General features: G+C 70.5%; 51 protein-coding genes, 1 tRNA gene, 1 rRNA gene and 2 pseudogenes (1 of these 55 only partly in view). 17 read left to right on the top strand and 38 right to left on the bottom strand.

Annotated elements, in window-relative coordinates; genetic code table 11:
* Nucleotides 1–274, bottom strand: partial view of a hypothetical protein gene (locus AB0C27_RS14700; protein WP_357843242.1) — the 5' portion only. Its footprint begins 89 nt before the window's first position; 274 of the gene's 363 nt are visible here — the first part of the coding sequence; it begins with the start codon at nucleotides 272–274; the stop codon falls past the left edge of the window.
* A gap of 184 nt (nucleotides 275–458) precedes the next feature.
* Complete coding sequence (locus AB0C27_RS14695; protein ID WP_357843239.1) at nucleotides 459–1,145, bottom strand: TetR/AcrR family transcriptional regulator; 687 nt, start codon at nucleotides 1,143–1,145, stop codon at nucleotides 459–461.
* A gap of 44 nt (nucleotides 1,146–1,189) precedes the next feature.
* Here AB0C27_RS14695 and AB0C27_RS14690 point away from each other — a divergent pair, with 44 nt between their 5' ends.
* Nucleotides 1,190–2,548 carry a DHA2 family efflux MFS transporter permease subunit gene (locus AB0C27_RS14690; protein ID WP_357843236.1) on the top strand — a complete coding sequence of 453 codons (1,359 nt, stop codon included), beginning with the start codon at nucleotides 1,190–1,192 and terminating at the stop codon, nucleotides 2,546–2,548.
* Entirely contained in the window at nucleotides 2,518–3,012 is a 495-nt protein-coding gene (locus AB0C27_RS14685) for a DUF523 domain-containing protein (RefSeq protein WP_357843233.1), read from the top strand. Before AB0C27_RS14690 ends, AB0C27_RS14685 begins: the two co-directional genes overlap by 31 nt.
* Here AB0C27_RS14685 and AB0C27_RS14680 read toward each other — a convergent pair.
* Genes AB0C27_RS14680 through AB0C27_RS14670 form a run of 3 tightly spaced genes read right to left on the bottom strand, consistent with a single transcriptional unit; the run spans nucleotide 2,988 to nucleotide 4,574 of the window.
* Nucleotides 2,988–3,368, bottom strand: a complete 381-nt coding sequence (locus tag AB0C27_RS14680) for a hypothetical protein (protein ID WP_357843230.1) — start codon at nucleotides 3,366–3,368, stop codon at nucleotides 2,988–2,990. The two genes, AB0C27_RS14685 and AB0C27_RS14680, sit on opposite strands and share 25 nt — an antisense overlap.
* 40 nt (nucleotides 3,369–3,408) lie before the next feature.
* A complete protein-coding gene (locus AB0C27_RS14675) occupies nucleotides 3,409–4,005 on the bottom strand; it encodes a helix-turn-helix domain-containing protein (RefSeq protein WP_357843227.1) in 597 nt (198 codons plus the stop codon).
* Nucleotides 4,005–4,574, bottom strand: coding sequence for a hypothetical protein (locus tag AB0C27_RS14670; RefSeq protein ID WP_357843224.1), 570 nt, complete (start codon nucleotides 4,572–4,574; stop codon nucleotides 4,005–4,007). Before AB0C27_RS14670 ends, AB0C27_RS14675 begins: the two co-directional genes overlap by 1 nt.
* Before the next feature lie 38 nt (nucleotides 4,575–4,612).
* Between AB0C27_RS14670 and AB0C27_RS14665 the strand changes: the two genes are divergently transcribed.
* From AB0C27_RS14665 to AB0C27_RS14625, 9 genes are all read left to right on the top strand, one after another.
* Nucleotides 4,613–5,290: a response regulator transcription factor gene (locus AB0C27_RS14665; protein WP_326637378.1), complete on the top strand. Its 678-nt coding sequence runs from the start codon at nucleotides 4,613–4,615 to the stop codon at nucleotides 5,288–5,290.
* A gap of 19 nt (nucleotides 5,291–5,309) precedes the next feature.
* The gene (locus AB0C27_RS14660; protein ID WP_357843220.1) at nucleotides 5,310–6,620 is read left to right on the top strand and encodes a HAMP domain-containing sensor histidine kinase; all 1,311 of its coding nucleotides are present in this window, start codon (nucleotides 5,310–5,312) and stop codon (nucleotides 6,618–6,620) included.
* A 41-nt stretch (nucleotides 6,621–6,661) separates the two neighbouring features.
* Nucleotides 6,662–7,693 (top strand): lytic polysaccharide monooxygenase, encoded by a 1,032-nt coding sequence (locus AB0C27_RS14655; RefSeq protein WP_357843217.1) that lies wholly within the window; start codon nucleotides 6,662–6,664, stop codon nucleotides 7,691–7,693.
* Nucleotides 7,694–7,843: 150 nt separating this feature from the next.
* Nucleotides 7,844–9,214, top strand: a complete 1,371-nt coding sequence (locus tag AB0C27_RS14650) for a hypothetical protein (protein WP_357843214.1) — start codon at nucleotides 7,844–7,846, stop codon at nucleotides 9,212–9,214.
* A 90-nt stretch (nucleotides 9,215–9,304) separates the two neighbouring features.
* Entirely contained in the window at nucleotides 9,305–9,988 is a 684-nt protein-coding gene (locus AB0C27_RS14645) for a GAP family protein (RefSeq protein ID WP_357843211.1), read from the top strand.
* A gap of 393 nt (nucleotides 9,989–10,381) precedes the next feature.
* Nucleotides 10,382–11,281 carry a hypothetical protein gene (locus AB0C27_RS14640; RefSeq protein WP_357843208.1) on the top strand — a complete coding sequence of 300 codons (900 nt, stop codon included), beginning with the start codon at nucleotides 10,382–10,384 and terminating at the stop codon, nucleotides 11,279–11,281.
* Nucleotides 11,282–11,308: 27 nt separating this feature from the next.
* Nucleotides 11,309–13,105 carry a Na+/H+ antiporter NhaA gene (gene nhaA / locus AB0C27_RS14635; protein ID WP_357843205.1) on the top strand — a complete coding sequence of 599 codons (1,797 nt, stop codon included), beginning with the start codon at nucleotides 11,309–11,311 and terminating at the stop codon, nucleotides 13,103–13,105.
* A 40-nt stretch (nucleotides 13,106–13,145) separates the two neighbouring features.
* Entirely contained in the window at nucleotides 13,146–13,658 is a 513-nt protein-coding gene (locus AB0C27_RS14630) for a hypothetical protein (protein ID WP_357843202.1), read from the top strand.
* A gap of 89 nt (nucleotides 13,659–13,747) precedes the next feature.
* Nucleotides 13,748–14,062: a hypothetical protein gene (locus AB0C27_RS14625; RefSeq protein WP_357843199.1), complete on the top strand. Its 315-nt coding sequence runs from the start codon at nucleotides 13,748–13,750 to the stop codon at nucleotides 14,060–14,062.
* Here the strand turns inward: AB0C27_RS14625 and AB0C27_RS14620 are convergent.
* Entirely contained in the window at nucleotides 14,049–14,504 is a 456-nt protein-coding gene (locus AB0C27_RS14620) for a hypothetical protein (protein ID WP_357843196.1), read from the bottom strand. The genes AB0C27_RS14625 and AB0C27_RS14620 overlap by 14 nt on opposite strands.
* A gap of 45 nt (nucleotides 14,505–14,549) precedes the next feature.
* Here AB0C27_RS14620 and AB0C27_RS14615 point away from each other — a divergent pair, with 45 nt between their 5' ends.
* Entirely contained in the window at nucleotides 14,550–15,527 is a 978-nt protein-coding gene (locus AB0C27_RS14615) for a YafY family protein (RefSeq protein ID WP_357843193.1), read from the top strand.
* A 34-nt stretch (nucleotides 15,528–15,561) separates the two neighbouring features.
* Here the strand turns inward: AB0C27_RS14615 and AB0C27_RS14610 are convergent, their stop codons facing one another.
* The 7 genes from AB0C27_RS14610 to AB0C27_RS14580 are packed head-to-tail and all read right to left on the bottom strand — an operon-like array spanning nucleotide 15,562 to nucleotide 22,590.
* On the bottom strand, nucleotides 15,562–16,551 hold the full coding sequence (locus AB0C27_RS14610; protein WP_357843190.1) for an ABC transporter ATP-binding protein: 990 nt from the start codon (nucleotides 16,549–16,551) through the stop codon (nucleotides 15,562–15,564).
* Nucleotides 16,548–17,531: an ABC transporter ATP-binding protein gene (locus AB0C27_RS14605; RefSeq protein ID WP_357843187.1), complete on the bottom strand. Its 984-nt coding sequence runs from the start codon at nucleotides 17,529–17,531 to the stop codon at nucleotides 16,548–16,550. Before AB0C27_RS14605 ends, AB0C27_RS14610 begins: the two co-directional genes overlap by 4 nt.
* On the bottom strand, nucleotides 17,528–18,358 hold the full coding sequence (locus AB0C27_RS14600; protein ID WP_357843184.1) for an ABC transporter permease: 831 nt from the start codon (nucleotides 18,356–18,358) through the stop codon (nucleotides 17,528–17,530). The genes AB0C27_RS14605 and AB0C27_RS14600 overlap by 4 nt, the downstream gene beginning before the upstream one ends.
* Nucleotides 18,355–19,335, bottom strand: coding sequence for an ABC transporter permease (locus AB0C27_RS14595; protein ID WP_357843181.1), 981 nt, complete (start codon nucleotides 19,333–19,335; stop codon nucleotides 18,355–18,357). Before AB0C27_RS14595 ends, AB0C27_RS14600 begins: the two co-directional genes overlap by 4 nt.
* The gene (locus AB0C27_RS14590) at nucleotides 19,332–20,951 is read right to left on the bottom strand and encodes an ABC transporter substrate-binding protein (protein ID WP_357843178.1); all 1,620 of its coding nucleotides are present in this window, start codon (nucleotides 20,949–20,951) and stop codon (nucleotides 19,332–19,334) included. The genes AB0C27_RS14595 and AB0C27_RS14590 overlap by 4 nt, the downstream gene beginning before the upstream one ends.
* Nucleotides 20,948–21,658: a PIG-L family deacetylase gene (locus tag AB0C27_RS14585; protein WP_357843175.1), complete on the bottom strand. Its 711-nt coding sequence runs from the start codon at nucleotides 21,656–21,658 to the stop codon at nucleotides 20,948–20,950. Before AB0C27_RS14585 ends, AB0C27_RS14590 begins: the two co-directional genes overlap by 4 nt.
* The gene (locus AB0C27_RS14580) at nucleotides 21,655–22,590 is read right to left on the bottom strand and encodes a GNAT family N-acetyltransferase (RefSeq protein ID WP_357843172.1); all 936 of its coding nucleotides are present in this window, start codon (nucleotides 22,588–22,590) and stop codon (nucleotides 21,655–21,657) included. Before AB0C27_RS14580 ends, AB0C27_RS14585 begins: the two co-directional genes overlap by 4 nt.
* Before the next feature lie 370 nt (nucleotides 22,591–22,960).
* Here AB0C27_RS14580 and AB0C27_RS14575 point away from each other — a divergent pair, with 370 nt between their 5' ends.
* From AB0C27_RS14575 to AB0C27_RS14565, 3 genes are all read left to right on the top strand, one after another.
* Entirely contained in the window at nucleotides 22,961–23,314 is a 354-nt protein-coding gene (locus AB0C27_RS14575) for an SPW repeat protein (protein WP_357843169.1), read from the top strand.
* 787 nt (nucleotides 23,315–24,101) lie between these two features.
* Entirely contained in the window at nucleotides 24,102–25,184 is a 1,083-nt protein-coding gene (locus AB0C27_RS14570; protein WP_357843166.1) for a glycosyltransferase family 2 protein, read from the top strand.
* A 90-nt stretch (nucleotides 25,185–25,274) separates the two neighbouring features.
* Nucleotides 25,275–25,607, top strand: coding sequence for a hypothetical protein (locus AB0C27_RS14565; protein ID WP_357843163.1), 333 nt, complete (start codon nucleotides 25,275–25,277; stop codon nucleotides 25,605–25,607).
* A gap of 1,518 nt (nucleotides 25,608–27,125) precedes the next feature.
* Here the strand turns inward: AB0C27_RS14565 and AB0C27_RS14560 are convergent.
* The 4 genes from AB0C27_RS14560 to nadD all read right to left on the bottom strand — a co-directional run bounded on the left by AB0C27_RS14560 (nucleotide 27,126) and on the right by nadD (nucleotide 29,152).
* Nucleotides 27,126–27,198 (bottom strand) — tRNA-Ala (locus tag AB0C27_RS14560).
* A gap of 149 nt (nucleotides 27,199–27,347) precedes the next feature.
* On the bottom strand, nucleotides 27,348–27,977 hold the full coding sequence (locus AB0C27_RS14555; protein ID WP_357843160.1) for a histidine phosphatase family protein: 630 nt from the start codon (nucleotides 27,975–27,977) through the stop codon (nucleotides 27,348–27,350).
* Between the two features lie 70 nt (nucleotides 27,978–28,047).
* A complete protein-coding gene (gene rsfS, locus AB0C27_RS14550) occupies nucleotides 28,048–28,443 on the bottom strand; it encodes a ribosome silencing factor (protein ID WP_106250478.1) in 396 nt (131 codons plus the stop codon).
* 94 nt (nucleotides 28,444–28,537) lie between these two features.
* On the bottom strand, nucleotides 28,538–29,152 hold the full coding sequence (nadD, locus tag AB0C27_RS14545; protein WP_346102639.1) for a nicotinate-nucleotide adenylyltransferase: 615 nt from the start codon (nucleotides 29,150–29,152) through the stop codon (nucleotides 28,538–28,540).
* 96 nt (nucleotides 29,153–29,248) lie between these two features.
* Between nadD and AB0C27_RS14540 the strand changes: the two genes are divergently transcribed.
* Nucleotides 29,249–30,271 (top strand): M48 family metallopeptidase, encoded by a 1,023-nt coding sequence (locus AB0C27_RS14540; protein ID WP_346102637.1) that lies wholly within the window; start codon nucleotides 29,249–29,251, stop codon nucleotides 30,269–30,271.
* Between the two features lie 210 nt (nucleotides 30,272–30,481).
* Here AB0C27_RS14540 and AB0C27_RS14535 read toward each other — a convergent pair whose 3' ends face one another.
* From AB0C27_RS14535 to rpmA, 7 genes and pseudogenes are all read right to left on the bottom strand, one after another.
* Nucleotides 30,482–32,365, bottom strand: coding sequence for a serine/threonine-protein kinase (locus AB0C27_RS14535; protein ID WP_357843155.1), 1,884 nt, complete (start codon nucleotides 32,363–32,365; stop codon nucleotides 30,482–30,484).
* Nucleotides 32,366–32,447: 82 nt separating this feature from the next.
* Nucleotides 32,448–32,624 carry a hypothetical protein gene (locus AB0C27_RS14530; RefSeq protein ID WP_346115274.1) on the bottom strand — a complete coding sequence of 59 codons (177 nt, stop codon included), beginning with the start codon at nucleotides 32,622–32,624 and terminating at the stop codon, nucleotides 32,448–32,450.
* A gap of 50 nt (nucleotides 32,625–32,674) precedes the next feature.
* Nucleotides 32,675–33,949 carry a glutamate-5-semialdehyde dehydrogenase gene (locus tag AB0C27_RS14525; RefSeq protein ID WP_357843151.1) on the bottom strand — a complete coding sequence of 425 codons (1,275 nt, stop codon included), beginning with the start codon at nucleotides 33,947–33,949 and terminating at the stop codon, nucleotides 32,675–32,677.
* Between the two features lie 91 nt (nucleotides 33,950–34,040).
* Entirely contained in the window at nucleotides 34,041–35,168 is a 1,128-nt protein-coding gene (proB, locus tag AB0C27_RS14520; RefSeq protein WP_357845243.1) for a glutamate 5-kinase, read from the bottom strand.
* A gap of 107 nt (nucleotides 35,169–35,275) precedes the next feature.
* Nucleotides 35,276–35,908, bottom strand: a complete 633-nt coding sequence (locus AB0C27_RS14515; protein ID WP_357843148.1) for a flavin reductase family protein — start codon at nucleotides 35,906–35,908, stop codon at nucleotides 35,276–35,278.
* Nucleotides 35,909–36,073: 165 nt separating this feature from the next.
* Nucleotides 36,074–37,426 carry a GTPase ObgE gene (obgE, locus tag AB0C27_RS14510; RefSeq protein WP_357843145.1) on the bottom strand — a complete coding sequence of 451 codons (1,353 nt, stop codon included), beginning with the start codon at nucleotides 37,424–37,426 and terminating at the stop codon, nucleotides 36,074–36,076.
* A gap of 148 nt (nucleotides 37,427–37,574) precedes the next feature.
* Nucleotides 37,575–37,823, bottom strand: a pseudogene (rpmA, locus tag AB0C27_RS14505) (50S ribosomal protein L27); the annotation flags it as partial.
* Between rpmA and AB0C27_RS14500 the strand changes: the two are divergent.
* Nucleotides 37,807–37,854 (top strand): annotated as a pseudogene (locus tag AB0C27_RS14500) (hypothetical protein); the annotation flags it as partial. The pseudogenes rpmA and AB0C27_RS14500 overlap by 17 nt on opposite strands.
* Here AB0C27_RS14500 and rplU read toward each other — a convergent pair.
* The 14 genes from rplU to rrf form a co-directional block, all read right to left on the bottom strand.
* Entirely contained in the window at nucleotides 37,851–38,153 is a 303-nt protein-coding gene (gene rplU / locus AB0C27_RS14495) for a 50S ribosomal protein L21 (RefSeq protein ID WP_080046162.1), read from the bottom strand. The pseudogene AB0C27_RS14500 and the gene rplU sit on opposite strands and share 4 nt — an antisense overlap.
* Nucleotides 38,154–38,366: 213 nt before the next feature.
* Nucleotides 38,367–41,243, bottom strand: coding sequence for an Rne/Rng family ribonuclease (locus AB0C27_RS14490; protein ID WP_357843142.1), 2,877 nt, complete (start codon nucleotides 41,241–41,243; stop codon nucleotides 38,367–38,369).
* A 552-nt stretch (nucleotides 41,244–41,795) separates the two neighbouring features.
* Nucleotides 41,796–42,548, bottom strand: a complete 753-nt coding sequence (locus AB0C27_RS14485; protein ID WP_357843140.1) for a TIGR03936 family radical SAM-associated protein — start codon at nucleotides 42,546–42,548, stop codon at nucleotides 41,796–41,798.
* Nucleotides 42,549–42,701: 153 nt separating this feature from the next.
* Entirely contained in the window at nucleotides 42,702–44,612 is a 1,911-nt protein-coding gene (locus tag AB0C27_RS14480; RefSeq protein WP_357843137.1) for a TIGR03960 family B12-binding radical SAM protein, read from the bottom strand.
* Nucleotides 44,613–45,372: 760 nt separating this feature from the next.
* A complete protein-coding gene (gene rodA, locus AB0C27_RS14475; protein WP_357843134.1) occupies nucleotides 45,373–46,539 on the bottom strand; it encodes a rod shape-determining protein RodA in 1,167 nt (388 codons plus the stop codon).
* Nucleotides 46,540–46,846: 307 nt separating this feature from the next.
* On the bottom strand, nucleotides 46,847–48,892 hold the full coding sequence (mrdA, locus tag AB0C27_RS14470; RefSeq protein WP_357843131.1) for a penicillin-binding protein 2: 2,046 nt from the start codon (nucleotides 48,890–48,892) through the stop codon (nucleotides 46,847–46,849).
* On the bottom strand, nucleotides 48,889–49,353 hold the full coding sequence (gene mreD, locus AB0C27_RS14465; protein ID WP_357843128.1) for a rod shape-determining protein MreD: 465 nt from the start codon (nucleotides 49,351–49,353) through the stop codon (nucleotides 48,889–48,891). Before mreD ends, mrdA begins: the two co-directional genes overlap by 4 nt.
* A 334-nt stretch (nucleotides 49,354–49,687) precedes the next feature.
* Nucleotides 49,688–50,566 carry a rod shape-determining protein MreC gene (gene mreC, locus AB0C27_RS14460; RefSeq protein WP_357843125.1) on the bottom strand — a complete coding sequence of 293 codons (879 nt, stop codon included), beginning with the start codon at nucleotides 50,564–50,566 and terminating at the stop codon, nucleotides 49,688–49,690.
* Nucleotides 50,566–51,597 carry a rod shape-determining protein gene (locus AB0C27_RS14455; protein WP_346114894.1) on the bottom strand — a complete coding sequence of 344 codons (1,032 nt, stop codon included), beginning with the start codon at nucleotides 51,595–51,597 and terminating at the stop codon, nucleotides 50,566–50,568. Before AB0C27_RS14455 ends, mreC begins: the two co-directional genes overlap by 1 nt.
* 361 nt (nucleotides 51,598–51,958) lie before the next feature.
* Nucleotides 51,959–52,390: a nucleoside-diphosphate kinase gene (ndk, locus tag AB0C27_RS14450; RefSeq protein WP_106250498.1), complete on the bottom strand. Its 432-nt coding sequence runs from the start codon at nucleotides 52,388–52,390 to the stop codon at nucleotides 51,959–51,961.
* Nucleotides 52,391–52,557: 167 nt separating this feature from the next.
* Nucleotides 52,558–54,207 (bottom strand): hypothetical protein, encoded by a 1,650-nt coding sequence (locus AB0C27_RS14445; RefSeq protein ID WP_357843121.1) that lies wholly within the window; start codon nucleotides 54,205–54,207, stop codon nucleotides 52,558–52,560.
* Nucleotides 54,208–54,218: 11 nt separating this feature from the next.
* Nucleotides 54,219–54,563, bottom strand: a complete 345-nt coding sequence (locus tag AB0C27_RS14440) for a DUF4233 domain-containing protein (RefSeq protein WP_357843118.1) — start codon at nucleotides 54,561–54,563, stop codon at nucleotides 54,219–54,221.
* On the bottom strand, nucleotides 54,560–55,879 hold the full coding sequence (locus AB0C27_RS14435) for a folylpolyglutamate synthase/dihydrofolate synthase family protein (RefSeq protein ID WP_357843115.1): 1,320 nt from the start codon (nucleotides 55,877–55,879) through the stop codon (nucleotides 54,560–54,562). Before AB0C27_RS14435 ends, AB0C27_RS14440 begins: the two co-directional genes overlap by 4 nt.
* Before the next feature lie 288 nt (nucleotides 55,880–56,167).
* Nucleotides 56,168–56,244: ribosomal RNA gene (gene rrf, locus AB0C27_RS14430) — 5S ribosomal RNA — on the bottom strand; the annotation flags it as partial.

The raw sequence follows: 56,244 nt of genomic DNA, 5'->3' as shown, positions 1-56,244 counted from the left end.
TGCTCCGCTCGGCCAGGGCCAGGAACACCCCGGCGGGCGGGATCAGCACCTGACCGCCCACGTACCCGAACAACGTGGCCTTGTCGTCCGGCCCCGCGCCGCCCGCCACGGCCGCGATCACGAAGCCCGCCTGCACCAGGACGGCCACCTCAAGCAGGGCGAAACCGACCAGCAGCACCATGCCCATCGGCCGGTTGCGGATCGCGACGATCAGGCTCGCCAGCATCAGCAGCAGCGCGCCGGCGATGACGATCGTGGAGACGGTGGTGTTCATCGGGGGTAAGGCTATCGCCCGCCCCCGACGCTCCCGGGAAAGGCCGCCGCCGAACCCGTCCACCAGCGCGAAAGGCCGTCACCCAGCACGATCCCCTCGACGCCACGAAGCGACGCCACTGAGCGACGCCACTGAGCGACGCACTGAGTGACGCACTGAGCTTGGACGCCGCCGCGAACGGCCCTCACGCGCGCAGGTGGCTCTCGATCCCGTCCAGCACCCAGCCCAGCCCGCGCTCGAAGTTGTCGTCCGCCCCCCGCACGCCCTGCTCGATCATCGGCGCCAGCCGGGACAGCTCGCCCTTGTCGACCAGCTCCCTGATGTACGGCTCCGCCACCGCGGCCCGCTCGGCGGCGTCGATCCCCTCCTCCCGGGGCGCCGCCCGCTCCACCGCCTCCCTGATCACGAACCCCGTCATGTAGTCGTTGAAGACCGCCAGGAACCGCCAGGCCGTCAGCCGGTCGATCTTCAGTCCGTCGAAGGCCGCCAGCTTCTGCTCCACGTGCCGCAGTCCGTTGGGCCCCACGGGCACCCGCTGGTGCACCAGGTCCACCCGCCAGGGATGCCGCCGTACCAGCTCGCGCTCCCGCCGGGCGAGCAGCAGCAGCGCCTCCCGCCAGTCCGCCGGCAGCGGCTCGGCGACCAGCACCTCGGCGCTGATCTCGTCGAGCATCAGGGCCAGCAGGTCCTCCTTGCGCTCGATGTAGGAGTACAGCGTCATCGCCCGCGCGCCCAGCTCGGCCGCCACGCGCCGGATGGAGACCGCGTCCAGCCCTTCGGCGTCGGCGAGCGCGACGGCGGCGGTCACGATCGCCTCCCTGGTCAGGACCGGGCGGCGGGGCGGCGAGGGCCGCGACCAGATGGAACTCACGCCCCCGAGTCTAGACAGCGTACGAAAGTGATACGGTGTACGACATGCGAGACAGCGTACGATCGCCACTCCGGGCCACGAGCCTCGTCGTCCTCCTGGGCGTCGTGATGACGATGCTCGACACCACGATCGTCAACGTCGCCCTGAGCACCCTGGCCCGCGAGTTCGGCACCACGTTCGCGACCATGCAGTGGGCGGTCACCGGCTACCTGCTGGCGCTGTCGATGACGGTCCCGGTCACCGGCTGGGCCATGGGCAGGTTCGGCACGAGGCGGGTCTGGCTGGTCTCGCTCGTGCTGTTCGTCGCCGGTTCCGCGCTCGCCGCCGCGGCGTGGTCGGTCTGGAGCCTGGTCGCGTTCCGCGCCGTGCAGGGGCTGGGCGGGGGCCTGCTGCTGCCGGTCGGCCAGGCGATGCTGGCCCAGGCGGCGGGCAAGGAGCGGATGGGCCGGGCGATGGCGACGATCTCCATGCCGGCGATGCTGGTGCCCGTGCTGGGGCCGCCGCTCGGCGGGCTGATCGTGGAAGGGCTCGGCTGGCGGTGGTTGTTCCTGGTCAACGTGCCGGTCTGCGCGGTGGCGCTCGTGGCCGCCTTCGTGCTGCTGCCCCGCGAGCGGGGCGCGAGCGCACGGAGGCTCGACGTGCTCGGCCTGGCCCTGCTCTCCCCCGGCCTGGCCGCCCTGGTCTACGGGCTGTCAGCGGTGGGCGACGGGGCCTCTGTCCTGCATCCGGCGCTGTGGATCGGGGCGGCGCTCGTGGCGGTGTTCGCGGTGCGGGCGCTGCGCGGCCGGGAGACGCTGCTGGACCTGCGGCTGTTCGGCGACCGTACGTTCGCGGCGGCGGTCGGCGCGCTCGTGTGCTACTCGGCCGCGCTGTTCGGCTTCACCGTGCTCGTGCCGCTCTACAGCCAGCTCGCCGAGGGCGGCGACGCGCTGGACGCCGGCCTGCTGCTGGCGCCGATGGGGATCGGCGCGGCGATCACGATGCCGCTGGCGGGCAAGCTGAGCGACAGCAGGGGGCCGCGCGGCGTCGGCGCGGCCGGCGTGGTGGCGGCGGTGGCGGGCATCGTGGCCTTCGTGCTGCTCGGCGCGGGGTCGGCGCCGATGTTCTTGCTCGGGCTCGGGCACGGGCTGGTGTCCACGTCAGTGATGACGGCGGCGTTCGGAACGCTCGAACGTGACACGATCCCGGCCGCCACCACGCTGAGCACGATCGCGGTCCGCCTGGCCTCCCCGTTCGGGGTGGCGATGCTGGCCGGGCTGCTGCACCTGCTCACCACGGCGGGGGTGGCCAGGCCGTTCACGTACGCGTTCTGGGCGGTGGCGGCGCTGACCGCCGTCTCGCTGCTGCCGATCGCGCTCATAGGATCGAAGGCGTGGAGAGGATCCTCGTCAGCGCCTGTCTGATGGGTCGCAAGGTGCGTTTCGACGGCCGCGCCAAGACCAGTTCCGACGCCTGGCTCGCCGGTTGGCGGGAGGAGGGGCGGCTGGTGCCGTACTGCCCTGAGGTGGAGGGCGGGCTGCCCATCCCCCGACCGGCCGCCGAGATCGAGGGCGGGGCGGGCGGGGCGGCCGTCCTGGCCGGCGCCGCCCAGGTGCTGGCGAGCGACGGGTCCGACGTGACGGCCGCGTTCGTGTCGGGCGCGCGGGGAGCGCTCGCGGCCGCCCGCTCCCACGGCGTGCGGATGGCGGTGCTGAAGGAGGGCAGCCCCTCGTGCGGCGTGCTGTCGATCTACGACGGCAGCTTCCAGGGGCGGCGCGCGCCGGGCCAGGGCGTCACGACGGCCCTGCTGGAGCAGCATGGCATCCGCGTCTTCACCGAGGAGCAGCTCGACGAGGCCGCCGCCTACCTGCGCACCCTGGAGACGTAGAACGCGACCGCCAGGCCGGCGGTCAGCGCGAGCGCCATCGTGCTGTGATACCAGATCAGTAGCGTCGTCCCGCCGCCCGGGCCGAACGCCTGCGCGAGCATGCCCAGCAGCACGCCGCCCAGCGCCGCCGCGTGGGCGTAGATCAGCCGGTCCCACGCCGCCGGGCGGCCGGCCAGCGCGCCGTACGCACCGGCGAGCATGGCTCCTGCGCACAGGGTCTCGACGATCGCGGCCGGCACGATCACCGGCTCGCGCAGGGGGCCGAGCCCGATCCCGGCGTGCAGCAGCGCGAACGTGGCGAAGGTCAGCGCGTACAGCAGCGAGAGCCCGCCCAGCGCCCTGCGGAGTGCGTCCATGCCCCCACGGTCGCATCCCGCGCGGGCCGGGGAATCGGCCTCAGGGAGACGCCCCGCCTACATCGGGAGAGGTAGGCAGCAGCCGTCTCACCAGCCGGATCACCTCGTCGATGGTGACCTCGGCGTCGCGTTCCGACTCGCACGCGGCCACCTCGCGGCCCGCCTCGCCCATCATCGTGGTCAGCAGGACGACGAGCACGTGGCTCTCCCGCGTGTCCGCCAGGCCGAGCAGGCGCTTGTTACCGCCGATCCAGTCCCAGCCGCGCTGCCTGCGCAGGACGGTGAACTCGGCCGGCCCGTCGCTCTCCAGGAACAGCCTGGCCAGCTCGCGCTGCTCCCACGAACCCTCCAGATAGGCCCTGGCGCCCGCCAGGAAGCGCTCTCCGGCTTCTTCCGCCGCCTTGGCCGCCCGGGAGGTGCGTTCCTCCTGGCCGCGCATGAACTGCTCCCACAACGCCAGGAACAGACCCGGTTTGCCGCCGAAGTGGTGGTAGAGGCTGCCGACGCTGATCCCGGAGGCCGCCACGATGTCGGCGACCGTGGCGTCGGCGTATCCCTTGGCCAGGAAGACGTCCCTGGCCGCGCGCAGGAGCGTGTCCTGGGTGCCGCTCGACCGGCTCCAGCGTCGGCTGCGCATCAGTACTCCCAGGTGTCGGTGCGCTGTTCGTGGCTGATGCAGAACACGCCGGTGCCGTGCTCGCCCTTGGCCAGGTCCACCCGGATCCAGCCCTCGGCGCGCGACACCTTGGCGGTGTAGCCGCTGACGGGGGTGGCCGAGACCAGCCGGCAGCCCTCGGGGCCGAGCGTGAACGCCACCTCGCCGCCCTTCACCTTCACCACCTCGAGGTTCTTGGCGACGGTCGGCGTGGGGCTGGGCGTCGGGGTGCTCGCCGGTTTCTGCGTCGTCGTCCTGCGCTTCGCGGGGGAAGGCGTATCGGAGGGCGGTGTGCGGGTTTGCGCAGGAGCGGGTGCGGGGGTGGTCGCAGGCGTTTTCACCGGAGCCGGTTTCTTCGTCGTACGACGGGCAGTCGGCGTGGCCGGTGAATCGCGCTCGTCCGCCGCGAGCGTTTGCGCGAGAAACGGCTCGACGTTCACATCGTCCACGAACTCATTACGCAGCACGCCACGCACGCCGAACCACGAGACCGACACCGCGACCGCGGTGGCGCCGCACCAGATAGCGGCATATCTCATTGCTCGACGCATGAGACGCATTATGTACGGCCCCAGTACGGTTGGTGCGCATGGCGACGGTTCTCGTAGTCGAAGACGATGAATTCGTCAGATCGGCGATGATTCACGAGCTCGGCCGGCGGCAGCACGTCGTCCGCAGCGCGGGATGCGCACTCGACGCGCTCAGGGAGATCTCGCAGGCTCCGCCTGACGCCGTCATCCTGGACCTGGGCCTGCCCGACCTCGACGGCTCCGAGGCGCTGCGCATGGTGCGCGGCATCTCCGACGTCCCGGTCATCGTGGCCACCGCCCGCGACGACGAGAGCGAGATCGTCCGGCTGCTGCGCGCGGGCGCCGACGACTACCTCGTCAAGCCGTTCTCCGGCGACCACCTCAGCGCTCGGCTGGACGCCGTGCTACGCCGGGCCAGATCCGCGCCCGAGCCGCGCACGCTCCAGGTCGGCGGCCTGGTGGTGGACGTGGACCGGCGGGCGGCCGCGCTCGACGGCGGCCCGCTCGCGCTGACCAGGCGCGAGTTCGACCTGCTCGCCTACCTGGCCGCCCGCGCCGACCGGGTGGTCACCCGCAAGGAGTTGCTGGCCGAGGTCTGGCAGCTGACCTACGGCGACGACCAGACGATCGACGTGCACCTGTCGTGGCTGCGGCGCAAGCTCGGCGAGAGCGCCGCGCGGCCCCGCTACCTGCACACCGTGCGCGGGGTCGGCTTCATGCTGTCGGCGCCCCGGTGAAGCGCCCGCGGAGGGCTCGATGAGGCGGACGCTGGCGGTGCTCATGGTGGCCGTCACCTCGATGGTCGCGCTGGCCTTCCTGGTGCCGCTGGCCCTGATCGTCAGGGAGACGGCGCAGAGCAGGGCCGTGGCCGCCGCCGAGCGGCAGGCGTCCGCGCTGGTGCCGGTGCTGGCGCTGACGACCAGCACGGACGACCTCGCGCACGCGATGGCGCGTACCGAGGCGGGGCGGCGCGGCCTGCTGGCCATCCACGTCGGAGGCGGCGCCACGGTGGGCACGACCAGGGCGCCGGCCGCTCAGGTGGCCGGGGCCGCCGCGGGGATCAGGGCGAGCACGGCCGAGCTGGCCGGCGGTTATGTGCTGCTGCGCCCCGTGGTGCTGGACGACGACCGCGGCGCGGTGATCGAGGTGTTCGTGCCCGCCGACGACCTCGACCGGGGCGTCTACGCCTCGTGGGCGGTGCTGACCGGGGTGGCCGTGGTGCTGGTGCTCGGCTCGGTGCTGGTCGGCGACCGGCTCGGGGCCAGGGTCGTACGCGCCGCGCGCCGCCTGGGCACGGCCGCCACCGCGCTCGGCGACGGCGACCTGAGCGAGCGCATCTACCCCGACGGCCCGCCCGAGCTCAAGGCGGCGGCCACCGCGTTCAACGCCATGGCCAACCGGGTCACCCACCTGCTCGCGGCCGAGCGGGAGCTGGCCGCCGACCTGTCGCACCGGCTGCGCACGCCGCTGACCGCGCTCAAACTCAGCCTGGACCAGCTCGGGCCGCAGGCGGAGCAGAGCAGGCAGGCGCTGGCCCGGCTGGAGGGCGAGGTGACCACGATCATCTCGGCGGCCAGGCGGCCCAGCCGCGCGGCGCGGTCGTGCGACGCCGCCGAGGTGCTGCGCGAGCGGCTGGCGTTCTGGTCGGCGCTGGCCGAGGACCAGGGGCGGCCGTGGCAGCTCGTCGGGGCCACGCTGCCGGTGCGGGCGCCCGTACCGGCGGGGGAGCTGACGGCGGCGGTGGACGCGCTGCTCGGGAACGTGTTCCGGCACACGCCTGAGGGGACGGCGTTCGGCGTCACGTTGCACGAGGGCCGGGACACGGTCGGCATCCTGGTCGCCGACGCGGGGTCCGGCATCGCGGACCCGGAGACGGCGCTGGAGCGGGGCGCCAGCGGGAGTGGGTCCACCGGGCTGGGCCTGGACATCGCGCGGCGGCTGGCGGAGTCGACCGGCGGGGTGCTGCGGCTGGACCGTTCGTCGATGGGCGGGGCCCAGATAGGGGTGTGGCTGCGGACGTCTGCTCACACTGAAAAGCTCTCTAAGTCAGCCTTAAAGGAGGCTTAACCCCGATATTTCGGGGTTTTTCGTGCTCCAAGGTGATCTGCATGCAGATCAACCGCAAGGCGCTCGCCGCCGCCACCCTGGCCGCCCCCACGCTCCTCGTGCTCGCCGTCGCCCCCGGCACGGCCTCCGCCCACGGCACCATGAGCAACCCGCCCAGCCGCACCATGGTCTGCTACAGCGAGGGCCCGGAGAACCCGAAGTCGGCCGCCTGCAAGCAGGCCGTGGCGATCGGCGGCACGCAGCCCCTCTACGACTGGAACGAGGTCAACATCGCCGACGCGGCAGGACGGCACCGCCAGATCATCCCGGACGGCAAGCTGTGCAGCGCGGGCCGCGACAAGTACCGCGGCTTCGACCAGGCGCGGGCCGACTGGCCGGCGACGAGCATGACCGCCGGCGCCACGCACACCTTCAGGTATCGCGCCACGGCCCCGCACAAGGGCTCCTTCGAGCTCTACATGACCAGGGACGGCTACGACCCGTCCAGCCCGCTGAAGTGGTCGGACCTGGAGGCCAAGCCGTTCCACGTCGCGAACCCCACGGTCGTCGACGGCTTCTACACCATGACGGCCAAGCTCCCCTCCCGGCAGGGACGCCACCTGATCTACGCGATCTGGCAGCGCAGCGACAGCCCCGAGGCGTTCTACTCCTGCTCGGACGTGGTTTTCGGGCAGAGCAACCCGTCCCCCGCGCCGACCCCGACCGGCACCCCGACGGCGACCCCCAAGCCGACACCCACGAGCGCCCCGACCGGCCGGCCCACCACCCGGCCCACCACGCCCGCTCCCGGCAACGGCACCGGCAACGGCACCGCTCCCGTCGCGATCAACGCCGGCGTCGGCGTCTCCCCCGTCACGGCCAGGGCGGGCGCGCGAGTGCGGGTGACGGCGGTGTGCGGCGGCTCCCAGGTGCGGAACGTGACCTCGACCGCCTTCGCCACGGCCGGCTACCGGCCCGCCGCGGGCACCACCTCCTGGTCGGCGAACGTGCGGGCGACCCGTCCCGGCACCCACGGCGTGACCGTACGCTGCGCGAACGGCGGAGTGGCGCGTACCTCGCTCACCGTCCGCTGAAAGGGAAATCAAGCTGACCGGATGCCGGGAAACTTTCCCGACCCCTGGGGAGTCGTACTGACTGGGCGCGTCGAATCAACGGAAATGTGTTTTCTCCGTGACGCGTAAGGGGGCCCGATTTCTGATGGGAAACGGGGAAAGGACACGGCAGTGCCTGTCGACCTGAACAATGAACGACCCCTGGCCTGGGATTCGGCCACGCTCGACGCGGACACCAAGGCGATGCTCGACAATCTGCAGCCGAACATCCTGCGCGCGCATGTGCGCGAGCACCTGAGCCTGCTGTTCGTCCGGTTCAACGACGTGGCCGAGGGCAGGGCCTTTCTGCGCGGCATCGCGACCACGAGGATGAAGTCGGCGCGCCGGCATCTGGAAGAGGTGCGCGACTTCGCCGCCGGCCGCGGCCGCGGCACCCCGTACGTGGGGATCGGCATCAGCAAGGCCGGCTACCGCGACCTCGGCCACACGGTCGAGGACGTGCGCAAATTCGACGACGAGGTCTTCCGCGACGGCATGAAGCGGCGGATCGCGCGGGCCGGCGACCCGCCGGTGGAGGAGTGGGAGCGCCCCTACCAGCGGGAGATCCACGCCGTCATCCTGATCGGCGACGCCGAGCCCGGGCCGGTGGCCAGGCTGCGCGAGGAGATCCTGGGCGAGCTGCCGGAAAGCGCCAGGCTGCTCGGCGAGGAGAGCGGCCACGGCATGCGCAACCCGGCCGGCGACGGCATCGAGCACTTCGGCTACGTGGACGGCCGCAGCCAGCCGCTGTTCCTGAAGGACGAGATCGACAGGGAGCCGAAGCAGCACTGGGATCCGGCCTTCCCGCTGAGCAACGTCCTGGTGCCCGACCCGTTCGCGCCGGACCCGTCCCGCCACCACGGCAGCTACCTGGTCTTCAGGAAGCTGGAGCAGAACGTGCGGGCGTTCAAGGAGATCGAGCGGGACCTGGCCGACAGCCTCGGGCTGAAGGGCGCCGACCGCGACCGGGCGGGCGCCATGCTCGTCGGCAGGTTCAAGGACGGCACTCCGCTGACGCTCAAGTCCAAGGGCGGCGGCGGGCCGGTGGTCAACGACTTCACTTTCGACGCCGACGACGGCTCCAAGTGCCCGTTCAGCGGCCACGTCAGGAAGACCAACCCGCGCTCGTTCGGGCGTGAGGTGATCATGGCCAGGCGCGGGCAGACGTACGGCGACCGCACCGACGACCCGTCGGACGACTCGCCGCCCGAGGTGCGGCCGAGCGGTGAGGTGGGCCTGCTGTTCATGGCGTTCAACAGCAGTCTGCTCAGGCAGTTCGAGTTCACCCAGGAGTTCTGGGCCGACAATCCCGACTTCGAGATCCCGGGGACCGGCCACGATCCGATCATCGGGCAGGGCACCCGCGACCTGAAGGTCACCTTCCCCAAGGTGTGGGGCGAGCCGGAAATGTCGCCCCCGCACGCTCAGGTGCCCCAGACGGTCACGATGAAGGGCGGAGAACACTTCTTCGCGCCGTCGCTGGCCTATCTGCGCAATCTGTAGCACCGCCCTCAGGGGTGAGCAGAAGGATGTACGCCCGGTTCAGCCCGCCGGAGGAGGCGGGCCCGGGCCCGCGTTCAGCATGATTTCCCCATGACGATCGCACTGCTGCTCACCCTCGCGGCGCTGGCGGTGGTCGACAGCACCAGCTTCGGCACCCTCGGCATCCCCGTCTACCTGCTGCTGGCCTCGGACAGGTCGCGGGGATCCCGGTTGCTGACCTACCTCGCCACCGTGGCGATCTTCTACTTCCTCGTGGGCGTGGCGCTCATGCTGGGGCTGGCCGCGGCCAAGGACGCCTTCGGCGGCCTGCTGGACAGCCGTCCCGTCCGCGTGGTGGAGCTCGTCGCCGGTGTGGGGCTGTTCGCGCTGAGCTACCGGTTCGATCCGAAGTGGCGGGCCAAGCGGGGCAAGCCCCAGCGGACGTTCGAGCCCCGCGTCGGCGGGCCGCGGACGATGGTGCTGCTCGGGCTGACCGCCGGGGCGCTGGAGGTGGCCACGATGGTGCCGTACCTGGCGGCGATCGGCCTGATGACGACCTCCGGGCTGACGACGGCCCAGTGGGTGCCGGTGCTGGCGGCGTACGTGCTGGTCATGATCGTGCCGACGCTGGTGCTCATGGCGCTGCGCGGGATGGCCGGCGGCTGGCTGGAGCCGAAGCTGGAGCGGCTGCGGGCCTGGCTCACCAAGCACTCGGCCTCGATGGTGAGCTGGGGGGTGGCGATCGTGGGGTTCCTGCTGGCGAGAGACGCGGCCGTCCATCTGTTTTTCAACTGATGGATTGATCAATAACGGGGGTTCATGCCCCGGTCGTCCTGCTCGCCCTGACGCCCCTGGCTTTCGCCCCCACAGCGCTCGCCCACACGGCGCTCGCCCATACGGCGCCCGTCGGCATCCCCGTGACCGGCACCGCCGACCGGGAGTCCGCCCCGGTGCTCAAGCCGGGCGCCTACCTGGACGCGATGCCGCCGGGGCCGGACGTCAAGCGGCACTATGCCTTCGACCTGCCCACGGGCGCCACCGCGTACGCCGGGATGCGGATCGGCGCGACGGCACCGACCGGGGCCAGGGCGGTCATCGGCGCGAGCCTGGTGCTCTGGCCGCCGACCGGCTCCTCCCTGCGACAGCCACGACCTCCTCAGCGACCTGCCCACCGGGGGCAGCGCGTTCGTGGTGGGGCAGACCCAGGTCACCGAAGGCTCAGGCCCGTGCGCGGCGGCCGGCCGCTTCGTGATCGAGGTGACCAACAAGGGCGACCAGGCCCGCCGCTCCCCCGCGCCGCTGGAGCTGAGCCTGGTCATCGAGCCGCCGGTCACGAACGCCGCCGCGCTGCCCGTGCTGGCCGACGGCCGTTACACCGACACGATGGCGCCCGGCGAGGAGGCGTACTTCCGGGTGCCGCTCACCTACGGCCAGCGGCTGGCGTACCGGATCGAGGTGCCGGCCCTGTCAGAGGCCGACCGCGCCACGCTGGACGGCGCGCGGCTCAACGTGTCGAGCTCCATCCTCAGCCCCGAGAACCCCCGGGTGCTCGGCGACTTCCCCGACTACGCCTGGAAGGCGACGCTCGGAGACCGGCCGCAGTCCTACACCGGCGCGTCGGTGCCCGTGGCCTACCGCAACAGGGAGTCGGACGAGGACTACATCCGGGACACGACGCTGCCCGGCTACTACAAGCTGTGGGTGCGCCTGTTCACCGACCAGGGCGCCGCCGACGTCAAGGTGCCGATCACGCTCACCGTGGACGTGCAGGGCGAGCCCGCCGGCGTGCCCACGTACCACGACACCATGGGTTACGGGCCGCCCGACCGGCAGCAGGGCCTGACGCTCACGCCCGACACCGGCCCCGTGACGCTCGCCCCCGCCGTCCCCACCGCCTCCGTTCCGGCGACCGCGCCCGTGAAGACGGCCGCTGCGACCGGTCCCATCGGCTCCACCGGCCCGCTCCCGCTGCTGCTGGCCATCAGCACGGCGGCGCTGGCCCTGGTGACGGCGTTCGCGATCTGGATGGTCCGGCGTGCCGGGCGATCAGCGGGACGCCCCGACGAACAAGTGCCCGACCAGCCGTAATATCGACACCTTAGGGGGAGATCTGTCATGTTGCGGGCGTTCCTGAGGACCGAGGCCGGCAGCACGAGCATGTTGCTCGTGGCCACCGTGCTGGCCCTGCTGTGGGCCAACTCGCCGTGGAGCGAGACCTACGAGGCGTTCTGGCACACCCCCATGGGGATCTCCTTCGGTGACGCGGCGTTCTCGCTGGACCTGCGGCACTGGGTCAACGACGGCCTCATGTCGGTGTTCTTCTTCCTCATCGGGCTGGAGGTCTCCTACGAGGTGCGGCTCGGCCAGCTCAGGGACCGGCGGCTGATCGCGGTGCCGGCCGTGGCGGCGTTCGGCGGCATGCTCGTGCCGGCCGGCGTCTACCTGCTGCTGAACTTCGGCGGGCCGGGGGCCGGCGGGTGGGGCGTGCCGATCGCCACCGACACCGCGTTCGTCCTGGGCGTGCTGGCGGTGGTGGGGGCGCGCTGCCCCGATCCGCTGCGGGCGTTCCTGCTGACGCTGGCGATCGTGGACGACGTGCTCGCCATCATGATCATCGCGATCTTCTACACCGACAGCCTGTCCGTGCCCGCCCTGCTCACGGCGGCGGTGCTGCTCGCGGCCATCCTGACGCTGCGGTGGCTGAAGATCTGGCGGGCGCCGGCGTACATCGTGCTGGGGTTCGCGCTGTGGGTGGCCACGCTGGAGAGCGGGATCCACCCGACGCTGGTCGGCATCGCGCTCGGCATCCTCGTCTTCGTGTACGCGCCCACCGACCACAAGCTGCTGCTGGCCGGGGAGGCCGTCCAGGGCTTCACCAGCGAGCCCAGCGCGCAGGCCGCCAGGGAGGCCGCCCGGCGCGTGCAGCGGGCCGTCTCCGTGAACGAACGCCTGCAACTGCGGCTGCATCCGTGGAGCAGCTACGTGATCGTGCCCGTCTTCGCGCTGGCCAACGCCGGCGTGAGCCTCGACGGTGACACCCTGCGCGCCGCCGCCACCTCGCCCGTCGCCATCGGCGTGGCGCTGGGGCTGCTGGTGGGCAAGTTCGTGGGGATCTGGCTCGGCACCTGGCTGCCGCTGCGCCTCGGGTGGGGCGTCCTGCCGGGGAACCTGGTGTGGGGGCAGTTGTTCGGCGGAGCGGCCGTGTCGGGCATCGGGTTCACGGTGGCGCTGTTCATCGTGGACCTGGCCTTCGACGACTCGGCCCTGCACGACCAGGCGAAGATCGGGATCCTGGCCGGGTCGCTGCTGGCCGCCGTACTGGGCTGGGTGATCTTCCGGATGGCGTGGGACCGCGGCGGCGTGTGCGCGCCGCCCGACGCCGAGCCCGCCGAGGAGCTGCCGACCACGCTGACCGTGCCGGTCGGCCCAGGCGACCACGTGCGCGGGCCCGCCAAGGCCCGGGTGACGATCGTCGAGTACGGCGACTTCGAGTGCCCCTACTGCGGCCGGCTGCACCCGATCCTGGCGGAGATCCTGCGCAAGAACCCGGACGTGCGGCTGGTGTTCCGGCACTTCCCGCTGCGCACCCTGCATCCGCACGCCGCCTCCGCCGCCATCGTGGCCGAGGCCGCCGCCGGCCGCGGCAAGTTCTGGGAGATGCACGATCTCCTCTACGACAACCAGCGCTTCCTCACCGACGCCGACCTCGAACGCTACGCCGCTCAGCTGGACGTGGAGCCGTGGTCGGAGATCCCCGAGCGGGTGTCCAGGATCGGGGTGGACGAGGAGTCGGGCCGCGCGAGCGGCGTACGCGGCACTCCGACCCTGTTCATCAACGGCGTGCGTTATGAGGGCGGCCACGACCTCGCCTCCATCACCCGCGCGGTGGAACAACAGCGCGAATCCGCGTAGCGTCTTCGCGTTGCCCGTCTAACCGCTGGAGTTCCCCTTGATGTCCTCGCTGTCCAACATCATCAGCATCCTCACGACGATCGTGATGGTCCTGTTGCTGCTCGGTGGCGCCATTCTGATGGCGACCCGCCGGGCGGAGCACGGCCGGGGGAGCGTGCTCGGCATGATCGGGTGCGTCGTGCTGCTCGTGGGGGTGGTGATCAACGGCGTGTTCATCCTCATGGCCCCCGATCTGGTCCGTTCCCTCGGCTTCGACCAGTACGGGCCGATCGCGCTGGTGATGAACCTGCTGTCCCTGCTCATCCAGGTGAGCGGCACCGGGTTGCTGATCTTCGCGGTGATCGCCCGCAGGAACCCGCCGCAGCAGGCTCAGGCCGCCGCGTACGCCCAGCAGGCGCCCCAGGGCTGGCAGCAGCAGCCCGAGTGGCAGCAGGGGTACCAGCAGCAGGGCCCGCCGCAGCAGCAGCCGGGGTGGCAGCAGCAGCAGCCCGGCCGGCAGCCGCAGCACCCGCAGCCGCCTTACGGTGAAGGTCAGCCGCCCGCCCACGGCTGACGCGGAAGTCCTGCCGCGCAGGCGACACCGCGCCGACGAGTGTGACAATGTTGGCGTATCGGACATTCCGCAGCGTGCCTGAGGGAGTCATGACGCCAGAGCAGCCCCGCCGGCCGGATCCCGACCAGACGATCCGGCACCGCTACCCCCATCCAGGACAGCCGTCCGAGCAGGGCCCGCCCGAGGCGCCCTACACGCAGCGGCTGCCGTACACCCCCGACATGCTGCCCGACGTGCCCCTCTACGAGGCCAAGCCGGCGCGGTCCGGGTGGTGGTGGGTGATCGTGGCCGGCCTCGTCCTGCTGCTGGTCGCGGCCGTCGCCGTGGGCGTGATCCTCTGGGTGCGCGGCAACGCCGACGCCGCGGCGCTGCCGTACGGGATCGCGGACGTCACGCGCGGGTGAAGTCCATCGTCCAGTTCGTCTCCCAGCTCTGCCCGTCGTCCTCGGAGAACGCCTGCTCCCAGCGGGCGGCATCGGTATCCCTGAAGACCGTCCAGATGAACCGGCAGCGCACCGGCCGGCCGTCGCAGGTCTCCTCACCGTAGAACTCGCCCCGGTCCCCCTCGAACGAGCCCACCATGGGCCGGGTGTCGAGCACACCGGTCGCGCTGCTGGCCCAGTAGATGGACCACAGCCCGCTGTCCACGTCACGCAGGCGCACGGTCATCCCGCTGCGGCCCTTCGTGGGGAACTCGATCTCGTCGAAGCTGGCCCCGCCACCGAAGTGCCGGCCGGCCGTGGAGACGCCGGGGAACTCGTCCCATTCGTCGCTGCCGGACAGGGGCTTGACCAGCCGGCGGTTGACGACGTTCCAGCGGCCGGCGAAAAAGTCGAAGTCGTTCATGGCTGAGACCATAGGGCCGGGTCACTGACAGGTAGTGTCAGTGATATGCGAGCTTCCCGCCTGGTCTCGATCCTGCTGCTCCTGCAGACGCGCGGCCGGATGACCGCGCAGGAGCTGGCCGACCGGCTGGAGGTCTCCGTCCGCACCATCTACCGCGACGTCGAATCCCTCCACTCCGCCGGCATCCCGCTCTACGGCGACGCCGGCCCGAAGGGCGGATACCAGCTCCTCGACGGCTACCGCACCAGGCTCACCGGCCTGACCGCCGACGAGGCCGAGTCGCTGTTCCTGGCCGGCCTGCCCGGTCCCGCGGCCGAGCTGGGGCTGGGCGCGGTGGTGACCGCCGCTCAGCTCAAGCTGATGGCCGCGCTCCCGGTCGAGCTGCGCGACCGGGCCGGCCGCATCCAGGAGCGCTTCCACCTCGACGCGCCCACCTGGTACCGCGACCGGGAGCCGGTCACCTACCTGCCCGCCGTGGCCGACGCCGTCTGGAACGAGCGCCGGGTGCAGGTCCGCTACCGGCGGTGGAAGGCGCCGCAGGAGGTGGAGCGGCGGCTGGAGCCGTACGGGCTGGTGGTCAAGGCCGGGCGGTGGTATCTGGTGGCGCGCTCGGGCGAGCAGGTACGCACCTACCGCGTCTCGCAGATCCTCGACCTGCATCCGCTGCCGGAACGGTTCACCCGGCCCGAGGGGTTCGACCTGGCCGCGTACTGGCGCGACTACCTGGCCGAGTTCGAGAGCAGGCTGCGCTGGGGCCAGGCCGAGGTGCGGCTGTCGCCGCACGGCATGCAGCGCCTGGCCGACCTCATGACGCCGGGCGTGGTGGAGGCGGCGCGGGAGAGCGCGCGGGGCCCGGACGAGCGGGGCTGGACGCTGGTCACGGTGCCGATCGAGTCGATCGAACACGCGACGAGCGAGTTCCTGCGGCTGGGCACGGACGCCGAGGTGCTCTCGCCCGTCGAACTACGCCACCGGATGGCCGCGACGACCACCGAACTCTCCGAACGCTACCGCGCCTCCTGAACCGTCCTCCCGGGTGAGGTCTAGCGGGTGAGGTCTACCGGGTGAGCGCCGCCTCGGCCTGCCAGCAGTGCGTCCAGTGCCCCTCGCCCAGCTCCGTGCGCCCCGGCACCTCGGTCGAGCACACCGGCAGCGCCACCGGGCAGCGCGGATGGAACCGGCAGCCGCCCGGCGGATCGATCAGGCTGGGCGGCTCACCGTGCCGACGTCCCCCGGGAGCCGCCACCCGGTCGGGGTCAGGCGCCGACTCCAGCAGCAGCTGCGTGTACGGATGCCGCGGCGACTGCGTCAGCTCCTCGCTCGGCCCGCTCTCGATCAGCCGCCCCGCGTACATGACCGTGATGTCCTCGGCGAAGTAACGGGCGCTGGCGATGTCGTGCGTGATGTAGAGCAGCGCCAGCCCGCTGTCCCTGGCCAGCCCTTCCAGCAGCCGCAGCACGCCGAGCCTGATCGACACGTCCAGCATCGACACGGGCTCGTCGGCGATCAGCGCGACGGGCCGCACCGCCAGCGCCCGCGCGATGGCCACCCGCTGCCGCTGCCCGCCGGACAGCTCGTGCGGCATCTTGTCCATGAACTGCTCGACCGGGGTGAGGCTGACGCGTTCGAGCAACTCGGCGACCTGCTCGCGTTCCTCGGCGTCGGAGCGGGCGTGCCCGTGCAGGCGCAGCGGCCTGGCCAGGTGGTAGCGGACCCGGTGGAACGGGTTCAGTGAGGCGAAGGGGTCCTGGAAGATGAGCTGGACCTGCCGCCGGTACTCCCTGAAGGCGGCGCCGCGGTGGGCGCGTACCGGCTCGCCGCGCAGCAGCACCTCCCCGGACGTGGCCGGATAGACCTGGGCCAGCAGCCGTGCGACCGTGCTCTTGCCGCAGCCGCTCTCGCCGACCAGCGCCGTCACCGCGCCGGCTCGCAGCGCGATCGAGACGCCCTCCACCGCCCGCACCGGCGGCCGCCGGCCGAAGCGGCCCCGAGGGCCGCGGGCGGCGGTGAAGTGCTTGGTGAGCTCGCGCCCCTCCAGGATGTTCATGACACTCCCCTCCCGTCGTTGAGCAGGCACGCGACCTCGCTGTCTGCCGCCGCGGTGAGCACGGGCAGGCGCTCGGAGCACTCCGCCACCGCCATCGCGCACCTGGGGTGGAAGGCGCAGCCGGGCGGTGGTGAGCGCAGGTCCGGCGGCGTGCCGGGGATGCCCAGCAGCTCTTCGCGCGGCCCGCGCAGGCGCGGGAACGAGCGCAGCAGCCCCACCGTGTACGGATGCCGCGGCGCCCGGTGCAGCGCCTTGGCCGTCCCGGTCTCCACGACCCGGCCCGCGTACATGATGGCGATCCGGTCGGAGATCTCCATGAGCAGCGACAGATCGTGGGTGATGAAGACGACCGCGAAACCGTACTCCTCCCGCAATGCCTTGATCTCGGCGAGGATGTCGCGCTGCACCACCACGTCGAGCGCGGTCGTCGGCTCGTCCATGATGATGATCTCGGGGTTGAGCGCGAGCGCGATGGCGATGGCGGCGCGCTGGCGCATGCCGCCGGACAGCTCGTGCGGGTAGGAGCGGCGCCGGTCGGCGCTGATGCCGACGCGCTGCAGCAGCTCGACCGAGCGTTCCGTGCGCTCTGCGCGGGACATGCGGGGCGCGTGGATGCGCAGCACGTCGTCGATCTGGGCCCCCACGGTGATGACCGGGTTGAGGGAGTTCATGGCGCTCTGGAAGACGACCGCCAGCTCCTTCCAGCGGAAGGCGCGCAGCTCGTTCCTGCCGAGGGCGAGCACGTCCACGGCCGAGCCGTCCTGGCGGTGGTAGACGACCGACCCGGATGTGATCGAGGCGGGCGGGCGCAGCAGCCGGGCCACCGCGTTGGCCAGCGTGGTCTTGCCGCTGCCGCTCTCGCCGGCCAGGCCCAGGATCTCGCCGCGGCGCAGGTCGAGCGAGACGCCGGACACCGCGTGCACGGCTCCGGTGCCGGACAGGTAGTCCACGCCGAGGTCGCGGATCTCCAGGACGTTCATGCGCGTGCCTTCCTGGGGGCCTTGATCGTCCGCAGCCGCGGGTTGGCGATCTCGTCGATGCCGAAGTTCACCAGGGCCAGGCCGGTGCCGATGAGCGCGATGCACAGGCCGGGCGGGATGAACCACCACCAGGCCCCGATGAGCAGCGCCTGCCCGTTCTGCGCGAAGTACAGCATGCTGCCCCAGCTCACGGTGGACAGGTCCGCCAGGCCCAGGAACGAGAGCCCGGCCTCGGCCAGGATCGCCGCGACCACGGTGGCCAGGAAACTGGTGGCGATGACGGGCAGCAGGACCGGCAGGATCTCGTAGAAGACGATCCGCAGCGGCCCTTCGCCGCTCGCCCTGGCGGCCTGGACGAAGTCGCGCCGGCGTACCGACAGGGTCTGGGCGCGCAGCACCCGGGCGCCCCAGGCCCAACCGGTCACCGCGATCACCACCGCGACCGAGGCCACGCCGCGCTGCGGCAGGTAGCCGGCCAGCACGATGATCAGCGGGAGGGCGGGCAGCACGAGGAAGATGTTGGTCAGCACCGACAGCGCCTCGTCCACGGCGCCGCCGACGTAGCCGCCGACCAGGCCGACCGCGACGGCCAGCACCGTGGCGATGAGCGCCGACAGCACGCCGACGCCGAGCGAGACGCGGGCGCCGTACACGATCTGGACGAGGATGTCCTGGCCGGTCTGGGTGGTGCCGAGCCAGTGCTGCGCCGACGGGCCCTGCAGCCCGTCCTCGCTGGTGGCGGCGGGATCGGCGCCGATGAGCAGCGGCCCGAAGACGGCCATCAGCGCGAAGAAGACGAGGATCCCGGCCCCGATCTTGATCTTCATTCCGACTCCTGCCTGGTCCGGGGGTCGAGCACCACGTACGCCAGGTCGGCCAGGAAGTTGGCGACGAGCACGGCCAGCGAGATGACGAGGAAGATGCCCTGCATGAGCGGGAAGTCCTCGTTCTCCACGCCCTTGAGCAGCATCGACCCGATGCCCGGGTAGGAGAAGACGATCTCCGTCAGCACCGAGCCGCCCACCACGAAGCCGAGCGAGAGCGCGAAGCTGGTGATGTTCGGCAGGATCGCGTTGCGGGCGGCGTAGGCCCACATGACCCGGCGCGAGGTCAGCCCCTTGGCCTCGGCCATCACCACGTAGTCCTCGCCGAGCGTGGTCACCATGACGTTGCGCATGCCGAGGATCCGGTCGGCCATCGAGGCCACCACGATCGTGATCGCCGGCAACGCCGCGTGGTAGAGCACGCTCTGCGCGAACTCACCGGTCACCCCCGGCATCACGTCCAGCCCGTACGCCCGGCTGACCGGGAACCACTGCAACGTCACCCCGAAGACGAACACCAGCGCCAGCGCCACCCAGAAGTACGGCACCGCGTGCATGAACGTGGCCGCCGGCAGCACGCCGTCCAGCCAGGTGCCGCGCTTCCACGCCATGATCACGCCGAGGGCGGTGCCGATCAGGTAGCTGATCAGCGTGGCCACGCCGACGAGCCCGACCGTCCACGGCAGGCTGTCGGCGATCACCGTGGAGACCTCGGTGGGGAAGAACGTGATCGAGCGGCCCAGCTCGCCCTGGGCGAGATTGCCCAGATAGTCCAGGTACTGCTGCCACAGGCTCGCGTCGCTGATGCCGAACGCCCTGCGCATCGCGTCGATGGCGGCGGGGTCGACGTTCCCCCTCATCCGGGCCACCAGCAGCTCCACCGGATCCCCCGGCATGAGCCGGGGGATCAGGAAGTTGAGCGTGATGGCGGCCCAGGCCGTCAGGAGGTAGAACCCGAGCCGCCTGGCCAGGAATCTCACTTTCCGGCCGGCTTCAGGTGCAGCAGCACCACGGCCGCGTCGGGCGAGGTGTACGGCGACGGCATCGCGTACGGGTCCTGCTCCGACGGCCAGCCCACGTACTTGTTCGTCCGGTACTGCGCCCACGACGGGCTGTAGAACAGCGGCAGCGTGGGCATCTTCTCCACCATGATCTTGCCCAGGCCCTGGGTGGCCTCCTGCTGCTCGGTCTCGTCCTCGGTGGCGGCGTAGGCGTCGATCAGCTTGTCGGTCTCGGCGTCCTTCCACCGCTCGTAGTTGCCGGTGGCGGCCTCGCCCACGGGCTCGGCCAGCCCGCCGAAGAGCATCGAGCGCATCTGGAAGTACGGCGTCGGCCCGGACGCGGTGGCCCTGATCGACAGGTCGTAGTTGCCCTTGCCGACCTTGGACACCCAGTCCTGGAACGCCACGCCCCTGGTCTCGACGGTGACGCCGATCTTGGCCAGGTCCTCGCGGATGAGCTGGGCCGCGTTCACCCAGTCGGTGAACGGCGAGGGCACCAGCAGGGTGAACTTCAGCTGCGCCGGGTCCACGCCCTTGAGCAGCTCCTTGGCCTTCTCGACGTCCACCTTGTAGGAGAGCGCGCGGTATTCGGGCGGGATGTACGCCTCCCCGCCCGGCATCGGCACGCCGGTCGGGTGCGCGACCTTGGTGTAACCGCGCTCGGCCACACGAACGATCTTGTCCCGGTCGACGGCCAGGCTGATGGCGGCCCGCACCTCGGGCTTGGCCAGCACGGGATTGGTCAGGTTCGGCAGCAGCGTCACCACGCCCTCGGGCGGGAAGAAGAACTTGTTCTGCTCCGGCTTGCCCTGCACGTAGATCTTCTGGATGTCCGGCACGAACGCGCCCGCCCAGTCCACCTCACCCTGCTGCAGCGCCGTCTGGAGGGCGTTGGCCGTGTACGCGGGGAAGCGCAGCACCGGTACCTCCGGCTTGCCCGGCTGCCAGTAGGACGGGTTCTTGACCAGCTCGTACAGCTGGGCCGAGAACTTCGACAGCGTGTACGGGCCCGTACCGACCGGCTTGGGGTTGGTGAAGGTGGAGGGGTCCTTCTCCTTCTCCCACACGTGCTTGGGCACGATAGGCGAGTTGCCGGCGATGTTGAACAGCTTGGCGTACGAGGTGTTGGCGAAGTCCACCCGCACCTTGTCGGGCGCCAGCGCCTCGGCGTCCTCGATCTCCAGCGCGTTCCTGTTGAGCTGCGGATACTTCTTCAGCATCTGGAACGTGAAGGCCACGTCGTCGGCGGTGAACGGCTGCCCGTCGGACCACTTCACGTTCTGCCGCAGCGTGAATGTCACCGACTTGCCCTTGTCCGACCACTTGTGGTCCAGCGCCAGCCAGGGCGTGATCTCCCCCGGCTTCAGCTTGTTGAAGTACATGAGGGTCTCGTGGATCATCCCGCTGGTGCCGAAGTTCACGCCTTCGAGGTGGTACGGGTTGAAGTCCTCCTGGAACGTGCCCGCGTCCACGGCGTGGATCACCAGCGGCGGCGCGTCCGCCTGCGGTTTGGCGGCGCCACCGCCACTCGAACATCCGGCCAGCACGAGTGCGGCCAGCACCGCCGCGACCTGCCCCGCCTTGTGACGTCTCATGCGGAGGCCGCCTTTCCGAAGTACTTCGTCCGCAGTTGCCGCGACCCCTTCGGGGCGGCGAAGGCCTGCGCGCGGCCGAACCCGGCCGGCGCGCCGCGCACGATCGTCAGCGCGCGGTAGTAGTCGACGTACGGGAAGCCGTAGGTCTCGCCCCTGGCGTAGGCGTAGCCGGTGATCGCCTGCGACCACAGCTCGTACGCCTCCTCGCCCAGCTCGACGAACACGTCGGGCGCGTATCCCTCGGCGTCCTCCCAGTTGTCGGCGTAGTAGAGCTCGCTCGCCCAGTAGGCCGGATGCTCACGCTCCAGGGTCTTCAGCCCGCCGAAGAAGCGGGCGTCCTCGACGATCCGGTGCGTGCGGGCGTGGTCCTTGTGGATGGAGGCGCTCCAGTGCGTCAGGATCACGTCGGGGCGCAGCTCCCTGATGAGGTCGCCGATGCGCATCTTGGTCTCGTCGTCCTCGGGCAGCAGGCCGTCCTCGTAGTCGAGGAACCTGACGCCGGCGCCGATCCGCTCCGCGAACGTCTCGGCCTCCTCGCGCTTCTGCTTGGCGTAGTCGGCGACGGTCATGCGCGGATGGCCGCGCTCGCCGAGCGTCAGGTGCAGCAGCGTCGCCCGGTCGCCGCGCAGGACGTGCTGCGCCAGCACGGCGCCCGCGGTCAGGTCGAGGTCGCCCGCGTGGGCCCCGATGGCGAGAACGTGTGTCATGCGGATCGCCTCATCACGTGGAACTTTCTGGTGATCTCGTAGCCCGCCTTGGTGTAGAGGTGGCCGGCCGGGCTGGTAGCGCCGGTCCACAGGAACCAGGACGAATGCAGCCCTTCGGCGCGCATCCGGGTCATGGTGAGATGGAGCAGGATCTTGCCGAGGCCGGTGCCGCGCTGGCCCGGGTCGACGCCGAAGGGGCCGAAGCGCTCGGGGATGCCGCGGTAGGCCGCGTACAAGGCGAAGCCCACTATGTGATCTTTTTTCGCGATGACGATGCGTTCGGGATCGCGGTGCTGCCGGATCGCTTCGCCCCAGTCGGGGTTGAAAACGTCGGCCGCGTACCGGATCAGCTCGGGCAACTCGCCGGCGGTGGGACTGCGGAAGACGTACCCCTCGCGCTCACGCGCGCGCCGCAGCTCGTCCACCTCGGGCGGAGTCCGGTAGCCGACGAGCGCGCGGTCCATGGCGACCGGCGAGTAGAGCGTCATGAACCCGAGCTCTTCCAGCAGCCGGTGACCGTCCGGATAGAGCTCGGCGTCCGCGCCCGGCAGCACGTAGTTGGGGGTGTACGACGAGAAGTCCACCTTCGTCCGGCCGAGGCGCTCCAGGAACCCCACCGCCTCACCCACCAGCCGCCGCCCCAGCCCGCCGCCGCGGTGCTCGGGGACGACGAAGAAGAACGGGATCCAGCCGGTGTCGGGCTCCAGGTCGGTGCCCGGCGCTAAGGGGATCAGGCGGCGGACGGCGTACGCGCAACCCACCACGTCGTCCCCGTCCACGGCCATGCGCAGGCCCTCGGGGTCGAAGTTGGGGTCGAGCAGCACGCAGTCCCTGAACCAGCCGGATGTCGTGGGGTCGGCGGGCATGCTGCGGTTCCAGGCGTCGACCAGCGAGGTCTCATCGCCGGACTGGAAGGGGCGGACGGTGACCATGAGGGGAGTGGTCCTTTCACCTTTCGGCACTCCCGCCACAGCTTTCCCACTGTCAACCGCCCAGGTCAAGAAGATTTCGGAAGAAATTTTCCGATAAGTCGGACATCTAGAAAATTGTTTTCGCCTGCGGTATCTATGGAGAGTTGCCCCCACCCGACGCGCGACGCAACCCTGCGACGAACGCCCGAAGCACGACGCCAACGGTGCGCGGCGAATGCCCGAAGTGCGCCGCCAACGGCGTGACGAATATCACATCACCATGTCGCCCTGACCCCCACCCACCCGGGAATCACCGCACGTCCCATGAAGTTTCACGTAATCGACTGACCAAAAGGCCAGCCTCTCGCATATGCACCAAGCGGAGGTTCTCATGAAGGCATGGTCACGCTGGCAGGACTGGGCCACCCTGGTCGCCGGCCTCTACGCGGCACTCTCCCCGATCTGGGTCGCCGGCGCGTCGGGCGCCGCCCCCTCACTGATCGTCCTGGGTGCCCTCATCGTGCTCACGTCCATCGTCGCCCTCGCCAACCCGGGCGTCGTGGCGACGGAATGGCTCAACGCCCTGTGGGGCGTGCTGCTGTTCATCGCGCCGTGGGCCATCACGTACACGCAGGGCCAGGGGGCGTCGTGGACGTCCTGGGTCATCGGGGTCCTCACGGTCGTACTCAGCCTGACCGCCCTCCCCGCCAGCAGAGCAGCCCACCGCCAGGCCGTCCAACACTGACCCCACTTCGAGGGCCGGGCCACACTCACGGCCCGGCCCTCACCCTTTCCCCACGCAAGCAGCGACCCTCCCGCCGCTTCCCCACGCAAGCAGCAACTCTCCCACCGACTCCCCACCCAAGCGGCGACCCTCCCACCTTCTCCACGTAAGCAGCGCCCCTCCCACCGTGCACCTCCGCACCAACGTCGGCCACGTCCCCACAGCCGTCGCTCCTCAACGCCGCCAGTCGCCCCGACCTCCGCTCACCGCACCCACAGCGGCACCCCCGCAGTCGTCATTCCTTCACGCTGCCATCACCCTGCCCCCACTCAGGGCACCCACGGTGACACCGCCACGATCATCACTCCTCCACGCTGCCCTCTCCCTCGCATCCGCCCACCGCGCCCGCTTCAACGCCCTTGCAGTCGCCAACCCATCAGCGGCGACACCACCGGGCGACTGGCCGCCCACCCCGGCACTCTCCACCGCCCGCCACCCACCAACACCCGTTATCACCCACCAACACCTGCAATAACCACCCGCAATCCCATCCACCACCCGCCATCCACAGGTGGCCACCTCCCCACACCCTCCATCCACAGAACCCGATTCGGCCCCATCCCACCCCACCGCCGAAATGCATCCTCATACCCGCACGGCAACACCACGCCGCCGCCCCCATCACGACAAGGAAGGAAGGCAAGAGGATGCCCGGAGGCCCGCCCACGCTCGGCTTCAGCCTGCTCATCTACGCGATGGTAGGACTGATCGCCCTGATCGCCCCCAAGCTGCGGAGGCGTCGCGACAGATGAGCACCCAAACGGCGCCCACGCCCACCCCGCCGCTGACGGTCACCGTCATCATCCCCGCCCACAACGAGGAGCAGGGCCTGCCCGCCACCTTGCGCTCCATCCAGGCCCAATCGACCCCCCCAGAGAAGATCATCGTGGTCGACGACGGCTCGACCGACCGCACAGGAGAGGTGGCCACCTCCTACGGCGTCACCGTGCTACGCCCACCGCGCAACCTGGGCAGCAAGGCCAAAGCCCAGAACCACGCACTCCCCCACTGCGACACCGACCTGGTCCTGGCCGTGGACGCCGACACCGTCCTGGCCCCCGACTACATCGAGCGCATCAAGCCCGCCTTCACCGACCCGGCCGTCAACGTGGCGGCGGGCAACGTGCAGACGAGGTTCGCCCGCACCCCGTGGGAGCGAGGCAGATCCACCGAATACCTCTTCGGCTTCCACTGGCACCGGCCGATCCAGCAACTCGCGAACAGCCCGATGGTCTGCTCGGGTTGCTGCTCGGCGTTCAGACGCACGACCCTCGCCGAATCCGGCGGCTTCCCCGAGCGCACCATCGTCGAGGACATGGACTACACCTGGACCCAGCAGGGTGACGGCCACCGGGCGGTCTACGTCTCCGGCGCCGTCGCCTGGGCCGCCGACCCGGAGAGCCTGACCTACCTCCGCAAGCAGGTCTGGCGCTGGATGGCCGGCTTCATGCAGAACGTCCGCCTCCACCTCCCGCGCCTGCTCGTCCGCAAGCCCATGCTCGCCACCTGGATCGTCATCGCCCTGCTGGAGATCCTCCTGGCCCCGCTGTGGTGGGCGACCCCGCTGGTCCTGACCCTGGCGATGCACGAGCCGGCGACCCGCACGCTGGCCTGGTGGGCGGGCGGCGAACTGCTCCTCACCGTGCCGGCCCTCCTCTACGCGGCCAGACGCCGCCGCCTCCCCGTGGGCAAGGTCCTGTTCAACCTGCCCTTCGTCTACCTCAACAAGGCCGTCAACCTCTACTACGCCTGGAAGGCCCTCCTGGTCGAGCTGATCCTGGTCCCCCTGCACCTGTCACGCGGCCTCCTCGTCTACGAAAAGGGCCGCTGACCACGAACATCGGTAGCGGCATGATTACTCTCAGTAGCCATAAGATGTGAGCTCGCCCAAAGCGTCCACCCCACGAAAGGGACGAGCCACATGATCGCTCGCACCGCCACCATCGCCCTCTCCGCCCTGACCCTGACGCTGGCGCCGTCCTTCCCGGCCGTCGCGGCCACAGGCACGTTCGCCTACAGCTTCCCCGCCTCGTACGGCACGGGCGCCGGCCACCTGCACCACCCGAGGAGCGGTGCGTGCATCGACATCCCTGAGATCCGCTACTCCGACGAGAGCGCACACACCCCGCGCAACGACACCGACTCCACCGCCACCCTCTTCATGGGCCCCGACTGCTCCGGCCCCTACTACTCACTCCGCCCCGGCGGCAGGGGCTCCGACAGGCTCTTCCTCAGGTCGGTCGTCTTCTCCTGACCACCACCAGGAAATTCGCCAGATAAAGACCGGTACGCGAAACCAAGCACTGCCTGCCCGGATCGCAGACGACGACAAGATAGTCGGAGGCGCGTTCCCACACGCTCTCCGGCAGGGAATTCGCCTACGGCCAGCCATTTTCGCGAGCATTGTTCAGCAACCCCGGTTCGACGTGATAGTCGGAGTGTTTCCGGTAGAGGACGGACCGCCCTCACCGGAAACACTCCGACGTCAGCTACCCGTCGGCTCGCTGGTCGCCTTCACCGGCTTCACCCTGCAAATCCTGATAGTCATGGCACCCCCCCATTCTTGTTTCCAAGTGCGCACACTTCCTGCCATGGGGTGGGGATCCCCATCGCGTTGCGGCAACTCCGCGACATGAGCCCACGGCACCGAATCCGGTCCTGGGTAACCACATTTCTCAGCAGCGCCGCCGACCAGGACTCAATCCACCGAGAAAAGCGCAGAGCAATGAATCGGCACCGTCCGCGCCGAGCGCCATCATGCTTTCTACGCCCGTCTCCCCCACCCTGAGGGAGGCTAGCGGTGAGGCCGCCGGCGCCAATATCCGGATAGCGTCTGATCCGTTGCGTTTTATGGATACAGGGATCGAGACCGGGGTGGTTGCAGGCGGCGAGCCAGGCCGAACAGCCACAGGTGGCAGCGTCGAAGGCATCGCGGCCCATGCAGACACGAGGCCCGGAACTGTCCAGGCGGGCACGGGGTACGCCGCCGTCCAGGCGAGCGCGAGATACTGCGCTGTCCAGGCAGGCACGAGGCATGGCGCCGTCCAGGCGGACACGAGATACGGCACCGCCCAGGCCGACGCAAGGCGCAGCACCCCACCAGACAGGCACAACGTGCGGTGCCGGCAGTCCGGCATCGGAATAGCCGACCCCACAGCCCCAATGACCCACCGTGCCGACAGGAGCGGAACCAACAGCCGACTCGCCCCGTTTCGTTCTGCCCTTCGCTTCGCGCCTGTGCAGCAAGCACTTCCAGGGCGTGGGAGGCAGCGTGCAAGTCAGAACTCCCGCCCCCGGCGCGTTTTCAGGGCTCCCGCCCGCCATGGATTTCCGGGCTCCCGCCCTCTGCGACTCCCAGGGCTCTCACCCTCCGCAGCTTCTCTGTGCGGGACCCTCGCGGGCGGCCTGGGCCGGGTCGCGTCCCACGGTGAGCGTCCCTGCGTCGAAGCCCACGTCGCACACCCGCAGAGCGGTCACCTCAGCACAATCCAACGGAGAGCAGCACCAGCGAAGAGCAGCACCAACGTGCCCCGCCCGTGTCTTGCTCGGCATCTCCGGCGCGCCGGAGCCACCCCAGGAGTCCCCAGCCGGCGATCACCTTGACCGCCCCACCCCTACGCTCAGCGACAGCGACCCGCCACCACACCGTGATCAGGGCACTCCCCCGAACGGGGACAACGACCAGGACTCAGATCACACCCGAAGCCCCGTACGTCCACGAACAACACAAAACCGCCCCTGCCCGTCACCAGGCAGAGGCGGTTCGATCGTGTGGAGCTATGGGGATTCGAACCCCAGACCTCCTCCATGCCATGGAGGCGCGCTACCAACTGCGCCATAGCCCCTGGTCACCGCTTCGAGTCCACCCGTTGCGGCGCTCCGAGAGCATATAGCCATCCGCCCCGATTCACCTAATCGCCCATCCTCAAGCCACAGAGGCACAGCAGCAAGGCGCGCGGAAGCCCGTACGGCCCCCGAGCCGTACGAACCGCGCTCACACCTCGGCTTCGGGCTTGTCGTCGCTGTGCACCGGCTCCGGCAGGGTGCCGGCGTTGTGCTCCAGCAGCCGCCACCCTCTGCGCCCTTCCTGCAGCACAGACCAGGAGCAGTTGCCGAGCCCGCCCAGGGCCGGCCACAGCTCCTCGGGCAGCCCGAGCAGTTCGCAGATCCCGAGCCGCAGCGCGGCCCCGTGTGAGGCCACGACCAGCAGCCCGTCGTCATCGAGCCGGGAAGCCCAGCGACGCATCGCGCCGGCCACCCTCCCGGCCACGTCGGTGACGGGTTCGCCGTCCGGCGCCTCCCACGCCGCGTACTCGTGGGGCCAGCGCGCGGCGATCTCCTCGCGTGTCAGCCCCTCCCACTGACCTCCGCCGCGCTCGCGGAAGTCCTTGTCGACGGCCACCTCCAGCCCGACGATGCGCCCCAGCGCCAGCGCGGTGTCGTTGGCCCGCTGCAGGTCGGAGGAGACGATCAGGGTGGGCCGTAGCGAGGCGAGCAGCGAGGCCGCCCTCGCGGCCTGCGCGACGCCGGTTTCGTCGAGGGGGATGTCGGAGTGACCTTGGAATCGCTGCTCGACGTTCCACAGTGTCTGCCCGTGACGCAGACACACGATCCTCTTGCTCATGCAGATTCCTCGCCGGGACGCTCGAAATCGGGATGAGTGTCACTGCCGGGTCCGGTGATGGTCGGTTCGCTCACGCGCGCGCCCGCTGGAGGTTGGCCTGAAGGACGCTCTCCGGCAGCGCGATGGCCGGGCAGTCCTTCCACAGGCGCTCAAGCGCGTAGAAGGTACGGTCTTCCTCGTGCTGGACGTGCACGACGATGTCGATGTAGTCGAGCAGCACCCAGCGCCCTTCGCGCTCGCCCTCACGGCGGACGGGCTTGGCGTCGGCCTCGGTGCGCAGCCGCTCCTCGATCTCGTCGACGATGGCGCGGACCTGGCGGTCGTTGGTGGCGGAGCAGAGCAGGAAGGCGTCGGTGATGACGAGCTGTTCGCTCACGTCGTACGCGAGGATGTCATCGGCCAGCTTGTCGGCCGCGGCTTCCGCGGCGATGCGCACGAGCTGGACGGATCTGTCAGATGCGGTCACGATGCGGGTCTGTCCTCCTGTGTCGGCAGCATGCCCATATATTGAGGGTACCCTTCCAGCCCGAAACCCCTCACCTACGCCACGACAGGCTTGTTCAGGCCCCCTGATAGAGGCCGCGCTTGTTGATGTACTGGACGATTCCGTCGGGCACCAGATACCAAATGGGCTCGCCCTTTGCCACGCGCTGACGACACTCTGACGAGGAAATGGCCAGCGCGGGGATTTCCAGCAACGTCACCCGGCCTTCCGGCAGGCCGGGGTCGTGCAGGGTGTGCCCGGGACGCGTACAGCCGACGAAATGGGCGAGCTCGAAGAGCTCGTCGGCCTCCTGCCAGCCGAGTATCGCGCCGAGCGCGTCGGCGCCGGTGATGAAGTACAGGTCGACCTGGGGGCCGTAGATTTCCGCGATGTCGCGCAATGTGTCGATCGTGAACGTCGGCCCCGGCCGATCCACGTCCACCCTGCTGACGGAGAAGCGGGGGTTCGACGCGGTCGCGATGACCGTCATCAGATAGCGGTCCTCCGGGGCGGACACCTCACGCCCGGACTTCTGGTACGGCCGTCCGGTCGGTACGAAGACGACCTCGTCAAGCTGAAAGTGGTGAGCCACCTCGCTGGCGGCGACGAGGTGCCCGTGGTGGATGGGGTCGAAAGTCCCACCCATCACACCTACTCGCCGCTTCCCCTGCACACCAGGCGCGTTCATCATGAAACGGACCTTACGCGGGGGCTGTATCACAACATGATGGGACCCCCCTTCGTGATGACCGCGCATCACTTCAGTTGCGGACGTAGCATGCCGGGCATGACGACCACCCCGGACCGCAACCGCGTCCAACTGCCCGGCATCTCGTCCCGAGCCTACGAACACCCCGCAGACCGGTCCGCCCTGGTCGCTCTGCGTAAGTTGAGTGGGTTCGACACGGTTCTCAAGCAGATGTCCGGTCTCGTCAGCGAGCGCCGCCTGCGCCTGATGTACCTGGCCTCGGCGGTGCGCGTCAGCGAGACTCAGTTCCGCTCCCTCTACGACATGGGGCGCGACGCCGCCTACACGCTCGACCTGCACCGGATCCCCGAGATCTACGTCCAGCAGGACTCGCAGGTCCAGGCCAAGGCCATCGGCTTCGACGACCCGTTCATCGTCGTGACCACCGGTCTGCTCAACCTCATGAACGAGGAGGAGCAGCGCTTCGTCATCGGCCACGAGACCTCGCACATCCTGTCGGGGCACGCGGTCTACCGGACGATGCTCGACATCCTCACCCGCCTCGCCGCCCGCGTCGCCTGGATCCCGCTCGGCTACATCGGCCTGCGCGCGATCGTCGCGGGCCTGGAGGAGTGGTACCGCAAGTCCGAGCTGTCCTCCGACCGCGGCGGCCTGCTCACGGGGCAGAACCCCGAGGCGGCCAAGCGCGCGCTGATGAAGCTCGCCGGCGGCGACTACACCCACGAGATGAACATCGAGGCGTTCCTGGAGCAGTACCAGGAATACGACACCGCGGGCGACCTTCGCGACGGCTTCCTCAAGGTACTCAACCTGCTCGGCACCACCCACCCGTTCGCGGTCGTCCGCGTGGCGGAGCTGGACAAGTGGCAGCGCAGCGGCGAGTACGACCGCATCATCGGCGGCGACTACCCGCGCAGGGAGGACGACCCCAACGCGCGGGTCACCGACGAGATCAAGGCGGCGGCCGAGTCCTACCGCGCGTCCTGGTCCCAGTCGCAGGACCCGTTCATCGGCGTCCTGCGCGACGTGGCCGAGGGCGCGGTCAACGCGGGCGAGCGCATCTTCAACCGCTTCTCCCGCCGCGACGGCGGCCAGGGCTAGCCGGATCGCCACCGCGCGGCCGATCCGCTTGATCGCCGCGCCGGCCCGCCGCACGCAGCGGCGGGCCGCGGAAAACCTTCACCGCCCGAAGCAGCGGGCGCGATAACCCGTCACCGCGACCTCCGCAGAACCGCAGCCCGAACGGCGAGCCGGAGTACAGGCCGGACGGCAGGTCAGAGCGATGGCACGACCGGCGTGTACGGCGGCAGGTCAGAGCAGCAGCGCGATGGCGCGTACGGCAGCCGCGCACAAGGCGACGAACCCGCCCAGCACGGCCAGCGCCCGCAACCCTTCCCTGCGCAGATCAGGCAGCCGCTGCCCGATCCGTTCGATCTCGCGCCCGGTGATACCGCCGCACAACATCCCGAACACCACACCCGCCACCGTTACGGGCGCGGCCTGCTGCCACCAGTCGGCGTCGATCTGCCCGCCGCCGGTGGCCCAGAGCGCTCCGCCCGCGGCCACCGCGACCGGCACGCCCGGCCACACCACGGCGGTCGCCGCCGCCCCGGTCAGCGCGACGGGAAAGGACAACACGCGCAGCGTCACCCGCGTACGCCGCGAGCCGCGCTTCCTGACCATCCAGTGCCCCATCCACAAGGTCCTGGTCAACACCACGAACACGGTCGTGATCGCGATGGAGGCGATCGGCCAGATGACCGAGGCCACCACGCACGGCACGGCCAGCACCGCGAGCAGCAGCAGCGCGCCGTTGCCCGCGGGCAGGGTCGTGGCCGACTGCGCGCGCAGCCCGGTGCCGCGCCTGTCCTGCGGCTTGACGGCGGCCGCCCGGCTCCTGACGGCGGCGGCCGTGCGCTGGCGCGAGGCGACCATCTTGGCCCGCGGGCCGGTGTTCTTAGCCTCGCCGCCCGCCCGCCCGCGCGGCACGGGCACCTTGCCCTCGGCCCGGCTGCGCGCCGGCACCGAACTCTTGCCGTCGGACGCACTCCTGCTCCCGGCGCCACGCCCCGTGCCTTCGGGCGCGGCCCGGCCACCGGTCCGCCCACTGCCTTCCTGAGCAGCCCTGCCGCCGGCCCGTCCGGCACCGTCAGAAGCGGTCCGGCCGCCGGTACGCCCGCTCCCCTCGGCAGCGGCCCGCCCCCCGGCCCGGCCGGCACTGTCGGGAGCGACCCTGCCGCCGGTACGTCCGCGCGGCGGCGGCACCTTCCCCTCGGCGGGCAGCGCGTTGGGCCGGCTGCGTGCCTTGGCTTCACCCCGCGCCGCGGCCGGCTCCTCCGTGGCGCGGCCGCGTACGGACTCCTCCCCGGCGGCGCCCGCGGGCGGCTCGGTCTCGGTCGCGTTGGTGGCCCGAGCCAGCCTGGACAGCCGGTCGGCCAGCAGCGCCGCCGTGGGCCGTTTGCCCGGCTCCCGGTTGAGCGCGGCCCGTACCAGCGGCAGCAGTTCCACCGGCACGCCCTTGAGGTCGGCCTGCCCGTTCAGCACCGCGTACATCTGCGCCTCGGCCGTGCCGCGCCCGAACGTCGGCCGCCCGGTCGCCGCGAACGCCACCGTGGCCGCCCAGGCGTGCACATCGGCGGGCGAGTCGACGTGCTCGTCGGCGAAGATCTCCGGCGCGGTGTAGCCGGGCGTGCCGAGGAAGGTGCCGGTCATGGTGAGCCGGGTCGCGTCGAGCACCTGGGCGATGCCGAAGTCGATCAGCACCGGCCCCTGCGTGCCCATGATGATGTTGCCGGGCTTGAGGTCACGATGGACGACACCGGCCGCGTGGATGATGGCGAGCGCGGCGGCGATGCCCTGGGCCATGTCGACGAGCCCGGCCACGTCGAGGGGGCCGCTCTGGCGCACCTGGTCGAGCAGCGTGACGCCCTCGATGTGCTCCATGACCAGGTACGGCCGCGCGCCGTTCAGGTCCGCGTCGAGGACCTTGGCGACGTACGGGCTCTCGACCCTGCGCAGCGCGCGCACCTCACGCTCCAGGCGGATGCGTGAGGTCTCGTCCTCGGCCAGGTCGTGCAGAACCTTGAGAGCGACCTGCTCGCCACGGCGGGCGCTGGCGAGGTAGACCTCACCCATGCCGCCGCGGCCGAGCCGCTCGATCAGGGTGTACGGCCCGACCTTGCCGAGCTTGCTCACCGTCCCTCCCCGCCCGGCGCAGCCATAAGGGACACAACCCTAGCGCCGGTACGCGAGTTGCCGCTTGAGGCACGCCGATGGATTATCCGCGAGTGTGATCGGTGAGCATGCTGTCGAGCCGCGCGGTGGGCTCCTCCGACAGCCGGCGACGGCCCTTCCTGCGCCAGTTGACGTGACCGCGGCGCTCCAGCCAGAGCAGCAGCCGGTCGGCGGCGAACAGCACCACCGCCGAGAAGACGAGGGCGACGACGATTTCCATGGCCCCCAGTCAACCTACGGCGCATGGCGCCGGTCAGGCCGACACGCCGACTAACCGGCCACCACCGTACCCTCTGACGTGCGCAAATGCCCCTCACCCGTATAGATCCACTTGGTCGAGGTGAGCTCGGGCAGCCCCATCGGGCCGCGCGCGTGCAGCTTCTGGGTCGAGATGCCGATCTCCGCCCCGAACCCGAACTCTCCGCCGTCGGTGAACCTGGTGGAGGCGTTGACCGCCACCGCCGCCGAGTCGACGAGCGTGACGAACCTGCGGGCGGCCCGCTGCGAGCGGGTGACAATGGCCTCGGTGTGGGCGGAGCCGTAGCGCCTGATGTGGGCCACCGCCTCCTCCAGCGAGCCGACGACGGCGGCGGCGATGTCGAGCGAGAGGTATTCGGCGTAGAAGTCGTCCTCGGTCGCGGGCACGACGCCCGGCCCGTGAGCGGCGATCCGCTCGTCGCCGTGCACGGTCACGCCCGCCTCGCGCAGCGCCTCCAGGGCCTTGGGCACGAACGCTGCGGCGACGTCCTCGTGCACCAGGAACGTCTCGGCGGCGTTGCACACCGACGGCCGCTGCGCCTTGGCGTTGAGCAGGATCTGCACGGCCAGGTCGACGTCGGCCTCGGCGTCCACGTAGACATGGCAGTTGCCGACGCCGGTCTCGATCACCGGCACCGTGGACTCCTCGACCACCGAGTTGATCAGCGACGCGCCGCCGCGCGGGATCAGCACGTCGACCAGCCCTCTGGCCCGCATGAGCTCCTTGACGGAGTCGCGGGTCTGGCCGGGCACGAGCTGGACGGCCCCGGCGGGCACCTCGGTGTCCTCCAGGGCCTCCTGCATGATGCGGACGAGGGCGGTGTTGGAGGAGTAGGCGCTGGACGAGCCGCGCAGCAGCGCCGCGTTGCCGCTCTTGAGGCAGAGCGCGGCCGCGTCGACGGTGACGTTGGGACGGCCTTCGTAGATGATGCCGATCACGCCCAGCGGCACCCTGACCTGGCGCAGCTCCAGCCCGTTGGGCAGCGTCGAGCCGCGTACGACCTCGCCGACCGGGTCGGGCAGGTCGGCCACCTCGCGTACGGCGTCGGCGACGGCGGCGATCCTGGCCTCGTCGAGTCGCAGCCGGTCGACCATGGCCTCGGACGTGCCCTGGGCCCTGGCCCGCTCGACGTCCTCGGCGTTGGCCGCGACGATCTGGGCCGTGTGGGCGACCAGGGCGTCGGCGATCGCCCGCAGCGCCCGGTCCTTGGGCGCGCGCGGCAGCGGGGCCAGCTCGGCGGCGGCCTCTCGCGCCGCCTGGGCGACCTTCAAGAACTCTGTGCTCATCGCTCTTCCCTCATCACCATGGCCGTCCCGCTCCCCGCGTTCGCCGGCGGGGAGCCGGGCGGCGGCGGGGCGGGGCCCTCGTCGGGGCGGTTCAGTTGTGCGTTTCCAGTATGACGATGTCGTCGCGGTGGATGAGCTCGCGTTCGTATTCCGGACCGAGCGTGCTCGCCAGCTCCCTCGTGGAGCGCCCCAGCAGGCCGGGGATCTCGACGGCGTCGAAGTTCACCAGGCCGCGGGCCACCACGAGCCCCTGCGGGCCGCACAGATCGACCGGATCGCCCGCGGCGAACTCGCCCTCCACCGACGTCACGCCGGCGGGCAGCAGCGACTTGCGCCGCCCGACGATGGCCTCCACCGCGCCTGCGTCGAGGTGGAGCCGGCCGCGCCCGGTGGTGGCGTGCGCGAGCCAGAGCAGGCGCGTGCCCGGATGACGGCCGCCTGGGTGGAAGTAGGTGCCGATGTCGGCCCCGCTGAGCGCCTGGGCGGCGTGAGCGGCCGCGGTGAGCACCACGGGCACGCCGGCGCCGGTGGCGATCCTGGCCGCCTGCACCTTGGTCACCATGCCGCCGGTGCCGACCGCCGCGCCGTTGCGGCCCAGCTCGACCCCGACCAGGTCCTCCGGGCCGCGGATCTCGGCCAGCCGGCGCGAGCCGCTGCGGCTGGGCGGGCCGTCGTAGAGCGCGTCGACGTCGGACAGCAGCACCAGCGCGTCGGCGTGGATGAGGTGAGCCACCAGCGCCGCCAGCCGGTCGTTGTCGCCGAAGCGGATCTCGTCGGTGGCCACGGTGTCGTTCTCGTTGACGATCGGGACGATGCCCAGCTCCAGCAGCCGCGCGAGCGTGCGCTGGGCGTTGGCGTGGTGGGCGCGGCGCATCATGTCGTCGGCGGTCAGCAGCACCTGCCCCACGCGCAGCGAGTAGCGGGCGAAGGAGGAGGTGTAGCGGGCCACCAGCACGCCCTGCCCGACGGAGGCGGCGGCCTGCTGGGTCGCGAGGTCACGCGGTCGCGCGCTCAGCCCGAGCGGGCCGAGGCCCGCCGCGATCGCTCCCGAGGAGACCAGGACGATCTGCGTCCCGGTACGGCGCCGCGCCGCCAGCACGTCGACCAGGGCGTCGACGCGATCCACGTCGATCATGCCCTGAGGGGTGGTGAGCGAGGAAGAGCCGACCTTGACGACGACCTTCGACGCTGAGCTGATCTGTTCCCGCACGTCTGGCAGCCTATCCGCTCCCCGGACGCGCCCAGCTATCAGCCGACGATCTTGACCGCGGACGGCCGCGTCACCAGGGCGACTCGGCGCGCGTCACCGGGGCGTCTCGGTGCGCGTCACCGGGGCGTCTCGGTGCGGTAGGAATGGCCGAGCTCCTGGCCGAGCCCGAAGTAGTGGCGGAAGTTGTAGACGAGCGGGCTCCAGGCGGCGGGATCGACGTGGTCGGTGCCGGGAACGACGAGCCGGGGATCGGCGTGCACCTTCTGGACGAGTGCCTCGACGATGACGAATTCGTCGCGGACGTCCGTCCGTACCCGCTCGGCACGGGCCTCCAGTTGAATGGGGCACTCGGCGACGCGAGGCGGCCGGACCACGTGCGAAGGCTCGCCGTGCAGTCCCGCCGCACCGAACTTGTCCGGCTCGAAGCGGCAGCGCTCCGCCTTGGTCGCGGGAACCGGGTTCCGGCCGGTCAGCGGCGCCAGCCGTTCCACCGCCGGCCACAGAGCCGGGTCGGGCAGATTGATCACCAGGTCGGGCCGCTCGCCGAGATTGCGCGCGGTCTGCCCCTCGCGGCCCAGACCGAGCACGACCGTCTGCCCGAGCGCCCACGCGGAGGACATCGGGGCCAGGTTGAACGAGCCGTCCTCGTTCTCGGTCGAAAGGAGCGCCACCGGCGTCCCGAAGTACAGGATGCTCGGCTCGATCACCAGGTGAGGGGCCTGCGCGGGCAGGATGAATGCGGCATTCATGGTCCGCAGCCTAAGATCCGGATATTTCGCCCGGCGCCGAAGTGTCACGGCGACGATCGAACGACGCCGGCCCCGACCGCGACGGATCGAGACCATCCCGTACGGCCAGCCGGCGGTCCGGCCCGCGCCCGCCTTACCCCGGCCGGTGGCCCGACCCGCGCCGCCCTACCCCAGCCGGTTGTCCGACCCGCGCGGCCCCTGCCGCACCGTCTCGGCGTTCAGCGTGGGCTGCCAGTCGAAGATGTAACCGCCCTCCATCGGCCCGATGACCACCTCGGCCCCGGCCTTGGCGCCGAGCTTGGCCAGCTCGACCTCGACCCCGAGCCGTTCGAGCCGGTCACCGAGGTAACCCACCGCTTCGTCGTTGGTGAAGTCGGTCTGCCTGATCCACCGCTCCGGCTTCTCCCCGGTGATCTGGAACAGGTTCTCGTTGACCCGGCGCACCTTGAACCCGGCCGTGCCGAGCTGCTTGGGCCTGATGACCAGCCGGGTCGGCTCCTCGACGGGCTTGTTGGCCCGCGCCGCCGCCACCCATTCGCCCATCGCGTACGACAGCTCCCGCAGCCCGTCATGCGTGGCCGCCGAGATCGTGAAGACCTTCAGCCCGCGCGCCTCGAACTCCGGCGCGACCAGCTCGGCCAGTTCCCGCGCGTCGGGCACGTCGGCCTTGTTCAGAACGACCAGCCGCGGCCGGTCCTCCAGCTTCCCGTACGCGCGCAGCTCCGCCTCGATCACCTCGTAGTCGGTGACGGGATCGCGCCCCGGCTCCATGGTGGCGCAGTCGATGACGTGCACGAGCATGTCGCACCGCTCGACGTGCCGCAGGAACTCGTGCCCGAGCCCCTTGCCCTCAGACGCGCCCGGGATCAGCCCGGGGACGTCGGCCACGGTGAACACGTGGTCGCCCGCCGTCACCACGCCCAGGTTGGGGATCAGGGTGGTGAACGGATAGTCGGCGATCTTCGGCTTGGCCGCGCTCAGCGCCGCGATCAGCGAGCTCTTGCCCGCGCTGGGGAAGCCGACCAAGGCCACGTCCGCGACGCTCTTGAGCTCCAGCATGACGTCGAGCTCGTCGCCCGGCTCGCCGAGCAGCGCGAACCCGGGCGCCTTGCGCTTGGTGGAGGCCAGCGCCGCGTTGCCGAGCCCGCCGTGCCCGCCCTCGGCGATCACGTAGCGGGTGCCCGCCCCGACGAGGTCGACCAGCACTTCACCCGTGGCGGAGTCCTTCACCACGGTGCCGTTGGGCACGGCCAGGACCACGTCCTCACCGTTGGCGCCGTCGCGGTTGGAGCCCTGCCCCTGCTTGCCGTTGGGGGCCTTCCTGTGCGGGCGGCGATGGTAGTCGAGCAGGGTCGCGGTGTTGGGATCGACCTCGAGGACGACGTCGCCCCCGCGCCCGCCGTTGCCCCCATCGGGCCCGCCGAGCGGCTTGAACTTCTCCCGGTGGATGGAGGCGCACCCGTTTCCCCCGTCACCGGCCTTGATGTGAAGGACCACCTGGTCCACAAAGTCCGGCATCCCGCATTCCTCCATCGCCCCGCCAGGGGCCTCTCATGACTGACAACCCATCGCCGACCGGCCCGGGAAACACCAAGGGGTGGATCGCATCCGTACGGATCGATCCACCCCTGAAGCGACGAGCCCGAGGCCGAAAAGCAGGAAGAACCTACTCGGCGGCGACGGGGACGATGCTCACGGCCCTGCGGCCGCGCTTGACACCGAACTGCACGTGACCCGCGGCCAGCGCGAACAGCGTGTCATCGCCACCGCGGCCGACGTTGTCACCGGGGTGGAAGTGGGTGCCACGCTGACGGACGATGATCTCGCCCGCGTTGACCAGCTGACCACCGAAGCGCTTGACGCCCAGACGCTGGGCGTTGGAGTCACGACCGTTCCGGGTGGACGACGCGCCCTTCTTGTGTGCCATCTCTCAAACTCCCGTTCAGGCCTGCTCGATACCGGTGATCTTCACCTGGGTGTACCGCTGGCGGTGACCCTGGCGCTTCTTGTAACCGGTCTTGTTCTTGTACTTGAGAATGCGGATCTTCGGGCCCTTGGTCTCACCGAGGATCTCGGCGTTGACCGTGAACTTGCCCGCCTCCGTGGTCACATCGCCGTCGTTGACGACGAGCACCGTCGGCAGCGATACCGAAGAGCCGACCTCGCCGGCGACCTTGTCCACCTCGAGGACGTCACCGACGGAGACCTTCTGCTGCCTGCCGCCGCAACGAACGATCGCGTACACCGCGGAACCCTTCTACTGACTCACTGTTGCTGTTCGAACATCAGCTACCTCATCGAGGTGGCCGCCGAATGCTGCGCCTGTCATTCAGCCTGTCTAAAACGACGAACCGAGTAAGCGCGCCAACAGGGCACGTCACCTGACGCACCGATTCACCAGGGTACCGGATGAACGGTGCCCCGGCGAACCGGACGGATCGTCGAAAGTCAGCCGAGGTTAGTCGGCCGACTTGGCTCGGCGGGAGCGTCGCCGCCCTCTGCCGGAAGTCTGGCTTGCCTGGTCGTCCTCGGCCGGGACGTCTTCAAGCGCACCGGTCACGGTATCACGGCTGGCGGAGTCCTTGGCCGCGGAAACCTTGTCCGACACCGCCTTCTCGATCGCCATCTTGCCCTGCGTGCCGCGCGGCTCGGGCTTGCTCTCGACCGGCTCGGTGGAGACGATCAGGCCGCGCCCGTTGCAGCAGTCACACGGCGTCGAGAACGCCTCCAGCAGCCCCTGACCGACCCGCTTACGCGTCATCTGGACCAGGCCCAGCGAGGTGACCTCGGCCACCTGGTGCTTGGTCCTGTCGCGGGCCAGGCACTCCAGCATCCGCCGCAGCACCAGGTCGCGGTTGGACTCCAGCACCATGTCGATGAAGTCGATGACGATGATGCCGCCGATGTCGCGCAGGCGCAGCTGGCGCACGATCTCCTCGGCCGCCTCCAGGTTGTTCCTGGTGACGGTCTCCTCCAGGTTGCCGCCCTGGCCGGTGAACTTGCCGGTGTTGACGTCGACGACGGTCATCGCCTCGGTACGGTCGATCACCAGCGAGCCGCCGCTGGGCAGCCACACCTTGCGCTCCATCGCCTTGCTCAGCTGCTCGTCGATCCGGTAGGAGGCGAACACGTCGCCGTGCTCTCCCTCGTCCCACTTCGACAGGCGTTCGGCCAGGTGCGGCGCGACGTACTTGACGTACTCGTCGACCGTCTCCCAGGCGTCCTCGCCCTGCACGACCAGGTTCGTGAAGTCCTCGTTGAACACGTCGCGCACGACCCGGATGGTCAGGTCGGGCTCGGCGGACAGCAGCTCCGGCGGGCTGGCCGACTTGGCCTTCTTCTGGATGTTCTCCCACTGCGCCGACAGCCGGGCCACGTCGCGGGCCAGCTCGTCCTCGGAGGCGCCCTCGGCCGCGGTGCGGACGATCACGCCGGCGTTCTCCGGCATGACCTTCTTCAGGATGCTCTTCAGCCGGGTGCGCTCCTTGTCGGGCAGCTTGCGGCTGATGCCGGTCATCGACCCGTCGGGCACGTAGACCAGGTAGCGTCCCGGCAGGCTGATCTGCGAGGTCAGGCGGGCGCCCTTGTGGCCGATCGGGTCCTTCGTGACCTGCACGAGCACCGACTGGCCCGACTTGAGCGCCGACTCGATCCGCTTCGGCTGGCCCTCAAGACCGGCGGTGTCGAAGTTCACCTCGCCGGCGTACAGGACGGCGTTCCTGCCCTTGCCGATGTCCACGAACGCCGCCTCCATCGACGGCAGCACGTTCTGCACCTTGCCGAGGTAGACGTTGCCGACGTAGGACTGGCTGGCCTCGCGGTTGACGTAGTGCTCGACGAGCACGCCGTCCTCCAGCACCGCGATCTGCGTACGGTCGCCCACGCGCCGCACGACCATCATGCGGTCGACGGACTCGCGGCGGGCCAGGAACTCCGACTCGGTGATGATCGGCGGGCGCCTGCGCCCGAGCTCGCGCCCCTCGCGGCGGCGCTGCTTCTTCGCCTCCAGCCGGGTCGAGCCGCGCACGCTCTGCACGCCGTCGGTCGCGGTGTCGAGCGAGGCGGAACGGCCCGAGCGCGGCGCGCGGATGCGCACCACCGTGTTCGGCGGGTCGTCGCCGGCGGGCTCGGAGCCCTCGTCACCGCCCCTGCGGCGACGGCGGCGCCGGCGGCGCGAGGAGGAGGCCTCCTCTTCCTGCGCCTCCTCGCCCTGCTCATCGGAGTCGTCGTCCTCGGACTCCTCGCCGTCTTCCGCGTCGTCGCGCTCGCGCGCCTTGCCGCGGCCCCTGCCGCCCCTGCGGCGGCGACGGCGGCGGCTGCCGCCCTCTTCCTCCTCCTGCTCGTCGGAGGTGTCGAGGTCGGTCTCCTCCTCGGCGGCCACCTCGTCAACCGGCTCCTCGGCCTCCTCGGCCTCGGGCTCGGCGACGGGCTGCGGCGCCTCGGCCTTGCGGGCGACGGCGGGCTTGGCCTTGCTCGGGTCGGGCGCCTGGAACAGCGGCGCGAAGATCGCGGCCGGCCGCTGGAACGCGGTCCCCGGCTCGTCCTGCCTGCGGGCGGTCATCCCGAACGGGTCGGCGAGCAGGCTGGGGCGCACGTTGTCCTCGTCGAGATCCTCACCGGCGGGCTCGTCGTCGAGCGGCTCGTCCTCGGGCAGGATCTCCATGATGTCGTCGTCGGCCTCATCGGCCTCGGCCCGCGCCGCCTCCACGTCCCCGCCGGAAGCGGCTCCAGAAACAGCACTGGCAACGGCTTCGACATCGGCACCGGCAGCGGCCTCGGCACCGGCCCGCCGGCGCACGCGACCGGCCCGGCCCGCACGACCGCCGGCCGCGCTCTCGTCCGCGCCACCGCCCAGGTCTCCCGCGCCCCCGTCGGCCGCAGCACCGGCCCGGGCGCTCGCCGCCATGTCGGCCTCACTCTCACCGAACGGCGCCGCCACCTCGTCACGGCCGGCGCCGGAACGCGCGACGCGCTCCCCCGCCTCGTCACTGGACGCACCGGCACCCACGGCGGACTCCCCGCCAGAAACTCCGGACGCGGACTCCGCCTCGGCGGCGGGCGCGACGGCCTCATCCGCCTTCTTGCGGGTCCTGCGCCGCTTCACGGGCTCCTCGGCGGCGGGCTCGCCCTCCGGGAGCGCTCCCTCAGCTTCCGCCTCAGCTTCCGCCTCAGCCGTCTTCTTCGTCGTACGCCGCCGCGTCGTCGTGGCGGTGGACCGCGTCCGCGTGGCCCGCTTCGGCTTCTCAGCCGCGGCCTCATCCTCGGTCTCACCTGCGGCTTCACCGGCGGCTTCAGCGACGGCATCGGCCATGGCGGCCTCGGCCGGACTCTCCACCGGCGTTCCACCGGAAACCACACCAGCCGCACCCGTACCGGCCACGTCACCGGCCCCCGCACCAGCGGAAGCCGCATCGGCGGAAACCGACGCCGCGGCGGCCGTACCGCCATGAGTCGTGTCAGCATGAGTCGTACCGGCATGAGTCATGCCGGCACCAGCCGTATCGGCGGCGGGCTCACCCGCGGCTCTTTGAGCCGCGGTGCGCTGCACCGGTCGCACCTCGGCCACCGACGGCGCCGTCTGCGCCGCGGCGACCGTGACCGGAACGGAAGCCGGCTCCTCGGGCAGCTCCGGCGGAGGACCCGCAGGGCGGCTGGCGGAGCGGCGACGCTTCGTCACCTCGGGCTGTTCAATTGTCTCCCCGTCAGGGCCAGTGGCCCCGGCGTTGGGCTCGTTGTCGAGCATGCGGGCGTTCTCCCGTCAGCTCCCGGGCGCGTCACCGCGCCGCGCAGGAGCCCTCGTGTCTCGTTGTCCGCCGGCTCTCCCGAGACGGAAGCGCCGGCGCCAAGTCCTGTCAGCAGTCGTGCCCGGCTCGCACCGGGCATGTCCTTAACCGGCGACGTGCTCACCCGCCGGTCCCGCCTCGCCGCCGCGCGTGATGTCGCGGTCCAGGTCGAGCGGGTCGGCAAGCGCACCGGTGCTGGCGTCGAGCGGCCCCTGCGCCAGCCTGGTCACCTCGGGGGGAACCGGCGGCGCGAAGTCGGCCACAAGGCGCAGCCCTGTGAGCACATCGTCGGGTCGAACGGCAGGCGTCATGTGCCGAACAACCATGCGCAGTATGACACACGGCCCTCCTCGCACCTGAGCTGCGGTTCTGTCTGTTCCCTCGGACACCTCGAGCCTCAGTACGGCCTCGCGCGCGTCGAAGCGGCGGGGACCCTTCTTGGTCAGGCGCTCGACCTCCACCGTGCCTGCCGCGAGAAACTTCTCCGCCGCCACCTCGGCGAGCTCGCGATCGGCACCGGGAAGCCGCACCTCCCAGTCGGAGACCTCCAAGCGGTCGGCCAGCCCCCCCGGACCCGCCTCCACAACGTCGAGCACATCGAGTCCAGGCGGCAACGACGCGTCCAGGCCCTGTCTGACCTGGCCGGGGTCGCACGGCGTGGTAACACCGATCTCGAGGTATTCGGCTTCGCTGGCGACACCGGTCGGCGCCGCGCCCGCGTAGGAGATCTTCGGGTGGGGCGAGAAACCCGCGCTGTAAGCCACCGGAATGCCGGCACGGCGAACCGCTCTCTCAACGGCCCGCGAGATGTCGCGGTGGCTGGTGAAGCGCAGGCGGCCGCGCTTGGCGTAACGCACACGCAGGCGCTGCACCGTAGGCGCGGGCGGGGGCCCTTCGGGAACAGGTTTCAGAGCTTGTCGTCCTTCCCTTGTAAGAGTTCCTTCGTCTCAGGATAAGCCGCTCCGGCGTATGTACGTGTACGCCGTGACACGGCTCGCCCACTGAGCGCGCTAGACCACCGTAAGAGGAAGGAGTTTCCGCCCCGTCGGACCGATCTGAATTTCTGTGCCCATGGTCGGGCATACGCCGCAGTCGTAGCACGGAGTCCAGCGGCAGTCCTCGACCTCACCGCCGGACACGGCCTCCTGCCAGTCCTGCCACAGCCATTCGCGGTCGAGCCCGGCGTCGAGGTGGTCCCACGGCAGGACCTCGTTCTCCTCACGCTCGCGCGTGGTGTACCAGTCGACGTCGACGCCCGCCTTCTCCGCCGCCGCCATCCAGCGCTCGTAGGAGAAGTGCTCGCTCCACCCGTCGAACCGGCCGCCGTCCTCCCAGACCGCTCTGATCACGGCGCCGACCCTGCGGTCGCCCCGCGACAGCAGACCCTCCACGATGGACGGCTTGCCGTCGTGATAGCGGAAACCGATCGCCCGGCCGTACTGCTTGTCGCCTCTGACCGAGTCGCGCAGTGCCTTGAGCCGCCGATCGACGGTCTCGTGGTCGGCCTGCCCGGCCCACTGGAACGGGGTGTGCGGCTTGGGCACGAAGCCGCCGATGGAGACCGTGCAGCGGATGTCGCGGCTGCCGGTCGCCTCGCGGCCCGCCTGGATGACCTTCTTGGCCAGGTCGGCGATGCCGAGGACGTCTTCGTCCTCCTCGGTGGGCAGCCCGCACATGAAGTAGAGCTTGACCTGCCGCCACCCTTGCGAATAGGCGGTGGAGACGGTGCGGATCAGGTCTTCCTCGGTGACCATCTTGTTGATCACCTTGCGCATGCGCTCCGAGCCGCCCTCGGGCGCGAACGTCAGACCCGAACGCCTGCCGTTCCTGGAGAACTCGTTGGCCAGGTCGATGTTGAACGCGTCGACCCTGGTCGAGGGCAGCGACAACGAGGTGTTGGTGCCCTCGTAGCGGTCGGCGAGCCCCTTGGCCACGTCGCCGATCTCGGAGTGGTCGGCGGACGACAGCGACAGCAGGCCGACCTCGTTGAAGCCGGACTCCTTGATGCCGTTCTCGACCATCGCCCCGATCGTGGTGATGGACCGCTCACGCACCGGACGGGTGATCATGCCCGCCTGGCAGAACCGGCATCCGCGCGTGCAGCCGCGGAAGATCTCCACACTGAACCGCTCGTGCACCGTCTCGGCCAGCGGCACCAGCGGCTTCTTCGGATAGGGCCACTCGTCGAGGTCCATCACCGTGTGCTTGTGCACCCGCCACGGCACGTCGGCCCGGTTGGGCGCGACCCGCTTGATGCGCCCGTCGGGGTGGTAGTCGACGTCGTAGAACTTCGGCACGTAGACCCCGCCGGACTCGGCCAGCCGCATCAGCAGCTCGTCGCGACCGCCCGGCCTGCCCTCCGCCTTCCACTCACGGATGACCTCGCTGATGGCGATGGAGATCTGCTCCCCGTCACCGAGCACGGCCGCGTCGAGGAAGTCGGCGATCGGCTCCGGGTTGAAGGCCGCGTGACCGCCCGCGAGCACGATCGGATCGTCCTCACCGCGATCCACGGCCAGCAACGGAATGCCGGCCAGGTCGAGCGCGGTCAGCATGTTGGTGTAGCCGAGCTCGGTCGAGAACGACACTCCGAGCACGTCGAAGGCACGCACCGGCCGGTGCGCGTCGACCGTGAACTGCGGAACCCCCTCGGCCCGCATCAGGGCCTCCAGATCGGGCCAGACCGCGTACGTCCGCTCGGCCAGCGTGGCGGGAAGCTCGTTGAGAATCTCGTAGAGGATCGCCACACCCTGGTTGGGCAGCCCGACCTCGTAGGCGTCCGGATACATCAACGCCCAGCGCACGTCGGCGGAATCCCAGTCCTTGACGGTCGAGTTGAGCTCACCTCCGACGTACTGGATGGGCTTCTGCACCTTGGGCAGCAGCGCTTCCAGGCGGGGGAAAATCGACTCGACAGACATACGCTCCAGGGTAGCGGCGATCAGACGGTGACACGTCCCCGACCACCCACGCTTGTCGCGGTGTCTGTGAGGCCATCTGCGGGAGGCCCGACGCCGATGCGTGTGAGGACGTCTGCGGGAGGTTCGACGCCGGTGTGTGTGGAGGACGTCTGCGGGGGGTGTGGCGCCTGTGCGGACGTCTGCGAGGCCGCTTGCCGCGGTGTCCATCGCGATGCTTGTCGCGATGTCTGTCGCAACGGTTCGCGGTGCGTCGAGGACGCTTGCCGCGGCACCGGCCGCACTGGCAGCACCTGCGGGACGCTTCACCTTTGCATCGGATCGTCTGCGAGTGGTCTCCGATGCTCTGCCCGCTATCGCTGAGTGGCTGCGAGCGTAGCTGTGCGGCCGCTTGGGCATCTTGTAGCCCCCAGCGGGCCGCGTCCCGGCGACGTGTTGCTGTATGGACGGTGTGGTGGCCTGGTGAGGCGTTGTCGTTCGGGCGCGTGGTCAGGTGGTGATGGTTCCCGGCTGGGGGGTTACTGGCGTGGGTCGTGCCTCACTCCTGACGTGTGTAGTGCCCCCGGCCTTGCGCTGGTCCAGGGTGTACTAGCTTGCGTAGTGCCCCACCCCGTGACTGAGAATGCCGGGGAGGGGCCGAGAGGCCCCGCACGCGCCAGCCCCCGCAGACGCCCTCAGCGCCACCACGCAGCCCTTCATAGACCCTCGCGGGACATCGCAGGCAGGCGTCACCGCAGGGCGGCGCCAAGGAGGACCTGTCTCCTCACTCGAACGACTGTCTTCGCACCCTGATGGCCTGCAGCAACCCGACCGCGATCAAGTTCGCGAACGTGGCGGTGCCCCCGTAGGACACGAACGGCAGCGGCAACCCCGTGATCGGCATGATCCCGATCGTCATCCCCACATTGATGAACGTCTGGAACGCGAACCAGCACACGATCGTGCCCGCCACCAGCGTCCCGAACCTGTCCTCGCACTGCCTGGCGATCTTCAGCCCGCGCAGCAGCACCACGCCGAGCAGCAGCACCACCGTGACCGACCCCAGGAAGCCGAACTCCTCCCCCGCCACCGTGAAGATGAAGTCGGTGTGCTGCTCGGGCACGAACCGTCCCGTCGTCTGCCCGCCCCCGAGCAGCCCCTTGCCCAGGAGCTGTCCCGAGCCGATCGCGATCATCGATTGCGTGCTGTTGTAGCCCACCCCGCGCGGATCCACGCTCGGGTCGACGAACGCGGTGAACCGCGCCACCTGGTACGGCTCCAGCATCTGGAAGTAGAACACCGAGAACATCCCGACGCACGCCACCAGCGTCAGCGCGCCGATCAGCCGCTTGCGCACGCCCCCGATGATCAGCCCGGCGGCCGTGATCACCGCCAGCACCATCGCCGTCCCCAGGTCGGGCTGGAGCATGACCAGGCCGATGGTGAGCGCGGCGGCGAACAGCGAGAGCATCACGTCCAGCCCTCGTGGCCGATCGGTGCCCTCGGCCGGCTGGGCCAGCAACATCGCGATGATGAGCAGCAGCCCCACCTTGGCGAACTCGGACGGCTGCACCGCGAACCCGCCGCCGAGCAGGATCCACGAGTGCGACCCGTTGATCGTCGCGCCCAGCGGGGTGATGACCAGGACCAGCCCCACCACCGACAGCAGGAACACCACCGGCGCGTACGCCCGCATCGCCCGATGGTCGACCATGGCCACGAGCCCGCACAGCACGAGCCCGATGGCCTCGTTGAGCATGTGTTTCTTGACCAGCCCCGTCGCGCCCGGCGCCCAGGTCCTGGTGGACGACCACACCAGCAGCGTGCCGATCACACACAGCCCGGCCACCGCGACGAGCATCAGCCCGTCGAGCCGCCGCACCGTCGAGTTCTCGCGAGCCATCCGCCGAAACAGCGAGGGCCGCCGAACGGCCACCGTCCGCGCGTTCACCGGCCACCTCCCGTCACGTCAGCGCCGCCTGACCCTCTACGCCAGCAACCCGCCACACCCGTAACGGCCAACCGCCGGCCTTCCGCCACACCCGTAGCGGCCGACCGCCAGCCTTCCGCCGCATCCGCAACGGCCGACCAAACCCACCCATCCCACCCACTTCTCGGTACGGCCGACCACCCACGCCCACCTCCCACCACGTCCGCGGCAACCGACCACCCGCGCACATTTCCCGCCACACCCGCGACAGCCGACCACCCGCCCACACTTCCCGCCACACCCACCGCGGCCGGCTGCTCGCGCCCACTCATTCCCCGGCCACCGTTCCGTCAGGCGCGAACTGCGGAAGCCGGGTGGTCAACCGCCCGCCCGGCACCGCGGGCTTGCGTTTGATCCCGTAGATCCCCTCGTAGATCTCCCGTACGGCCGGAGCCGCCGTCTGTGCGCCCATGCCGCCCTGCGACACCATCGCAACCACCACGTACTGCGGATTCTTCGTCGGCGCGAACGACGCGAACCACGAGGTGTCCTTCTTGCCCCATACCTCCGCGGTGCCGGTCTTGCCGCCCACCCGGACCTTGTTCATCGGGAACCCGGCGAACGCCCCGGCCGCCGTGCCGTCCGCGGCCACCTGGCTGAGCGCGTTCTTGATGTAGAGGCGCTCCTTCTCGCTGAGCGGCAGTTTGCCCACCACCGGCACCGGAATCTTCCTGACCACCGTGCCGTCCGGCCGCACCTGCGCCCACCCGATGCGCGGGCTGCGTACCTTGCCGTCGCTCACCAGCGCCATGTAGGCCCTGGCCAGCTGCATGGGCGTGACGAGCACGTCGCCCTGCCCGATGGAGAAGTTGGCGGAGTCACCGGGCCGCAGCAGGAACCCCTCGGTGCAGTTCTCCAACGCCAGCCGCTTGAGGAACTCGGCCCGCGCCCTGTCCTTGACCTCCGGATAGCCCTTGCGGGAGCGCTCGCAGTTGATCGCGCTCGTCCTGTTCCACAGGTCCTTCTTCCAGGCCCGGTCGGGGATGCGGCCGCCCGACTCGCCGGGCAGATCGACGCCGGTCGGGCTGCCGAACCCGAAGGCCCGCGCCATGTTGGCGAAGATCTCCTTGGGCGGCTTCTTCGGCGTGCGCCCGCCGTCCTTGAGGTACTGCTCGTACGCGGCCCGGTAGAAGATCGTGTCGCAGGACTTGACCAGCGCCGTGTGCAGGCTGAGCGTGCCCAGCGCGATGCCGCGGAAGTTGTTGAAGGCCCGCCCGCCCACGGTGTAGGAGCCGGGGCACGAGTACGTCCCGTTGAGCGGGTAGCCCGCGCGCAGCATCGCCGACACCGACGAGACCTTGAACGTCGAGCCCGGCGCGAACTGGCCGTTGATCGCCCGCGACACGAGCGGTTTGCCGGACTTCTCCGACAGCAGCCACTGGTAGCCGCGCGCCGAGATGCCGCCCGCCCAGATCTCGGGGTCGTAGTTGGGCGCGCTGGACAGAGCCACGACCCGCCCCGTACGCGCGTCGAGCACCACCGCGGCCCCACCGTCCGCGCTGGGCGCGGACTTCATCGCCTTCGCCAGCGCCTTCTCCACGACCATCTGCACCCGCAAGTCGATGCTGGTCACCAGGTGGTCGCCGGGAATGGGGGTGGTCTGCTCCTCGACGCCGAGCGCCTTGCCCATCCGATCGACCTGCACCCTGCGCAGCCCGGCCTTGCCCCGCAACGCGTCGTCGTAGACGTATTCGAGCCCGTCGCGCCCGGCCAGGTCGACCCCGGAGAAGCTGGCCTTCAGCCCCTCCCGCTTCTCCAGCTCCGCCTCGGTGACGGGCTGCAGGTAGCCGAGCATCTGCGCCCCGGCCCTGCCGCCGGGATATTGCCTGACGGAGTGGATCTCCGCGGTCACCCCGGGAAACTCCTCCTGCCGCTCCAGGATCTGCAGCGCCTCGCGCGTGTCCACCTTCTCGTCCAGCGGAACCGGCTGGTACGGCGACCCCGTCCAGCACGGCTTGCCCACCCCAGGACCGCAGGGCGTGATGCGCTGCTGCAGGTCGGCGACCGGCCGCCCGAGCACCTCCGACAGCTTGGTCAGCACTTTGACGCCGCCGTCCTTCATCCGCGACAGCCTCGTCCTGTCGACGGACACGACCAGAGCGGTCTTGTTGCGCACCAGCGGCCGCCCCTTGGAGTCCAGGATCTGGCCTCGGACCGCCGGCACGATCACCGCCCGGGTCCTGGTCTCGGTGGCCCGCGTCACGAACTCCTGCCCGCGCACCACCTGCACCTGCCACAGACGCACGGCCAGCACGACGAGCAGCGTCAGCACGAGTAGGTGAAGCACCAGCAGCCTGGCACGCATCCTGATCATGTCGAGAACCTCGCCTGTCTGCCGCGCGTGGTCAGCCAGATCACGATCGGCGACACCAGCAACGTGTAGACGATCGTGACCGGCACCTGTTCGGTCAGGGTCGACAGCGTCACCCGCGGATCGCCGATCAGCCCGCCCACGGCCGCCGCCAGCAGGGGCGCCATCAGCACGCACAGAACGACGGTCGTGGCGGGCCCGCCCGCCCCCCGCCCGGCCACGTAGCCGGCCAGCGCCAGGACGAACGCGTACTGACCCACCAGGTGAGCGGACGGCGGCATGACGTCGACCAGCAGCCCCGTGCAGAACCCCAGCACGGCCCCGGAGGACGGCCCTCGGACCAGTGACGCCCCGATGACGGCGAGCAGCACGAGATCAGGCGCGCCCCCGGCGGGTAGCGGCACCCGGTTGACGAGCATCACCTGGGCCAGCAGCGCCAGCACCACGGAAACCCCGCCGATCACGCCGCCCCCTCACCGCACGCCGAGAACCCACGCACCGCATCGTCCGAACGCCCCCACCCCCACCACCCGCGACCCGCGAGTCGCACCCGCCCCAGCCCCACTCGACCGCCCCGCCCCGGCAGCGGACACCTCACCTGGCCGTCCCGCCCCAGCCCCGGACGCCCCACCTGGCCGCCCTGTTCCAGCCGCTCGCGCCACATCCGGCCGCCCCGCTCCAGCCGCTCACACCACACCCGGCCACCACTCCGCCTCGAAACGCCGTCCGGCCACACGCGACGAGCCCTCCCCACGCCGACGCCCCCAGCCCACCGCACGCGGCCGTCCCGGCTTGCGATCACCGCGCCCGCTCCTTGGCCGGCAGCACCGCGTCACGCGGATCCCGCTTGGGCGCTTCCACCACCACGCCGACCACGTCGAGCGCCGTCAGATCCGCGTACGGCCGCGCGTACGCGATCCGGGTCAGCTCCCCAGGCGTCGACTCCACCCGTTCGATCACCCCGATCGGCACTCCGGCCACGTACGGCCGCCCGTGCTGCGACCCGAAGCTCACGATCCGCCCGCCCCTGCTCAGCGGTGCCGTGGAGTCGAGCAGCCGGAACTGGACGAGCCGCCCGTGCTCGCCCACCCCGTGGACGACACCGATCTCCTTGCCGCCTTCCAGCCGCGCCCCCGCGGCCGAGGCGGGATCGCTCAGCAGCACCACGGTCGACGTGTGAGCCGACGCGTGCAGCACCCGGCCGACCAGCCCGTCTCCGTTGAGCACGGTCATCTCGGACCGCACCCCGTCGTCGGCGCCGACGTCGATCTGCACCGCGTCCTCGAACCCCGGCTGACCCCGCCGCGCGATCACGCTGCCGGTGACCACTTTGTATCCCCCGGTCCCGGCCAGCCCGAGCAGCTGCTTGAGCTGCTTGGCCCGGTCGGCGTCGAGCTTCCCGGCCAGCAGGCCGGCCCGGAGCTCGGCGTTCTCCTCCTTGAGCGCCTCGATGCGCTGCTTGGCGGCCGGCGCGGTCAGGATCGCGTGCACGAACCCGCCCACCGGTCTCACCACGCCGCTGCCGAACTGCTCCGCCGTGCCGAACAGGTAGGCCCCGGCCGCGCGCAGCGGGCGCAGCGGCGAGCTCTCGCCGGTGCGGTGGTCGACGGTCAGGATGACCAGTGCGGCGGCGAGCAGCACTCCCAGGATCAGCCGGGCACGGCGCGAGTCTCTCATCAGTGCCGCGACTCCGGCACCAGGACCTGCTGGAGTGCCTCGAACTCCTCGGCGCACTTGCCGGAGCCGATGGCGACGGAGTCGAGCGCGTTGTCGACCAGGTGGACCGGCATGCCCGTCTCGGCCTTGACCCGCTCGCCGAGCCCCTTGAGCAGGGCGCCCCCGCCGGTGAGCGCGATGCCGCGGTCCATGATGTCGCCGGACAGCTCGGGCGGGCACTTGTCGAGGGTGGTCTTGACGGCATCGACGATGGCGTTGACCGGCTCCTCGGTGGCCTTCCTGATCTCTTCGCTCGACACGATGATGGTCTTGGGCAACCCGCTGACCAGGTCACGCCCGCGGACCTCCGCGTGCGACTCCTCGCCGAACGGGCACGCCGAGCCGATGGCGATCTTGATCTCCTCGGCCGTGCGCTCGCCGAGCATCAGCGAGAACTCCTTCTTGGCGAACGCGATCACGGCCTGGTCGAGCTCGTCACCGCCGATCCTGATGGACTGGCTCGTGACGACGCCGCCCATCGAGATGATCGCCACCTCGGTGGTGCCGCCGCCGATGTCGACCACCATGTTGCCGGTCGGCTCGTGCACCGGCAGCCCGGCCCCGATGGCCGCGGCCATCGGCTCTTCGACGATGTAGACCCTCCTGGCTCCCGCCTGGTAGCCGGCCTCTTTCACCGCCCGCTGCTCGACGCTGGTGATGCCACTGGGTACGGCGATGATGATGCGCGGCTTGGCGAAATGACGCCGTCGATGCACCCTTTGGATGAAATATCGCAACATCCGTTCGGTGACGTCGAAATCGGCGATCACGCCGTCCTTCAGCGGACGGATCGCGATGATATTGCCAGGCGTACGACCGATCATCCGCTTGGCCTCGATGCCGACCGCAACGATCTTGCCGGTCACGGTGTTGATCGCGACGACTGACGGCTCATTGAGCACGATGCCGCGGCCACGCACGTAGACCAACGTGTTGGCGGTGCCAAGGTCGACCGCCATGTCACGGCCGAGGAACGCGAGCTTGCTGCCCATGGGGAACGGAGCCCTCCGTAACGTCGTTCGCGAATGACTACGGATCGAATTCGAATCGTAACGTGACGTACCCACCGATGCGCGCAATGAGCCATCGCGCCCATCAAAAATCTCCAGCCCCTAGCTCAACCGCAATTTTGCCCGGATTGCACCACAACATCCGACAGCGCGCTGGAACGATCCAACATCCAATCCAAAGAAACCCTACGGCAAGCCCCCGACAAAAACCGGCTCAAGAATCGCGGTCACAGACCAGGAAATCCGCGCGAGCCCACCCCGGAACCCTACGAGAAAGGACCGACAGAAAAAGCCGCGCGCCCGCACAGCCGGAGCTGCGCGGGCGCGGAGGAGGCGGAAGCGACTAGAACCTGTCCGGGAAGAAGATCTTGATCTCCCTCGCGGCCGACTCGGGCGAGTCGGAGCCGTGGACGACGTTTTCGCCGATCTCGAGGGCGTGGTCGCCGCGGATCGTGCCGGGCGCCGACTTCACCGGGTCGGTGGCGCCGGCCAGCGCGCGGAACGCCTCGACGGCGCGCGGGCCCTCCAGCACCAGGGCGACGAGCGGCCCCGAGGTGATGAACTCGACGAGCTCGCCGAAGAACGGCCGCTCGGAGTGCTCGGCGTAGTGGGCCTTGGCGGTGTCGGCGTCGAGGGTGCGCAGGTCCATCGCCACGACCTTGAGGCCCTTGCGCTCCACACGGGCGATCACGTCACCGATGAGGCCGCGCTTAACCCCGTCGGGCTTGATCAGGACAAGAGTGCGCTCGGACACTTGGAGTTCTCCTTCGAACATGGTGGGGTCACGGCGGCAGGCACCGGCCTGGCCGCGAGGACGCTTCGCGGGGCACGCGCCCGCGCGTCGCCGTAGCAGGGCCCTCAGCTTACCGTCCCGAGCCCCTGCCCTAGTTTCCGTACGCCGGAAGCCTACGCACAAGCCGCAAGCCCGCAGAAGCCGGAAACCTACGCGGAAGTGACGTCCTCCGGCGACTGCCCCTGCGGCGGCACCGCGGGCGGCACCCCACCCGCCCCCGCCGCCGACCCTCCGGCCGGCCCGGTCACCGAGGCGCCGATCCGCGGGATCGCCACGGTGGACGGCTCGTCGTCACCGTCCGCCCGTACCTCCTCGTCACCGTCGGGCCCTCCGAGGCCGTCTCCCCGTACGAGCAGCACGTCCGCGGGAGGCAGCCCCGCACAGGGGACGCCCGGCGGCGCCTCGGGCCCCTCCGGCTCGTCGGCCAGGACCCCGCGCCCAGGGCGACGAGCCATCACGGCCGCAAGCACGATGATCATCACCAGCAGGAACCCGCTGGCCAGGGCCCACCAGTGCAGCGCCCCCACGAAGCTGTCGACGAGCTCCTGAGCCGACCGCACGCCGTCCAGCATCGCCATCTGCACCCCGGTGCCGAGCAGGAACCCCGCCAGCACCCCCGCGCACCCCAGCGACAGCGCGGACATGGCCGCACCGGCCCCGACCCCTTGCAGGGCCGCCGTCACCGCCACCGCCGCACCCACCGCGAGCAGGCTGAACGGCACCGTCAGCACCATCCCGTCGGCGGAGGGCACCACGAGCCGCACCGAACAGAGCCCGGCCACCATGGCCAGCAGCCCCAGCGACGCCACCCGGCGCCCCGCACCCCGCGCGAACAGCCGCACGCCCACCGACGCCACGATCGCGAGCACCCCGGCCACCACGTACGGCACCCACAGCCCCCGCAGCCCCGGCCCGCCGAGCCCGCCCATCTCCACCAGCGTCACCTGAGCGGCGCTGGGCAGCAGCACCGCGCCGACCGCCACCATCGTGTACGCCGAGGTACGGCTCTCGGAGCCGCCGATCGAAGCCATCGCGAGCAGCCCCAGGATCGCGACCACCGCCAGCACCATGACGGGAACCGCCCGCCAGCCCTCGGTCGCCGTGCTGATCGCCAGCGCCGCGATGCCCGCCGCGGGCACGGCAGTCAGCAGCAGCCGCCCGCGTTCCTTGACGCTCGGAACGGGCCCGGCGGGCCGCCCGGCCAGCGTCCACGCGACGAGATGAACCGCCGCCAGCCCGAGCGCGACGCCGGTCACCAGCGGGTACGGCTGCAGCGTGACCCGCCAGCTGCTCACCGCGTCGAGCGGCCACAACGCCAGCGCCTGCGCCGTGAGCAGGCTCAGCCCGAACGTGCCCGCCCACAGAGCCCGCAGGACGGAGGCCCGGTGCCACACCGCCGCCAGGGTGGCGGCCAGGATGATGCCGGCGCCGACACCGCGCAGCACGCGTACGACACCGACGAGCAGCTCGGAGCCAGCGTAGCCGCCCCCGGCCTCGGACAGCGCCACCAGCGCCAGCCCGACGAGCAGCAGGTGAGGCGCGGGAACGCGGCGCAGCGCGGCGGCCACGAGCGGGACGGTCAGCATCAGCGCGGGCAGCGAGAGCCCGTTCGTCCGCATGAGCCCGGTCTGGTCGAGGTCGTCCGGCAGCAGCCTGGCGACCACGGAGAGCGTGTTGGGGATCGAGACGACCGCCAGCGGCAGCGACGCCACGACCAGCAGCCCGAGCACGATGTCGAGCAGCCAGGAGTTACTGAGGCGCGCCTGATGCGGCGGCCGTTGAATCGGGGGAACGGCCATGTTGGCCGACTTTAGCGCGTAGTAGCGCCCTCGACACGGCGAGCTACGATAATCGCCGTGATCCACAGCGCGGCGAAGATCACCCCGAGGAAGAACATGGTCGGCACGAGGAAGCCCGTGGCGATCGCCAGCACCTGGACGACGCTGCCGACGACGTACCCGACGGGCCGCTTGAGCATGCCCGCGGCGACCACGCACAGGACGAGCAGACCGATGCCGACCGCCACGGCCAGCCCCGGCTCGACCCCGCCCACGCCGATCGCCACGGGCGTGATGAGGCCCGCCACGATGGCCTCCATGCCCAGCACACTCGCGCCGAGCCGGCGCATGCCCGGGGTGACCTCGAAGTTCATCATGTGCCGTCCGCCTTCAGCAGCTGCCGGGCGTCGCCGGCCGTGACGACCGACCCGGTGATGAGCACACCGGTGCCGCTGAACTCACCCGCGGCGTCGGCGATCCCGATCGCCCTGTCGATGGCGTCGTCGAGCCGCTCGACCACGTGCACGCGGTCCTCGCCGAAGAGCGGCTCGGCCAGGGCCGCGAGCTCCTCGGCGGACATCGACCTGGGCGAGGAGTTACGCGTGACGACGATCTCTTCGAGCATCGGCTCCAGCAGCTCAAGCAGCCCCTCGACGTCCTTGTCACGCATGACGGCGACCACGCCGATCACCTTCGCGAAGTCGAACGCCTCGTGCAGCCCCTCCAGGGACGCCTGCATGCCGCCGGGGTTGTGCGCGGCGTCGACCACCACCGTGGGGGTGCGCCGCACGACCTCCATCCGCCCGGGCGAGGACGCCTGCGCGAACGCCTGGCGGACCAGCTCGACGTCGAGCGGGTCGTCGCCGCCGGTCAGCGCCTCGACCGCGGCCAGCGCGCAGACCGCGTTGCTCGCCTGATGGGCACCGTACAGCGGCAGGTAGACGTCGTCGTAGACGCCCTTGAGCCCGCGGAGCGACAGCAGTTGCCCGCCGATCGCGACCTCGCGGCTCAGCACCCCGAACTCCAGCCCCTCGCGGGCGACGACGGCGCCGACCTCGGCCGCGCGCCGCATCAGCACCTCGGCGGCGGCGAGCTCCTGCTGCGCGAACACCGCCGTGGCGCCGGGCTTGATGATGCCCGACTTCTCCGTGGCGATGCTCGGCAGGTCAGGCCCGAGCCGCTCGGTGTGATCGAGCGAGATGGGCGTGATCACCGACACGGTGCCGTCGGCCACGTTCGTCGCGTCCCAGGACCCGCCCATGCCGGTCTCGATGACGGCGACATCGACCGGACTGTCGGCGAACGCCGCGAAGGCCATCGCCGTCAGCAGTTCGAAGAACTGGATCCGCCGTCCCTGCGTGTCGGTCAGGTCGACATAGGGGATGATCTCCTCGTAGACCTGCGCGAACCGCTCCTCGCTCAGCGGCTCTCCGTCCACGGTGATGCGCTCACGCATCGAGACCAGGTGCGGGCTGGTGAACCGCCCCACCCGCAGGTTGCGCTCCTTCAGCAACGCCTCGGTGAGCCGCGCCGTGCTCGTCTTGCCGTTGGTGCCGGCGATGTGTATGACCGGGTACGCCCGCTGCGGCGAGCCGAGCAGGTCAAGAAGGGCCGCGATCCGATCGAGCGTCGGCTCGAAATCCCACTCGACGCCACGATCCAGGATCGCGCGTTCTACCGCACGATAATCCACCCCTCAACCCTACTGACCGTCATCACCAGTCCGTACGCGGGGCGAACATCCCACGCCCGCCACCCCCGGCCGCAGGGCCCCTCCCTGGGGATGACCTCACCGAAGCCCCCTTGGGGACGGCAGCCCACCAAACCCCCGAACAGCCCCCGAACAGCCCCCGAAGAGTGGCGCAGTCGATGACGTGCACGATCATGTCCACCGCTTCAGGACGCCAGAACAGGGCCCGGAAACGCAAGAAGAGGGTTCCGACACCTGCAACAGGTGTCGGAACCCTCTCCTCAAAAGATTGTCCGGCGGTGACCTACTCTCCCACACCCTCCCGAGTGCAGTACCATCGGCGCAGGGAAGCTTAACTTCCGGGTTCG

The organism is Nonomuraea sp. NPDC048882 (assembly GCF_040649755.1).
In the GTDB taxonomy this organism is placed as follows: Bacteria; Actinomycetota; Actinomycetes; order Streptosporangiales; family Streptosporangiaceae; genus Nonomuraea; species Nonomuraea maheshkhaliensis.
This window is presented reverse-complemented; position numbering and strand designations above follow the sequence as displayed.

Excerpts from the sequence above, each read along its gene's own strand:
- AB0C27_RS14565 (WP_357843163.1), top strand. The coding sequence starts at position 25,275 with ATGATCGCTCGCACCGCCACCATCGCCCTCTCCGCCCTGACCCTGACG.
- mreC (WP_357843125.1), bottom strand. The coding sequence starts at position 50,566 with ATGAGAGACTCGCGCCGTGCCCGGCTGATCCTGGGAGTGCTGCTCGCC.
- AB0C27_RS14615 (WP_357843193.1), top strand. The coding sequence starts at position 14,550 with ATGCGAGCTTCCCGCCTGGTCTCGATCCTGCTGCTCCTGCAGACGCGC.
- AB0C27_RS14600 (WP_357843184.1), bottom strand. The coding sequence starts at position 18,358 with ATGAAGATCAAGATCGGGGCCGGGATCCTCGTCTTCTTCGCGCTGATG.
- AB0C27_RS14525 (WP_357843151.1), bottom strand. The coding sequence starts at position 33,949 with ATGAGCACAGAGTTCTTGAAGGTCGCCCAGGCGGCGCGAGAGGCCGCC.
- AB0C27_RS14670 (WP_357843224.1), bottom strand. The coding sequence starts at position 4,574 with ATGCGTCGAGCAATGAGATATGCCGCTATCTGGTGCGGCGCCACCGCG.
- AB0C27_RS14655 (WP_357843217.1), top strand. The coding sequence starts at position 6,662 with ATGCAGATCAACCGCAAGGCGCTCGCCGCCGCCACCCTGGCCGCCCCC.
- AB0C27_RS14620 (WP_357843196.1), bottom strand. The coding sequence starts at position 14,504 with ATGAACGACTTCGACTTTTTCGCCGGCCGCTGGAACGTCGTCAACCGC.
- AB0C27_RS14605 (WP_357843187.1), bottom strand. The coding sequence starts at position 17,531 with ATGAACGTCCTGGAGATCCGCGACCTCGGCGTGGACTACCTGTCCGGC.
- AB0C27_RS14575 (WP_357843169.1), top strand. The coding sequence starts at position 22,961 with ATGAAGGCATGGTCACGCTGGCAGGACTGGGCCACCCTGGTCGCCGGC.
- AB0C27_RS14680 (WP_357843230.1), bottom strand. The coding sequence starts at position 3,368 with ATGGACGCACTCCGCAGGGCGCTGGGCGGGCTCTCGCTGCTGTACGCG.
- AB0C27_RS14480 (WP_357843137.1), bottom strand. The coding sequence starts at position 44,612 with ATGTCTGTCGAGTCGATTTTCCCCCGCCTGGAAGCGCTGCTGCCCAAG.
- ndk (WP_106250498.1), bottom strand. The coding sequence starts at position 52,390 with ATGTTCGAAGGAGAACTCCAAGTGTCCGAGCGCACTCTTGTCCTGATC.
- nhaA (WP_357843205.1), top strand. The coding sequence starts at position 11,309 with ATGTTGCGGGCGTTCCTGAGGACCGAGGCCGGCAGCACGAGCATGTTG.
- AB0C27_RS14645 (WP_357843211.1), top strand. The coding sequence starts at position 9,305 with ATGACGATCGCACTGCTGCTCACCCTCGCGGCGCTGGCGGTGGTCGAC.
- AB0C27_RS14580 (WP_357843172.1), bottom strand. The coding sequence starts at position 22,590 with ATGGTCACCGTCCGCCCCTTCCAGTCCGGCGATGAGACCTCGCTGGTC.
- AB0C27_RS14665 (WP_326637378.1), top strand. The coding sequence starts at position 4,613 with ATGGCGACGGTTCTCGTAGTCGAAGACGATGAATTCGTCAGATCGGCG.
- AB0C27_RS14530 (WP_346115274.1), bottom strand. The coding sequence starts at position 32,624 with ATGGAAATCGTCGTCGCCCTCGTCTTCTCGGCGGTGGTGCTGTTCGCC.
- AB0C27_RS14555 (WP_357843160.1), bottom strand. The coding sequence starts at position 27,977 with ATGAGCAAGAGGATCGTGTGTCTGCGTCACGGGCAGACACTGTGGAAC.
- AB0C27_RS14455 (WP_346114894.1), bottom strand. The coding sequence starts at position 51,597 with ATGGGCAGCAAGCTCGCGTTCCTCGGCCGTGACATGGCGGTCGACCTT.
- mrdA (WP_357843131.1), bottom strand. The coding sequence starts at position 48,892 with ATGATCAGGATGCGTGCCAGGCTGCTGGTGCTTCACCTACTCGTGCTG.
- AB0C27_RS14690 (WP_357843236.1), top strand. The coding sequence starts at position 1,190 with ATGCGAGACAGCGTACGATCGCCACTCCGGGCCACGAGCCTCGTCGTC.
- AB0C27_RS14515 (WP_357843148.1), bottom strand. The coding sequence starts at position 35,908 with ATGAATGCCGCATTCATCCTGCCCGCGCAGGCCCCTCACCTGGTGATC.
- AB0C27_RS14590 (WP_357843178.1), bottom strand. The coding sequence starts at position 20,951 with ATGAGACGTCACAAGGCGGGGCAGGTCGCGGCGGTGCTGGCCGCACTC.
- AB0C27_RS14570 (WP_357843166.1), top strand. The coding sequence starts at position 24,102 with ATGAGCACCCAAACGGCGCCCACGCCCACCCCGCCGCTGACGGTCACC.
- AB0C27_RS14660 (WP_357843220.1), top strand. The coding sequence starts at position 5,310 with ATGAGGCGGACGCTGGCGGTGCTCATGGTGGCCGTCACCTCGATGGTC.
- AB0C27_RS14585 (WP_357843175.1), bottom strand. The coding sequence starts at position 21,658 with ATGACACACGTTCTCGCCATCGGGGCCCACGCGGGCGACCTCGACCTG.
- obgE (WP_357843145.1), bottom strand. The coding sequence starts at position 37,426 with ATGCCGGACTTTGTGGACCAGGTGGTCCTTCACATCAAGGCCGGTGAC.
- AB0C27_RS14540 (WP_346102637.1), top strand. The coding sequence starts at position 29,249 with ATGACGACCACCCCGGACCGCAACCGCGTCCAACTGCCCGGCATCTCG.
- AB0C27_RS14445 (WP_357843121.1), bottom strand. The coding sequence starts at position 54,207 with ATGGCCGTTCCCCCGATTCAACGGCCGCCGCATCAGGCGCGCCTCAGT.
- AB0C27_RS14675 (WP_357843227.1), bottom strand. The coding sequence starts at position 4,005 with ATGCGCAGCCGACGCTGGAGCCGGTCGAGCGGCACCCAGGACACGCTC.
- AB0C27_RS14610 (WP_357843190.1), bottom strand. The coding sequence starts at position 16,551 with ATGAACATCCTGGAGGGGCGCGAGCTCACCAAGCACTTCACCGCCGCC.
- AB0C27_RS14625 (WP_357843199.1), top strand. The coding sequence starts at position 13,748 with ATGACGCCAGAGCAGCCCCGCCGGCCGGATCCCGACCAGACGATCCGG.
- AB0C27_RS14440 (WP_357843118.1), bottom strand. The coding sequence starts at position 54,563 with ATGATGAACTTCGAGGTCACCCCGGGCATGCGCCGGCTCGGCGCGAGT.
- nadD (WP_346102639.1), bottom strand. The coding sequence starts at position 29,152 with ATGATGAACGCGCCTGGTGTGCAGGGGAAGCGGCGAGTAGGTGTGATG.
- AB0C27_RS14630 (WP_357843202.1), top strand. The coding sequence starts at position 13,146 with ATGTCCTCGCTGTCCAACATCATCAGCATCCTCACGACGATCGTGATG.